At 55.1% G+C, this 57,671-nt stretch carries 50 protein-coding genes (2 of these 50 cut by a window edge); 17 read left to right on the top strand and 33 right to left on the bottom strand.

The features are described 5' to 3' along the window. Window positions 1-1,737: the 5' portion of an ATP-dependent DNA helicase DinG gene (gene dinG, locus QMZ30_RS09030; RefSeq protein ID WP_283227092.1), read on the bottom strand. The gene continues 402 nt to the left of window position 1, outside the view; only the first 1,737 of its 2,139 coding nucleotides appear in the window; the start codon lies at window positions 1,735-1,737; its stop codon lies beyond the left edge, outside the window. A gap of 54 nt (window positions 1,738-1,791) precedes the next feature. Further along, a complete protein-coding gene (locus QMZ30_RS09025) occupies window positions 1,792-2,688 on the bottom strand; it encodes a LysR family transcriptional regulator (protein ID WP_283227091.1) in 897 nt (298 codons plus the stop codon). A 124-nt stretch (window positions 2,689-2,812) separates the two neighbouring features. Between QMZ30_RS09025 and speB the strand changes: the two genes are divergently transcribed. Both speB and QMZ30_RS09015 read left to right on the top strand, forming a co-directional pair. Next, a complete protein-coding gene (gene speB, locus QMZ30_RS09020) occupies window positions 2,813-3,772 on the top strand; it encodes an agmatinase (protein ID WP_039329620.1) in 960 nt (319 codons plus the stop codon). Beyond that, window positions 3,769-4,854, top strand: a complete 1,086-nt coding sequence (locus QMZ30_RS09015) for an iron-containing alcohol dehydrogenase family protein (protein WP_283227090.1) — start codon at window positions 3,769-3,771, stop codon at window positions 4,852-4,854. Before speB ends, QMZ30_RS09015 begins: the two co-directional genes overlap by 4 nt. Window positions 4,855-5,045: 191 nt before the next feature. Here QMZ30_RS09015 and QMZ30_RS09010 read toward each other — a convergent pair whose 3' ends face one another. Genes QMZ30_RS09010 through argH form a run of 7 tightly spaced genes read right to left on the bottom strand, consistent with a single transcriptional unit; the run spans window position 5,046 to window position 12,064 of the window. Next, a complete protein-coding gene (locus tag QMZ30_RS09010) occupies window positions 5,046-6,407 on the bottom strand; it encodes an MmgE/PrpD family protein (protein WP_283227089.1) in 1,362 nt (453 codons plus the stop codon). Further along, window positions 6,391-7,278 carry a polysaccharide deacetylase family protein gene (locus QMZ30_RS09005; protein ID WP_283227088.1) on the bottom strand — a complete coding sequence of 296 codons (888 nt, stop codon included), beginning with the start codon at window positions 7,276-7,278 and terminating at the stop codon, window positions 6,391-6,393. The genes QMZ30_RS09010 and QMZ30_RS09005 overlap by 17 nt, the downstream gene beginning before the upstream one ends. After that, window positions 7,271-8,116, bottom strand: coding sequence for a polysaccharide deacetylase family protein (locus QMZ30_RS09000; RefSeq protein ID WP_283227087.1), 846 nt, complete (start codon window positions 8,114-8,116; stop codon window positions 7,271-7,273). The genes QMZ30_RS09005 and QMZ30_RS09000 overlap by 8 nt, the downstream gene beginning before the upstream one ends. Window positions 8,117-8,128: 12 nt before the next feature. Next, complete coding sequence (locus QMZ30_RS08995) at window positions 8,129-8,950, bottom strand: ABC transporter substrate-binding protein (RefSeq protein WP_039329652.1); 822 nt, start codon at window positions 8,948-8,950, stop codon at window positions 8,129-8,131. Window positions 8,951-8,969: 19 nt separating this feature from the next. Then, window positions 8,970-9,734, bottom strand: coding sequence for an amino acid ABC transporter ATP-binding protein (locus QMZ30_RS08990; RefSeq protein WP_034820986.1), 765 nt, complete (start codon window positions 9,732-9,734; stop codon window positions 8,970-8,972). 13 nt (window positions 9,735-9,747) lie between these two features. Continuing rightward, entirely contained in the window at window positions 9,748-10,626 is an 879-nt protein-coding gene (locus QMZ30_RS08985) for an amino acid ABC transporter permease (RefSeq protein WP_283227086.1), read from the bottom strand. Window positions 10,627-10,636: 10 nt separating this feature from the next. Beyond that, window positions 10,637-12,064, bottom strand: coding sequence for an argininosuccinate lyase (gene argH, locus QMZ30_RS08980; protein WP_283227085.1), 1,428 nt, complete (start codon window positions 12,062-12,064; stop codon window positions 10,637-10,639). 157 nt (window positions 12,065-12,221) lie between these two features. Here argH and QMZ30_RS08975 point away from each other — a divergent pair, with 157 nt between their 5' ends. Further along, window positions 12,222-13,193, top strand: coding sequence for a LysR family transcriptional regulator (locus QMZ30_RS08975; protein WP_283227084.1), 972 nt, complete (start codon window positions 12,222-12,224; stop codon window positions 13,191-13,193). A 38-nt stretch (window positions 13,194-13,231) separates the two neighbouring features. On the opposite strand, the gene QMZ30_RS08970 is transcribed toward QMZ30_RS08975, so the two are convergent. Both QMZ30_RS08970 and QMZ30_RS08965 read right to left on the bottom strand, forming a co-directional pair. Beyond that, entirely contained in the window at window positions 13,232-13,750 is a 519-nt protein-coding gene (locus tag QMZ30_RS08970; protein ID WP_283227083.1) for a GNAT family N-acetyltransferase, read from the bottom strand. Continuing rightward, window positions 13,747-14,310, bottom strand: a complete 564-nt coding sequence (locus tag QMZ30_RS08965) for a helix-turn-helix domain-containing protein (protein WP_058969791.1) — start codon at window positions 14,308-14,310, stop codon at window positions 13,747-13,749. The genes QMZ30_RS08970 and QMZ30_RS08965 overlap by 4 nt, the downstream gene beginning before the upstream one ends. Before the next feature lie 151 nt (window positions 14,311-14,461). Between QMZ30_RS08965 and QMZ30_RS08960 the strand changes: the two genes are divergently transcribed. Further along, complete coding sequence (locus QMZ30_RS08960) at window positions 14,462-15,196, top strand: MerR family transcriptional regulator (protein ID WP_039329653.1); 735 nt, start codon at window positions 14,462-14,464, stop codon at window positions 15,194-15,196. 83 nt (window positions 15,197-15,279) lie between these two features. Continuing rightward, the gene (locus QMZ30_RS08955; RefSeq protein WP_231568843.1) at window positions 15,280-15,387 is read left to right on the top strand and encodes a YohO family small membrane protein; all 108 of its coding nucleotides are present in this window, start codon (window positions 15,280-15,282) and stop codon (window positions 15,385-15,387) included. Here the strand turns inward: QMZ30_RS08955 and QMZ30_RS08950 are convergent. Genes QMZ30_RS08950 through osmF form a run of 4 tightly spaced genes read right to left on the bottom strand, consistent with a single transcriptional unit; the run spans window position 15,368 to window position 19,105 of the window. Continuing rightward, complete coding sequence (locus QMZ30_RS08950) at window positions 15,368-16,099, bottom strand: ABC transporter permease (RefSeq protein ID WP_283227082.1); 732 nt, start codon at window positions 16,097-16,099, stop codon at window positions 15,368-15,370. The genes QMZ30_RS08955 and QMZ30_RS08950 overlap by 20 nt on opposite strands. After that, window positions 16,099-17,034 carry an ABC transporter ATP-binding protein gene (locus QMZ30_RS08945; RefSeq protein WP_283227081.1) on the bottom strand — a complete coding sequence of 312 codons (936 nt, stop codon included), beginning with the start codon at window positions 17,032-17,034 and terminating at the stop codon, window positions 16,099-16,101. The genes QMZ30_RS08950 and QMZ30_RS08945 overlap by 1 nt, the downstream gene beginning before the upstream one ends. Beyond that, window positions 17,027-18,193, bottom strand: a complete 1,167-nt coding sequence (locus tag QMZ30_RS08940) for an ABC transporter permease (protein WP_283227080.1) — start codon at window positions 18,191-18,193, stop codon at window positions 17,027-17,029. The genes QMZ30_RS08945 and QMZ30_RS08940 overlap by 8 nt, the downstream gene beginning before the upstream one ends. A 3-nt stretch (window positions 18,194-18,196) precedes the next feature. Further along, entirely contained in the window at window positions 18,197-19,105 is a 909-nt protein-coding gene (gene osmF, locus QMZ30_RS08935; RefSeq protein ID WP_039329646.1) for a glycine betaine ABC transporter substrate-binding protein OsmF, read from the bottom strand. Between the two features lie 217 nt (window positions 19,106-19,322). Between osmF and QMZ30_RS08930 the strand changes: the two genes are divergently transcribed. Then, the gene (locus QMZ30_RS08930; protein ID WP_283227079.1) at window positions 19,323-20,789 is read left to right on the top strand and encodes an MFS transporter; all 1,467 of its coding nucleotides are present in this window, start codon (window positions 19,323-19,325) and stop codon (window positions 20,787-20,789) included. 32 nt (window positions 20,790-20,821) lie between these two features. Here QMZ30_RS08930 and idi read toward each other — a convergent pair whose 3' ends face one another. From idi to QMZ30_RS08910, 4 genes are all read right to left on the bottom strand, one after another. After that, a complete protein-coding gene (gene idi, locus QMZ30_RS08925; RefSeq protein ID WP_039329650.1) occupies window positions 20,822-21,355 on the bottom strand; it encodes an isopentenyl-diphosphate Delta-isomerase in 534 nt (177 codons plus the stop codon). 233 nt (window positions 21,356-21,588) lie between these two features. Further along, a complete protein-coding gene (locus tag QMZ30_RS08920) occupies window positions 21,589-23,145 on the bottom strand; it encodes an MFS transporter (RefSeq protein ID WP_283227078.1) in 1,557 nt (518 codons plus the stop codon). A gap of 102 nt (window positions 23,146-23,247) precedes the next feature. Further along, window positions 23,248-24,312, bottom strand: a complete 1,065-nt coding sequence (locus QMZ30_RS08915) for a Gfo/Idh/MocA family protein (protein ID WP_058969799.1) — start codon at window positions 24,310-24,312, stop codon at window positions 23,248-23,250. Between the two features lie 10 nt (window positions 24,313-24,322). Beyond that, window positions 24,323-25,492: a Gfo/Idh/MocA family protein gene (locus tag QMZ30_RS08910; RefSeq protein WP_283227077.1), complete on the bottom strand. Its 1,170-nt coding sequence runs from the start codon at window positions 25,490-25,492 to the stop codon at window positions 24,323-24,325. 196 nt (window positions 25,493-25,688) lie between these two features. Here QMZ30_RS08910 and QMZ30_RS08905 point away from each other — a divergent pair, with 196 nt between their 5' ends. Then, complete coding sequence (locus tag QMZ30_RS08905; protein ID WP_283227076.1) at window positions 25,689-26,756, top strand: LacI family DNA-binding transcriptional regulator; 1,068 nt, start codon at window positions 25,689-25,691, stop codon at window positions 26,754-26,756. A 39-nt stretch (window positions 26,757-26,795) separates the two neighbouring features. Here the strand turns inward: QMZ30_RS08905 and QMZ30_RS08900 are convergent, their stop codons facing one another. Both QMZ30_RS08900 and QMZ30_RS08895 read right to left on the bottom strand, forming a co-directional pair. Continuing rightward, on the bottom strand, window positions 26,796-28,691 hold the full coding sequence (locus QMZ30_RS08900) for a methyl-accepting chemotaxis protein (protein ID WP_283227075.1): 1,896 nt from the start codon (window positions 28,689-28,691) through the stop codon (window positions 26,796-26,798). Window positions 28,692-28,998: 307 nt separating this feature from the next. Continuing rightward, on the bottom strand, window positions 28,999-30,108 hold the full coding sequence (locus QMZ30_RS08895; protein WP_283227074.1) for a suppressor of fused domain protein: 1,110 nt from the start codon (window positions 30,106-30,108) through the stop codon (window positions 28,999-29,001). Between the two features lie 224 nt (window positions 30,109-30,332). Here QMZ30_RS08895 and QMZ30_RS08890 point away from each other — a divergent pair, with 224 nt between their 5' ends. After that, on the top strand, window positions 30,333-30,626 hold the full coding sequence (locus QMZ30_RS08890) for a hypothetical protein (RefSeq protein ID WP_283227073.1): 294 nt from the start codon (window positions 30,333-30,335) through the stop codon (window positions 30,624-30,626). 3 nt (window positions 30,627-30,629) lie between these two features. Here QMZ30_RS08890 and QMZ30_RS08885 read toward each other — a convergent pair whose 3' ends face one another. Together QMZ30_RS08885 and bglX are read right to left on the bottom strand one after the other, a co-directional pair. Further along, window positions 30,630-31,493, bottom strand: a complete 864-nt coding sequence (locus QMZ30_RS08885) for an oxygenase MpaB family protein (protein WP_283227072.1) — start codon at window positions 31,491-31,493, stop codon at window positions 30,630-30,632. Between the two features lie 110 nt (window positions 31,494-31,603). Then, entirely contained in the window at window positions 31,604-33,901 is a 2,298-nt protein-coding gene (gene bglX, locus QMZ30_RS08880; RefSeq protein WP_283227071.1) for a beta-glucosidase BglX, read from the bottom strand. Window positions 33,902-34,056: 155 nt separating this feature from the next. Here bglX and dld point away from each other — a divergent pair, with 155 nt between their 5' ends. Both dld and QMZ30_RS08870 read left to right on the top strand, forming a co-directional pair. Then, entirely contained in the window at window positions 34,057-35,766 is a 1,710-nt protein-coding gene (gene dld / locus QMZ30_RS08875; RefSeq protein ID WP_283227070.1) for a D-lactate dehydrogenase, read from the top strand. Between the two features lie 188 nt (window positions 35,767-35,954). Then, window positions 35,955-36,284: a colicin E1 family microcin immunity protein gene (locus tag QMZ30_RS08870; protein WP_283227069.1), complete on the top strand. Its 330-nt coding sequence runs from the start codon at window positions 35,955-35,957 to the stop codon at window positions 36,282-36,284. Between the two features lie 27 nt (window positions 36,285-36,311). Here QMZ30_RS08870 and QMZ30_RS08865 read toward each other — a convergent pair whose 3' ends face one another. The 4 genes from QMZ30_RS08865 to QMZ30_RS08850 form a co-directional block, all read right to left on the bottom strand. Further along, window positions 36,312-37,385: a colicin-like pore-forming protein gene (locus tag QMZ30_RS08865; protein ID WP_283227068.1), complete on the bottom strand. Its 1,074-nt coding sequence runs from the start codon at window positions 37,383-37,385 to the stop codon at window positions 36,312-36,314. A 431-nt stretch (window positions 37,386-37,816) separates the two neighbouring features. Then, a complete protein-coding gene (locus QMZ30_RS08860) occupies window positions 37,817-40,258 on the bottom strand; it encodes a DUF3772 domain-containing protein (protein ID WP_283227067.1) in 2,442 nt (813 codons plus the stop codon). Window positions 40,259-40,482: 224 nt separating this feature from the next. Then, on the bottom strand, window positions 40,483-41,421 hold the full coding sequence (gene pbpG / locus QMZ30_RS08855; protein WP_283227110.1) for a D-alanyl-D-alanine endopeptidase: 939 nt from the start codon (window positions 41,419-41,421) through the stop codon (window positions 40,483-40,485). Window positions 41,422-41,639: 218 nt separating this feature from the next. After that, entirely contained in the window at window positions 41,640-42,227 is a 588-nt protein-coding gene (locus QMZ30_RS08850; protein WP_283227066.1) for a Yip1 family protein, read from the bottom strand. A 168-nt stretch (window positions 42,228-42,395) separates the two neighbouring features. Between QMZ30_RS08850 and QMZ30_RS08845 the strand changes: the two genes are divergently transcribed. Continuing rightward, complete coding sequence (locus tag QMZ30_RS08845) at window positions 42,396-42,971, top strand: DedA family protein (RefSeq protein ID WP_283227065.1); 576 nt, start codon at window positions 42,396-42,398, stop codon at window positions 42,969-42,971. Here QMZ30_RS08845 and QMZ30_RS08840 read toward each other — a convergent pair. Then, complete coding sequence (locus QMZ30_RS08840) at window positions 42,968-43,747, bottom strand: SDR family oxidoreductase (RefSeq protein ID WP_283227064.1); 780 nt, start codon at window positions 43,745-43,747, stop codon at window positions 42,968-42,970. The genes QMZ30_RS08845 and QMZ30_RS08840 overlap by 4 nt on opposite strands. A 119-nt stretch (window positions 43,748-43,866) precedes the next feature. On the opposite strand from QMZ30_RS08840, the gene QMZ30_RS08835 reads away from it, so the two are divergent. Next, window positions 43,867-45,681, top strand: coding sequence for a glycoside hydrolase family 15 protein (locus QMZ30_RS08835; protein ID WP_283227063.1), 1,815 nt, complete (start codon window positions 43,867-43,869; stop codon window positions 45,679-45,681). A 197-nt stretch (window positions 45,682-45,878) separates the two neighbouring features. After that, entirely contained in the window at window positions 45,879-46,955 is a 1,077-nt protein-coding gene (locus QMZ30_RS08830) for a L,D-transpeptidase family protein (protein WP_283227062.1), read from the top strand. Window positions 46,956-47,101: 146 nt separating this feature from the next. On the opposite strand, the gene QMZ30_RS08825 is transcribed toward QMZ30_RS08830, so the two are convergent. Continuing rightward, on the bottom strand, window positions 47,102-48,124 hold the full coding sequence (locus tag QMZ30_RS08825) for a transporter (protein ID WP_283227061.1): 1,023 nt from the start codon (window positions 48,122-48,124) through the stop codon (window positions 47,102-47,104). Between the two features lie 165 nt (window positions 48,125-48,289). On the opposite strand from QMZ30_RS08825, the gene QMZ30_RS08820 reads away from it, so the two are divergent. Together QMZ30_RS08820 and ppk2 are read left to right on the top strand one after the other, a co-directional pair. After that, on the top strand, window positions 48,290-49,900 hold the full coding sequence (locus tag QMZ30_RS08820; protein ID WP_283227060.1) for an inorganic phosphate transporter: 1,611 nt from the start codon (window positions 48,290-48,292) through the stop codon (window positions 49,898-49,900). Window positions 49,901-49,912: 12 nt separating this feature from the next. Continuing rightward, complete coding sequence (gene ppk2 / locus QMZ30_RS08815) at window positions 49,913-50,833, top strand: polyphosphate kinase 2 (protein WP_283227059.1); 921 nt, start codon at window positions 49,913-49,915, stop codon at window positions 50,831-50,833. Here the strand turns inward: ppk2 and QMZ30_RS08810 are convergent. Next, window positions 50,830-52,035, bottom strand: a complete 1,206-nt coding sequence (locus tag QMZ30_RS08810) for an MFS transporter (RefSeq protein WP_283227058.1) — start codon at window positions 52,033-52,035, stop codon at window positions 50,830-50,832. The two genes, ppk2 and QMZ30_RS08810, sit on opposite strands and share 4 nt — an antisense overlap. A 493-nt stretch (window positions 52,036-52,528) precedes the next feature. Between QMZ30_RS08810 and QMZ30_RS08805 the strand changes: the two genes are divergently transcribed. Then, window positions 52,529-53,707 (top strand): glycosyltransferase family 4 protein, encoded by a 1,179-nt coding sequence (locus tag QMZ30_RS08805; protein ID WP_283227057.1) that lies wholly within the window; start codon window positions 52,529-52,531, stop codon window positions 53,705-53,707. 10 nt (window positions 53,708-53,717) lie between these two features. On the opposite strand, the gene dusC is transcribed toward QMZ30_RS08805, so the two are convergent. The 3 genes from dusC to QMZ30_RS08790 all read right to left on the bottom strand — a co-directional run bounded on the left by dusC (window position 53,718) and on the right by QMZ30_RS08790 (window position 56,784). Then, window positions 53,718-54,674 (bottom strand): tRNA dihydrouridine(16) synthase DusC, encoded by a 957-nt coding sequence (gene dusC / locus QMZ30_RS08800; protein WP_283227056.1) that lies wholly within the window; start codon window positions 54,672-54,674, stop codon window positions 53,718-53,720. Between the two features lie 3 nt (window positions 54,675-54,677). Continuing rightward, complete coding sequence (gene rhlE, locus QMZ30_RS08795; RefSeq protein WP_283227055.1) at window positions 54,678-56,057, bottom strand: ATP-dependent RNA helicase RhlE; 1,380 nt, start codon at window positions 56,055-56,057, stop codon at window positions 54,678-54,680. A 334-nt stretch (window positions 56,058-56,391) separates the two neighbouring features. Continuing rightward, window positions 56,392-56,784 (bottom strand): YbhQ family protein, encoded by a 393-nt coding sequence (locus tag QMZ30_RS08790; protein ID WP_039336588.1) that lies wholly within the window; start codon window positions 56,782-56,784, stop codon window positions 56,392-56,394. 176 nt (window positions 56,785-56,960) lie between these two features. On the opposite strand from QMZ30_RS08790, the gene QMZ30_RS08785 reads away from it, so the two are divergent. Next, window positions 56,961-57,671 carry the 5' portion of an endonuclease/exonuclease/phosphatase family protein gene (locus tag QMZ30_RS08785; protein WP_283227054.1) on the top strand. It continues 51 nt past the right edge of the window, so 711 of the gene's 762 nt are visible here — the first part of the coding sequence; the start codon lies at window positions 56,961-56,963; its stop codon lies beyond the right edge, outside the window.

The raw sequence follows: 57,671 nt of genomic DNA, 5'->3' as shown, positions 1-57,671 counted from the left end.
CTGACGGTGTAACTCCACCAGCCGCGAACGAGGTTGGTCTCCCTGCACCAGCATCGACAAACGCAATGAGGTGAGGTGTGTGACAAATTGCTGCATGGCACGGCCGCTGGCAAACAGTACCAATACCCCTTTGTGCTTCTCTTCCGCCATTTGCTGCAGGAAGAAGCGCGCCATCTCAGCGATATGTTCCGCTTCCGTCGCCATTAAGGGTTCATACTGCATTTGCGGAATCACCAGCTTGCCCTGGTCAATGTGATTGAAGGGGGAATCCAGCGCGACAAAACGGTCGCCCGCCTTTTCACTCAGGCCCGACATCTCCTGCAAGCGGTTAAAGCTGTTTAGCGAGCGCAGGGTCGCCGAGGTTACCACCACGTGCGGGATCTTGCGCCACAGCAGTTTCTCCAGCTGATCGCTGACGCGGATGCCCGCGCAGTGGAACAGGAGATGCGCCTGGCCATCACGGATTTCACGCGTGATCCATTTCGACACCGGTGCGTTAGAGGCTTTTTCCATGGCGGCCAGTCGCCACAGTTTGCTGATCGATTCAAACCAACCAAAATGGCGATTGAGCTGAATAATGGCTTTATGCAGGCGCATAATGTCTGCACTGCCGGTTTGATCGCCCAACTCATTGAGCAACCCTTCACTCAGCCCGCGCAAGGCATCGCTCAACTTAAACAGCCGCGCGCACATCGTCATCAGTTCTTCAGGCAGTTCACCCAGCACAAAACGGAATTCACCCGCTTGGTTATTTGACGGCAACAAAGGATTAAGTGCCGCGCATAGCACCTGCAGTAACTCGCGCATCTCATCGCAATGGCCTTTCAACCGCTCTGGATTGGTGAGCGGTGGCGGTGATTTGGGGCGGAACTGCGCCATGATGGTTTCCACCAGGCGCACAAATAGATCGATTTGCAAACTGCTCCAGCCCGGCGTGATTTCAGCGCTCATCTCCAGCGCATCACGCGCCACTTCCGGCAGATGATGCCCTTCGTCCAGCACCAGCATCAGATGTTTTGCCGGTGGCAGCACCGACTCGTTCTCCATCGCCGCCATCACTAACGCATGGTTGGCGACCACCACATCAGCCTGCTCAATCTCTCGACGCGCGACAAAAAATGGGCATTCACGATACCAGCGGCAATGATGTCCAAGGCAATTGGCTTTATCGGTTGAAAGGCGCTGCCACAGACTGTCTTCAATTGAGACATCAGAGTGATCGCGCAGGCCATCCCATTTGTAGCGGCTGAGATCTTTCTCCAGTCGGGCGCAGAACTTCTGCTCCTCTTTGGAACCGGTCACCGCTTCTTCATCCAGATAGAGCAGCAGATCGCCTTGCTGGTCTTCGGTCGCCGCCAGCGCCGCCAGATTGCGCGGACAGACATAGCGACCGCGACCAAAAGCGGCGGTAAAGGTGAGGTCGGGAATGATTTTTTTCAGCAATGGCAGATCCTTGCTGAAAATTTGATCCTGCAGCGCCACGTTGGCGGTGCTGATCACTAAACGCTTCTCCTCGGCGCGGCTCACCGCAATACCGGGGATCAGATACGACAAGGTTTTACCCACGCCGGTGGGGGCTTCGATCGCCAGATGGCGGCCTTCGTCGCCGGCCAGACTTTTCGCCACTTCGGCGATCATCTGGCGCTGCGGCGCGCGCGGGATAAAGTCAGGAACCTGCTGCTGCAGCGCCTTGTACCATTGCGCAATTTGGCTTTTTATCGCTGCTGTCAGGGCCATGTTGAATACTTTTTGCTGAATTGGCCTGTATTTTTACACAGTATCGCCGCAGCGTCAGCTTTCACTGCTATTTTTTCGCGCGGGATTCAGAATTTCACGCATCGCGCGGATCAGGGTTTCACGTGAGCGTCCACGGCGGAAGGCGAACGAAAACGGCGCACGGAAATGGAAATGTTCTGGCAACAGACGGCACAATTTACCCTGCTGTTCCCAGCTGCTGGCATAGTGTTCGGGCAGGTAACCGATAAAACGCCCGGAAAGTATTAGCGTCAACTGCGCTTCAATACTCTCAACCGAGGCATTGCTCTGACGAAATCCGCGTTTGTTGAGTTCTTGCTGATTCCAGTAGCGCCGCGTCACCATGCCCGTTTGCTGCACGGTGCGCATATCCGTCTCGCCCTGCGCCAGAGGATGCTCAGGGCTGCAATAGAGCCAGTGCTGCTCTTCATACAGTGGAATGGTCACCAGATTGCTGGCACGCAGTGGGAAGTGACCAATGGCTAAATCGAGCCGGTCCTCCAGCAGTTGCTGTTGCAGTTCATTGGGATCGCGCACACTGAGGTTGAAAAAGACCGCCGGAAAACGCTGATTAAAACGGGCAATTGCGGCTGGCAGATCCAGCATACTGTCCGTCACCGTCGCATCGACCACGCCAAGGGAGAAAGTTCCGCCCTGTTCACTTTTCAGGGTTTCGACCTGCTCCTGCCAACCCGCCAGCGTCGCCAGCATTTCCTGGCTGTAGCGGTAAAATTGCTCGCCCTTGGTGGTTAACGTGAATCCGCCGCGCCCGCGCTGGCACAGGATAAAACCCAGCTGCGTCTCCAGCTCACTCATATAGGCACTGATGGCGGGCGTGGTCATATTGAGCGCCTGTTGCGCCCGCGAATAGCCCTGATTTTCTACCACACTGGCAAACACCTGCAGCAGTTTAAGGTTGGGAAGCGTCTGCACCGATTTTCCTTCAGAGATTACTGGCTAAAGTTAAGTAATCTCTGAAGTGATTATCTGCTGTCAAGGATTTTTCCTGTACGCGCCACACGCCATGATGAGGTTCACTTAGCCGAAGGAGCCCGAGATGACCGATTTTCCTCAGCCGCAGGGCGGCAACGAGATGCCACGCTTTGCTGGACGCGGCACCATGATGCGTCTGCCCGCCGTCGAATCCCCTGCCAACCTGGATGTCGCCTTTGTCGGGATTCCGCTGGATATTGGGACCTCGCAACGCAGCGGCACGCGATACGGGCCGCGCGCCATTCGCGCCGATTCGGTGATGATTCGTCCTTATAACATGGCCACCGGAGCAGCCCCGTTTGATTCACTGCGCGTCGGTGACCTCGGCGACGTGCCGATCAACACCTATAGCTTGTTGAAGTCGGTCGATATCATCGAAAACTATTATACCGAACTGAATAACTGGCCGATTATTCCTCTGACGCTCGGTGGGGATCACACGCTGACGTTACCGATTCTGCGGGCGCTGGCGAAAAAGCATGGCCCGATGGGATTGATCCATGTTGATGCGCATACCGACACCAACGATGAGATGTTTGGCGAAAAGATTGCCCATGGCACCACCTTCCGTCGTGCGGTGGAGGAAGGTCTGCTCGACTGCCAGCGCGTGGTGCAGATTGGTCAGCGTGCACAGGGCTACGCTGCCGATGATTTCCAGTGGGGCGTCGATCAGGGCTTCCATCTGGTGCCCGCTGAACAGTGCTGGTATCGATCCATGGCACCCCTGATGGCCGAGGTGCGGGCACGCATTGGGGATGGCCCGGTGTACCTCAGCTATGACATTGACAGCTTCGATCCCGCCTGGGCACCTGGCACCGGCACGCCAGAAGTGGGTGGATTGACCTCCATGCAAGGCCTCGAGATTGTGCGCGGCTGCCGTGGGCTCAACCTGGTGGGCGGCGATCTCGTCGAAGTGTCACCGCCGTACGATCTCAGCGGCATGACCTCGCAGCTGGCGGCCAATATCCTTTATGAGATGCTGTGCGTATTGCCCGGCGTCCGTTACACAGAGAAAAAGTCATGACACAACAGAATTTGGTGTTTCCAGCGCGCGTCTTGCGCGGCGCGGGTGTAATCAATCAGCTGGGCGAAATTTGCGCCGGACTGGGTCAACGCGCCCTGCTGATTGGCGGCCATCAGGCATTGCAAGCGGTGGAAGCGCAGGTGCGTGCGCAACTGCTGGCAGCGAATGTCACGCTGCTGGCGCAGGAATGGTTTGGCGGCGAAACCTCGATTAATCAGATCAATCGTCTGGCGGCCATCGCCACGGAACTGCAAGCGGATGTGATCATCGGCGTCGGCGGCGGCAAATCGCTGGATACCGTAAAAGCGGTCGGCGCGCAGCTTGGCTTGCCATTTATTACCGTGCCAACCATCGCCGCCACCTGTTCGGCGGTGACGCCATTAAGCATTCGCTATGATGACAACGGCAATTTCTTCGATATCTTCCCGCTGCCACAGGCGCCAGCGGCGGTGATCATTGATAGCGAACTGCTGGCAAAAGCCCCGCCGCGCTGGCTGGCTGCGGGTTTGGGCGACACGCTGGCAAAATGGTATGAATTCCGTGCCGTCAGTGCGCGTCATCCGGCGCGTGAAGGTAATGCGCTCTCATCACTGGCACACAGCCAGATTTGCTATGACGTTATCGCCGAACACGGTCCAGCGGCTTATGCTGCCGTGCTGCGCGGGGAAAGCAGTGCGTCACTGGATCAGGTGCTGGATGCCATCTTTACCTGGGCAGGCTTGACCTCGCTGATGAGCAACGGTGCCCACGCTGCGGCATCCCATGCGATTTACGAAGGGTTCACCTTCTGCGATAAAACCCGTGAATTTGGCCATGGCCTGCTGGTCGGTTTCGGCAACCTGTGCCTGCTGGCGCTGGAAGATCGCAGTGACGAAGAGGTGCTGGATGAAATGCGCCTGGCACGTGACTGCGGTGTGCCGCTGACGTTGCGCGAGATCGCACAGCTGGATGATGCCGAACTGGCATTGATCGTGCGTGAATCGGTGCATGCACCGGATATGGAGAATATGGCGCAAGCGGTAACCGAAGCGCGCCTGCTGGCAGCAATGCAGCGAATCGAAGGGTTAGCTGCACGGGTCTAGTGTTGTGCGCTCGGGTGCCCTCACCCTAACCCTCTCCCACAGGGAGAGGGGACCCATCGCAGATTGATTAACTTCACTCAGACTGTTCGATCTCTTGAGGTAGAAGGGACTGGTAGCCGATCAATTCATCAACATAGCTCGAACAACTCCCTCGCCCGCTTGCGGGAGAGGGCTGGGGTGAGGGAAGCTGATCAACCCGCAGCCAATAACGCCACCATTTCCCGCACATCCGCCACGTCGTCCAGATCCAGACACAGGGTTTCCAGCTGCTCAACTTGCTCCAGCGGCAACACTCGCGCCGCTAAGCTACGGTATTTCGCCAGCAACGTTTCAAGACTCAGCGGATTGGCCGGTGCGCCAGAGGCAACGGCAACATGATGCTCCCACTGCTCCCCGTGCTGGGTTTCAATGCGCACCCAGGGCTCATCATCGCGCCCCTGCTGCTCATCAATTTCCAGCACGATACGCGTCATAAACTCGCCGACCTGAGGGTGCAGGCGCTTCGCATCATCGTAACTCCCCAGTTCGGCAGAACCATATAGCGCACGTGCCGCCAGCGCATACGGCAAGCTCATCTGTGCACTGGCCAGGCTTTGCAGCTCACGTCCGCCACACATATCGAGCAGGAACGGATTAAGCCCCACCACAATGCGCTCGATATGCTCGACACGCACCTGATGCTGAGACAACAAGATGCCTAACGCATCGATCGCCGCATGGGTGCCGCGACAGGACGCATAAGGCTTGATCGAACAGCGTGCGAGTTTCCACACACTGCCGAGATCGGCAGTTAACGCGGCGGGCTGCTGGGTTTCTGGCGCCAGGGTTTGTAAAAATCCGCCCCATTTCGCCTCAAATACCGCTGATGGCCCATTGATGCCACGCTGCGCCAGTAACGCAGCCTGTACGCCGCCTTCTGCCGCACGCGCGGCATGCAATTTTTTGGTGTGTGAACCGTCGTGGATAAAGCCCCACAGACCGCCGCTAAAACTGGCGGCTATACCCAGTGCAGAGGCGCACTGCTGACGATCCAGCTGTAAAAGGCTGCACACGGCGGCGGCGGCACCAAACACACCACAGCTGGCCGTTGAGTGCCAACCCGCGCCATTGTGCGCAGAGTAGCCCCCACAGGCTTCCAGCACCCGACGTCCCACGTCATAGCCAATCACCATCGCGACGATCAGCGCCCGGCCTTCCACCGGATGTGTGGCCAATGGCAGTGCAGCCAGCAAGGCGGGCAACACCACCGCTCCGGAATGATCGCAGCCGCCGGTGTCATCCAGCTCATACATGTGCGCCGCCACACCATTTAGCCAGGCCGCCTGGCGTGGTGGGAACTGCGCATCACTGCCCCAGACCACCGACTGCGCCTTGCCGCCCTCTTCAGAGACTAATGCGAGGCAGTCACGCCAGATGGCACTGTCCGTGCCCGCCAGCGACGCACCAAAGGTATCCAGCAGATGGCGCTTCGCTTGCTCCACCAATGAGGATGGCAGTTGCTCAAACTCGGTGGTGGCGATAAACGCGGCCAGTTGTTCAAGCGTTGAGGCCATGGGCACCTCCAGTAATGCGAGCGAAAACTTCCGCAGGATGCGAGGTATCGTTCCCCGGCTGGGATTGCCAGTGTGCAGCCACCTGCTCGGCCGTGGCGATCCACACATTGTGCTGCTGTAGGGTATCGATCAATTCGCGCAGCAAGCTGATACGTCCGGCGGTACCCATAATCTCCGGATGCAGGCGCAGCAGATAACACAGGCCAAAGCGGTGGAAGCCGTGGAAATCTTGCGTCATATTCGCCAGCGTCTCAGCATAGGGCGCAATACGCGATTGCCCCGGTGGAATCGCCGGGCTGAGGTTGAAAGCAAAGTAAGGTTCGTCTTCCAGCGTATAGTGCATCGGCAATTCGACTAAGCGAGTGCCGGGATGGAAGTACGGCAGATCGTCGCCACGCCAGCTGGATGACCAGCGAATCCCCTGTGCCACCAGCGCTTCTGCCAGCCCCGGTTTCCACTGCCCGGCTGGAGTGCGAAAACCTAAAATCGGTTTGCCGGTAAGCTGTGCCAGTTTGTCGCAGCCGCGCGTCACGCTGTCGATCTGCTGCGCTAAGGTCAGCTGCGAGAAATCTTCATGGCGATCGCCGCTACAGGCAATTTCATGGCCTTCCGCCACGATACGTTGCAGCAGTTCCGCTTGCTCCTCGGCGACAATCGCGGGCAGGCACCAGCTGGCTTTCAGCTGCTTTTCCGCCAGCAGCGCCAGCAAGCGATCGACGCCGCGCAGCGTGCCATAGCGCCACACTGACAGGGTTTTATCGCGCCCGGCAACAGCCGGTGCCTGCGTGAGAATGCCGTGGATATCGTTGAAATCGATAGTCAGAACAGCAGCCGACTGGAAGCCCAGCGGCCAGCGAGAAGATTCAGTCATGCTGTTGCTCCTGCAAATACCACTGCGCCACCGCGTCACAGCGCGCAAACCACACGTCATCACGGGCGGTCATATGTTCAAACAGTTGTTCCAGCAGCAGGATACGCCCCGGCTGACCGGATATTTTCGGATGGAACAGCGTGGTCAGGCACAAGCCTTCATCCATCGCGCCGTCAAACTCACGCTGCCAGTTGTCGCGTGTTTGGGCATAGCTGGCGATGCGATCGCCGCCTTTCGGGAAATCAGGCTGACGCGTATAGGCCAGTGAGGCGTAGTCATCCATCTCCCACTTGCCGGGGATCTCAACCAACGGCGTATGGCCCGCGACGGGCATCGCATAGGGTCGATCGTCACCGCGCATGCTGCTGGAGTAGATCACCCCCGCTTCACGTAAAATTTGTGGTGTTTCCGCATGCCAGTCACCTGAGGGAGTACGAAAACCACAGGCGGTAATGCCCAGATGCTGTTTAAAAATCTCGGCAGATTTCGCCATCACCGCCCGCTGCTCTTCCGGTGAAATAGCCCAAAAGGATTCATGACGGTAGCCGTGATAGGCCACTTCGTGGCCCTGTTCGATAATCGCCTGACACTGCTGCGGCCACTGCTCCACCACCCATGCTGGCACAAAGAAGGTGGCAGGCAGATTGAAAGCACGCAGCAGGTCGAGCAGACGCCCGAGCGCGCGGTATGGCCCGTAAGCCCCAAAGGTAAAATACTCTGGCGTTGACCACAGGCTGCCATTCAACATGGCATCGCCAGTGGGACCATCAAGGTCAAACGCCAGCGCCATACAGCCGCGTTTACCCTGCGGCCAGCGCACTGCGCCCGGTTGTTGCATCTGCTTACTCCTTTAGCCCTGATTAACCATCGCTTTATCGATACCGTTATCGCTCAGGCCCCATTTGCTGAGGATCTTCTGGTACGAACCATCGGCAATCATGGCGTCAATCGCGGCCTGAATCGCCGTGGTCAGCTCGGTGGCATCTTTGCCCATCGCCATGCCGGTGTATTGGAAGGAGAAGGCTTTATCCAGTGGCTTAAAGGTGCCTTTTTCCAGATTCATGATGTACGGCAGGGTTTCGCTGCCCTGCACTGCGCCATCCAGACGCCCCTGACGCAGCTGGGTACGCGCATCTGCCGTGCCTTCTGCACCCACTACAACGATGGCCGGTTTACCTGCGGCTTCACAGTGTGCTTTCGACCAGTTGGCAATCTCTTGCGGGAAGGTGGTGCGGCGGCTGGTGCCGACTTTCTTACCGCACAGATCCATCGCGCTGTTGATCTCAGTATGAGAACTCAAGGTGTAGAACTGTGGACCGGTTTTGAAGTAGTCGATGAAGTTGACCACCTTCTGGCGCTCTTTGGTGTCAGTCATGCCTGACATCACCAGATCAACGCGTTTGGTGACCACGGCGTTAACCATCTGCTCAAAAGCGATCTCTTGCCAGTTGATCTTTACGCCCAGCTTTTCACCAATCGCCTGGCCGAGATCGTAATCGACACCGGTGAGCTGGTTGGTCGCGGGATCTTTGAAGTCCATTGGCGGGTAGTTCGGCATAATCGCGACCGTTAACCCTTTCTCTTTGATCGCCGCAGGTACAGCGATATCTGCCCAGGCAGAAGATTGCAGCAACACAGCAGCACTGATGGCACTCAATAACAGCTTTTTCATGTTTTTCACCCCGGTCACATTAAAGAAGAATCGCGTTTATAAAGTTTTTCATCCGTGGGTTCTGCGGGTTCAGCAGAATGTCTTCTGGTGCGCCCTGCTCGATAATTCGTCCCTCATCCATAAACACCACCTGATTAGCCACCTCACGGGCAAAGCCCATTTCGTGCGTGACCACCAGCATGGTGGTGCCCTCTTTTGCCAGCTGACGCATCACTGCCAGCACTTCACCGACCATTTCCGGATCCAGCGCTGAGGTGGGTTCGTCGAACAGCATCAGTTTCGGTTTCATTGCCAGTGCACGGGCAATCGCCACCCGCTGCTGCTGCCCACCGGATAACGACTGCGGATAGTCATGCGCCTTATGCGCCAACCCAACCCGATCCAGCAGTGCCATGGCTTCTTCACTGGCTTCACGTTTCGGACGCAGCAAAACACGGCAGGGTCCTTCGATGATGTTCTCCAGCGCGGTTTTGTGCGGGAACAAGTTGAAGCGCTGGAACACCATGCCGGTTTGCAGGCGCTGACGTGCAATCTGCTTGTCGCTCAGCGCATGTAACTTGTTGCCGGCAATGCGATAACCCGCCAGTTCGTTGTCAACCCAGATTCCGCCTTGATCGACTTTCTCCAACTGATTGATGCAGCGCAAAAAAGTGCTCTTACCCGATCCCGATGGGCCGAGGATGCACATCACCTCGCCGTAATTCACCTCAAGGCTGACATCCTTCAGGGCGTGGAACTGGTCGAAATATTTGTTCACCTTGACGGCGCGCACGATGTTTCTCATGTCTCACTCCCAATTACTGACGCTGGCGATGGCCGCGTGAGAAGTAGCGTTCCAACTGGCTCTGGCCAAATGACAGCACGGTCACCACAATCAGGTACCAGATGCCCGCCACGAACAGCAGTTCCATCACGCGCGCATTGGCGAAGTAGATGGTTTGCGTGTTGTAGAGCAGTTCCGAGTACTGGATCATGCTCGCCAGGCTGGTGGTCTTGATCATGCTGATGAATTCGTTACCCACGGGCGGCAGTATCACGCGCATCGCCTGAGGCAAAATAATGCGCTGCAGCGCTTGCAGACGTGGCATCCCGATAGCTTTTGCGGCTTCGTATTGCCCGGTATCCACCGACAGCAAACCGGCACGCACCACTTCCGAGGTGTACGCCCCCTGGTTGATACTCAGGCCCAGCAACGCCGCCAGAAAGGGCGTCATGATGGTGACGGTTTGCACGCTGAACACGCCGGGAATGCTGATCGTGGGAAACACCAGCGCGAGGTTGAACCACAGCAGCAGTTGCAGAATCAGCGGCGTGCCGCGGAAAATCCAGGCGTAGCCCACCGCGATGTAGTGCAGCACCGGGTTCGGCGACATGTACATGATCGCGGTGATCACCCCGAACAACACGCCCAGCCCCATTGCCAGCACGGACATGATCAAGGTGTTGACCACACCGTTGAGGATGGCCTGCGCGGTAAAGAACTGGCCGACAAACGACCATTCGATATTGCCGTGTGCGAAGGCATTCACCAGCAACCCTAGCAAGACCAGGATCACGACGGACGCGGTGATACGGCCGTAGTAACGACGCGGCACCACCTGATAGCGGTCAAGATCGTAGTGCATCTGCTCGCGACTGTTATTCAGGCTGGGTTCTACCGGGGTGGATTGCGACATAGATGACTCCTCAGGCGCGTGGGCCAGCGTAATCTTCGGTCCAGCGCTGCTGGTCCTGCATCAGGGTTTGCAGGCGGGCCAGCTGCTCGCGCACACGTGCTGGTGCGGTGCCGCCGTAGCCACTGCGAGCCGCCAAAGCGGCTTCTAACGTCAACGCACTGCGCACATCCGGCGTTAAACGCGCATCTACAGCCTGCAACTGTGTATCGCTCAGATCGGACAAGCCGCAATTTTCCTGCTCGCACAGCTGTACCAGTTGACCGGTGATTTCATGCGCTTCACGGAATGGCACGCCGCGCATCGCCAGCCAGTCGGCCACTTCGGTCGCTAGCGTGAAGCCATCGGGTGCCTGATCGCGCATCACATCGGTGTTGAATTTCAACGTCGACATCATGCCCGCCATCGCTGGCAGTACCAGCAGCAGCGTGTCTACGGCATCAATCACGTTGCGCTTGTCATCACTGAGATCGCGGTTGTAGGAGAGTGGCATGGCTTTCATGGTGGTGAGCAGCGCCATCAGGTTGCCGACTAAACGGCCTGAGCGACCACGTGTCAGCTCAGCGATATCGGGGTTTTTCTTCTGCGGCATGATTGAGCTGCCGGTGGCGTAGCTGTCGTGCAACTCGACCCAGCGGAACTGGCGTGAGGCCCACATGCACACCTCTTCGCACAGACGCGACAGGTTGATGCCGATCATGCTGGTGACAAACAGGAATTCTGCGGCGTAATCGCGGCTGGCGACAGCATCAATCGAGTTTTCACAAGGTGCCAGGTAAGCGAGGTCAGCGGCCGCCTGTTCTGGCTGACGCGCAATGGCCGATCCCGCCATCGCCGCGGCACCCAATGGGCAGCGTGCGCTACGGCGATCCCAGTCCTGCATACGTTCGATATCACGAGAGAACGATTGCGCATGTGCCAGCAGTTGATGGCCGAAGACGATAGGCTGGGCTTGCTGTAAATGGGTGAAGCCCGGCGCCACGCTGTCGGTGTGTTGGGCGGCTTGCTCAACCAGCGATTGTTGCAATGCCAGTAGCGCCGTAACCACCTTGCGACCGTTATCACGCAGGTAAAGGCGTAAATCGTTAACGGTTTGATCGTTGCGTGAACGGCCAGCACGCAGTTTGCCGCCCAGTGGCCCTAAACGCTCGGTCAGTGCGCGTTCGATAAAGGTATGCACATCTTCATCCGCCGCGATGGGGTGCAGATTTCCCGCACGGTAATCAGCATCCAGCGCGTCTATCGCCGCCAGCATGGTGCTCAGTTCGTCGGCACTCAGCAGATCACCGCGTGCCAGTTCACGTGCATGAGCACGGCAGCCCGCCAGATCGTAAGGTGCTAAGGCAAAGTAATAATCCGGGCTACGTGAGAGCGCGGTTAAACTGGCCGCTGGTGCCGCTTTAAAACGCGCGCCCCATAACAGTTCGGCATTATCAGACATGCTATTTCCCCTTACAGATAATCTTCAGCGATATGAAAAAGATATGGATACCTCAGCAGCGATAATAAAAACTTATTTTATTACCAAGCTGGTAAATACGTCATATTTCAGGTTCACTGTACTCTCACCGCAATTATTCCGGAGTTGAATAGCAAAGATGGAAAGTAAAGTTTCCCAGTCAGGAAACAATGTGAATAATCGCGGCGATAATGCGGTTCTGGCACTGAGTAATATCGACTTAAAATTACTGCGGGTATTTAAATGCGTGGTGGAAGCCGGTGGATTAACTGCAGCCAGTCACGAATTGAATATTGGTCTGGCGGCGATCAGCAAACAAGTTTCCGATCTGGAGATTCGCCTCGGCATGACGCTGTGCAGCCGTGGGCGCGAAGGTTTTGAGCTGACGCAGTACGGTATCAACGTCTATCAGGCCACGCTCGAACTGTTTGTCTCGCTGAACCTTTTCCGCGAGCGCCTGCACAACAGCCGTAATGAGCTGCTGGGTGATATCGCCATTTGTGTGGTGGATAACACGATCTCCGACCCACAATCGCCGGTCACCGCGGCGGTGCAGCAACTGTACCAGAATGCACCAAAAGTGCAGATTCGATTACAGACCGCGCAATTAGATGATATAGAACGCGGTATCAGTGAAGGCCGTTTTCATTGCGGCATCGCCCCTGTTTATGAAATGAAAAATGATTTTGATTACTTCCCACTTTATAAAGAATATTCAAAATTATATTGCTCCATGTCACATCCTTTATATTCTGGCTCTTGTGATAAAAAAGTATCAGTGGAAATATTACGTGAGCAGAAGATTATTAATCATTTATATGTCACCCCGCGTGATGACCGCCGCATCATTCCGTTGCAGGACAGCGGTGCACAGGCCGTGCAGGTTGAATCTGTCGCGATGCTGATTTTAACCGGTCACTTTATTGGATATTTGCCGGAGCATTATGCCGCGCCCTTTATTGCACGCGGTCAGCTCTGTGAGTTGGGTGATGAATCGGTGCGGCGTGAAAACCCCTTCTGCCTGCTGATTAAGAAAGGCCGGAAAATTAATCCGATTATCCGGCTGTTTATGCAGGCATTGGGACTGGGTGAGGCAGCTGGCGCGCACTGAGATGGTGCAGGTCACTGCGGTCTGGCCCCCTCACCCCGTTATTTAACCCACTTATACATCACCGTCGTCGCATCCAGAACGCCTTCGGTCGACTCCGCATAATAGGGAATCGATCCTGCGATTTGCCATGCCATCGATAAATAGAGATCGGTTGCCACGTCGCCGCTGCGCGTATCCAATACCAGCAGCGTTTTGCCCTGCCCTGTGGCCAGTTGCTCGGCGTGCTGCATCAAGCGACGGGCAATCCCCTGGCGCCGGGCCTCAGGGTGCACCAGCAGTTTGCTGATCTCCGCACGGTGGCGTCCGTTCGGCATCGCACTGAATCCCACCATCACCGTTGCCACAATCACGCCCTGCTGCCAGGCCACCAGCAGTTGATTATCGCCGCTGGCCAGGCTGAAGATCTTATCCTGCCAAAAGCGCTCCATCGCACCACGATCGGCTGCATCAATAAATCCTACGCTGGCGCCGTCTGCCACGCACCCTTGCAACACATCGGTTAACGCCGCCAGCAGCGGCTGAGCTTGTGTCGCGCTTAATTGTTCGATCTCAATCATGGCTTACACACCACCAAAAGGTAACGCGCGCCCCCTTCAGGATGCGCTTCAAAGGAGGATTTCCCCGTGAGATGGAAGCGCAGGCAGTCACCCGCCTGTAAAGTCCAACGCTGTTCATCCATGGTGAACGTCAATTCGCCAGATTGCAGCCAGATGTGTTGTTCCAGTCCCTGCACCGGGGGCGCGTTGTACTCAATACGCGCACCGGGCTGTAGCACGCACTCTACCACTTCGGCTTTGAACTGGCTGGCAGGTGGCGACACGCTGCGACGCTGATAGCCGCTGGCTTCGTCGTGCCAGACCGTCTGGTCGCTGGCTTTCAACAGCAGCGCCGACTCCTCTTCCACTTCACTCAGCAAACGCGACATGGTTAAGCCGTAAGCCACACACAGTCGGTTAAGCAAAGCGGCTGTCGGGCTGGTTTCGGCGCGTTCAATGCGCGACAATGAGGCACGACTGATGCCTGTCGCCATTGCCAACTCGTCTAACGACCAGCCACGTTGTACCCGCAACTCGGCCAGTCGGGCGGCCAGTCGGTCTTCCGTATTTAACACAGACATCGTCACCTCTCATTTATGGGAATTAAATCTCAATAATGAGATAGAACCTGAAATCGTGCACTGGGTCAAGTTGTACAGAAACAAAAGAGTTGTACAACCCAAGCGTGGCGGTTAAGGTGTTGTAATGCAGGTCAGAATTTTTGAGGACGCTATGGCCTTATACAGTATCGGTGATGTTGCCGAGCGCTGTGGAATCAACCCGGTAACACTGCGCGCCTGGCAGCGCCGTTACGGTTTACTTAAACCCCAGCGCACCGAAGGCGGACATCGTCAGTTTGATGACGAAGATGTTCAGCGTATTGAAGAGATCAAACGCTGGATAGAGAGTGGTGTGCCTGTCGGTAAGGTCAAAGCCTTGCTGGAAGGCGAAACCGTGAATGCGCATGATGGCTGGAGCGCGCTGCAGGAAGAGTTAATGGGCGTGCTTCGGCATGTTCGCCCCGCTAAATTACGCACTAAAATCGCCACGATTGGCCGCGAACATCCAGTGGATGCGTTGATCGATCACATTTTTGTGCCTGTGCGTCAACGCCTTGGACTCGACCAAAACACCGCGCGCACCATGTGCAGTCTGCTGGATGGTGCGTTGATTGATTACGTGACCTTTTGCCTGGCGAGTGGACGGAAAAAAGCCGGCAAAGATGCGTTAATGATTGGCTGGGGTGTCGAAGATCGCACACGCATCTGGCTGGAAGCCTGGCGCTTATCGCAGCAGGGCTGGCGCATGGATGTGTTAGCCGAACCGCTGGATATGCCGCGCCCTGAGCTTTTTCCCGGCCAAAATCTGTTTATCTGGACAGGCAAGAAGCCCACGCGTCGTCAGTTAGAGCAGTTTGAACACTGGCAGGCGCAAGGATTTTCCATCCACATTCACGATCCCGCTTAACGAAAAATCGCACACTCGGCCTTTGCCTCGCCGGGTGTGCGCGCTATCATGCCGCACTCCATGACTTTACTCAGGTTTCCATTATGAACTGGAATAAAATTTTCATCGGCACCCTGTTTGCCGTGATGGCCATTGGCGGCATGGGCGGCATGATGTTGGTCGGTTACAGCCTTATCCTTCCCAGCCACTGAGTTTTCTTTGCACGCGCTCCAATACGCGATCGCAGATTAACGCCAGCAACGCCACCAGCACGGCCCCCTGAATGACATAGGCGGTGTTAAAGCCGCTGAGTCCGATGATCACCGGCGAGCCTAAACTCTCCGCGCCCACGGTAGATGCTATGGTCGCCGTGCCGATATTGATCATCACCGAGGTACGCACTCCGGCCATGATCACCGGAGCCGCCAGCGCCAGTTCAATCTGCCACAGACGTTGCCAAGGCCCCATGCCCAGCCCGATGGCGATTTCGCGATTGCTGGCGGGCACACTGTCTAATCCCGCTAAGGTGCCCTGCAGAATGGGTAGCAGTCCGTAAAGGAACAGCGCCATGATCGCAGGCGTTGCGCCAAAGCCCATCACCGGCACCGCAATCGCCAACACCGCCACTGGTGGGAAGGTTTGCCCGGCTGCCGCTAAAGTCTCCAGTAGCGGACGAAAAGCCCGTCCGGCCCGGCGCGTGGCAAATACCGCACAGCCTACCCCAACCACCAGCGCCAGCATGCTGCCACTCAATACCAATGCAAGATGGGCCAACGCCAACTGCCAAAAACTCTCCTGCTGATACAACGGCCGATCCAGCTGCGGGAACCAGTGGGCAAACAGCGGCCCACTGTGCGGTAATCCCCACAGCAGCAGCAGAAACGCGGCCAGCAACCAGTAGAGTGGATCGCGCAACAGGCGCATTACCCGGCCTCCCGCTGGCGTAACAGATCGCTGAAATGCAGTACCCCGAGCGGCTGCTGATGCTGATCAACCACCGGCAATTTATCCGTGCGCCGGGCGATAAATTGCGACAGCGCTTCACGCAGCGTGAGTGCCGCAGCAATCGGTTCGCCCTCCAGCCACTCTCCTCGCCGAGCTGCACGGCCTGCGCGTCCCAAGGCGAGCAGTCGCACGCCCAACTCACTGCGGCCAAAGAAGGCACGCGCGAAATCATTGGCCGGTTGAGTCAACAGTTCGATGGGTTTGCCCTGCTGAACAATCTCTCCCCCGTCCATCAGCACCAACTGATCGGCCAGCGTGAGAGCTTCATCAATATCATGCGTCACCAGCACCACGGTGCGCCCCGAGAGCTTCTGAATACGCAGCATCTCCTGCTGCAGTGCCTGACGATTCACCGGGTCAAGTGCACCAAAGGGTTCATCCATCAATAACAGTTCCGGATCGGCGGCCAGCGCACGTGCCACTCCGACTCGCTGCTGCTGCCCGCCAGAGAGCTGATGCGGAAACCGTGATGCCAGATGCGCATCCAGATTCAGCAGCGCCAGCAACTCCTCTACGCGCTGATTGATTTTCGCCTGCGGCCAGCCCAGTAAAGCGGGCACGGTGGCGATATTTTTCGCCACATTCCAGTGAGGGAACAGCCCAATAGACTGGATGGCATAACCGATACGGCGTCGTAAGGCGCGTGCATCCATACGCTCAATGGCTTCCCCGTTAAACCGAATCTCACCGCTGTCATGTTCCACCAGCCGGTTAATCATCTTCAGGGTGGTGGATTTACCCGAGCCGGACGTGCCAATCAATACGGTAAAACTGCCTTTCTCAATATGCAGCGTCAGATCTCGCACCGCCGTTTTGCCAGCAAACACTTTGCTGACCTGGTGAAACTCAATCATGTGACCTCTCCAACAGTGCCGACAGTAAACGCAACGCGGCATCAAACATCACCGCCAACGCCACTACCGGAATCACGCCCAGCAAGACCAAATCCAGTGCGCTACTCAGCAATCCTTGAAACAGAATCGCGCCAAATCCCCCGGCACCAATCAGCGCCGCCACCACCGCCAGCCCCACGGTTTGCACCACCACCACGCGCAAACCCGATAGCCACACCGGCAGTGCCAGCGGCAGTTCTGCATGCCAGAACTGTTGCAGCGCACTCATCCCCATGCCGCGCGCGGTTTCACGCACCTCTTGTGGCACCTGCTGTAATCCGGCCACCACGCTGCGCACCAACGGTAATAGCGCATAGAGCACCAAAGCGATCAGCGCCGGGGCAGTGCCAATTCCGCTGATACCCCAGCTCGCCAACACCGGGAAGGCAGAAGCTAAACCGGCTAACGGCGCAATCAGCAGACCAAATAGTGCAACAGAAGGGATGGTTTGAATCAGGTTTAACACGCTAAAGGCAGCACTTTGCCAGCGCGGTCGCCGGGCAATCGCCAGCCCCAACGGTACGCCAATCAATAACGTCGGCAGCAGCGTGCCGCCCAACAGCAGCAGATGCTGGCTAAACGCCGCATCAAACACCGACTTGCGGTTGGCATACTCTTTTAGCAGAGACAGGTGATCGAGGTGCCCGCTGAGCAACAATAGCAGCGGCACCAGCCAGATTTGCAGATTCAGCAGAATGCGCCAAGGGGTGCTGTGAACGAGTTGGCGGATAATCTCAGCCGCCAGCAGTAACGCCAGCGCGGCGGCACACCATAAACCACTGCCCAACGCGGTACGCGCCAGCGGACTGCCGCCATTCGCCAGGGCGCTCGCGGCATGCCCGGCGATGCCCACCAACAACGCCAGCATCACTTCAGCCGCCAGCATGGCCATAAGCTGAGGATAGCGGCGTGGCTGGCACCACAATCCCAGCCATAGCACCAGCAACGGCAGCAACACCCACCAGGATTGCGCCACCTGCCACAGCATCAGCGGCTGCCCCGAGACCAGACGGTTCGCCGCAAAGCTCAGCAACGGCAGGGCAAACAGGGCGAGCGTGATCAGCAGTGTGAGCACCAGCAGAACCGGCTGCTGGCGCGGTCTAAGCAACAGAGGCGGCACTGCTTACAGCAACTTATTCTGCTGCAACCACTGCTGCGCGACCTGGCCGGCATCCTGACCTTCAACCGCAATCTGCGCGTTTAATTGTTGCAGGGTCTTCTCATCCAGCTTGCTAAACACTGGCTGCAGCCAGTTGGCGATATCCGGATACTGTTGTAGAACGCTGGCGCGGATCACCGGCGTCGGGGCATAGATCGGTTGCACACCTTTAGGATCGTTCAGGGTTTGCAGACCCAGCGCCGCCACCGGACCATCGGTGCCATATGCCATCGCCGCATTGACGCCCGACGTTTGCTGCGCCGCCGCTTTGATGGTCACCGCGGTATCCCCGCCCGCCAGCGACAATAACTGCGATTGATCCAGCTTGAAGTTATAGGCTTTTTCAAAGGCTGGCAGTGCGTCACTGCGTTCGATAAATTCCGCGGACGCGGCCAGCTTGAAAGTGCCGCCTTTTTTCAGGTAAGCACTGAGGTCGTCGAGGGAGTGAAGATTGTTTTTCTGCGCCACATCGCCACGCACCGCAATCGTCCAGGTGTTGTTGGCTGGGGCGGGTGTCAGCCAGACCAGATGGTTTTTATCGGCATCGAGCTTTTTCACTTTCTCGTAGCCCTGTTGTGCATTCTTCCAGGCAGCGTCTTTCTCATCGTTGAAGAAAAATGCGCCGTTACCGGTGTATTCCGGATAGATATCCAGTTCACCCGCCGTAATCGCACCGCGCACCACTTGGGTGGTGCCGAGCTGGATTTTGTTGACGGTTTTTACCCCGTGTTTATCCAGCACCTGCAGGATGATGTTCCCCAGCAGCGAACCTTCGGTATCGATTTTCGATCCCACCTTGACCGGATCGGCAGCGTTAGCCGCGCCCACACTCATCGCTAACGCGATCATCCCCAATAAACCCTGCTTAATCATGCCGCTTTCCTCTGCTTATGTTTCGCTGTGTGACTATCAAGCGTAGCCTGGCGAAACCAGATGGGGGCGGTCAAGCCGCGCAGTTCGAGCTTTTTCTGCTATGAATTGCGCATTGTTTATAACCGTAACGCAGGACTTATAACCAAATGGAATTTTTAAAGCGTTGACTGGGGATTATTCTCATAGGCCCACTCTTTACAATAAAATACATAACATCATGTCCGACTTAGCTTCTCCGGCGCACGTCGCGCTGGCAGGGAATACGCCATCAGGCGAAACCAAATGGATTCGCAGCGCTGCTGACGTGTCGAATCTTGTCAATAACAGCAATGAATCGCGCAGTAACGCGCGCATTGTGGTCGCTATCGCGCTGGGCGGCGTGTTTCTTGATGCGTACGACCTCGGCGCATTGGCCTTTGGCATCAAAGACGTCACGCGCGAATTTAATCTCACCCCCACCGGCACCGGTATGGTGGCCTCGGCCATCACTTTCGGCGCGATTGTCGGCGCCCTGATCGGCGGTTATCTCACAGATAAAATCGGCCGCTACCGCGTCTTTATGGCGGATATGTTCTTCTTCGTGGTCGCTGCGCTGGCCTGCGCCTTTGCGCCGAACGAGTATGTGTTAGGCGGTGCGCGCTTCGTGATGGGATTGGGGGTTGGCATTGATTTGCCGGTGGCGATGGCGTTTCTGGCGGAGTTTTCCAAACTGCGCGGACAGGGCAATAAGGCGGCCAGTGTGGCGATGTGGTGCCCCACCTGGTATGCGGCAATCAGTATTTCCTATCTGCTGGTGTTACTGCTGTATGCAGTGCTGCCGGAGAGCCACACCGACTGGCTGTGGCGTCTGATTCTTGGTTTTGGCGCGGTTCCCGCGTTGTTGATCATCGCGATTCGCAGCCGTTATATGAGTGAATCCCCGGTCTGGGCGGCGAATCAGGGCAACCTGCAGGGGGCCGCACAGATCCTGCAACGCTCCTACAACATCAACGCGCAGGTGGCGGATGATGCCGATTTAACCCAGGCCAAACCGGTACGCAAGGCCAGCTGGCGCAACTATGGCGCGCTGCTTCAGGGTGTCTATCGCCGCCGGACGATTTTAGCCACGGTGACCTCCATCGCTTCATCGTTTGCCTATAACGCGGTGGCGTTTGGCCTGCCGGTGATCATTTCGAGTTTCTTCGCCCAATCGATGCTGACCACCATTCTGGTGTCGCTGGCGCTCAATCTGCTGTTTGCGTTTGTCGGCGGATTGCTGGCCGTGCGTCTGGTGCCCCGTCTCGGTGCCTGGAAGATGTCAGTAGCGGGTTACAGCTGCCAGTGTATTGCACTGCTCGGACTGGCTTTGATTGGCCGTCCAGAAGGCGGTGAACAGGCTGCCGTTGCCATCGCCATGCTGGCGCTGTTCCTGTTTGGTCAGGGATTTGGTCCGGGCTCGCACACCATGACGTTCGCTTCACTGAGCTATCCAGCTTCACTGCGTGGCGTCGGCGTTGGCTTTAACCAGACGCTGATGCGCGGCAGTTCCACCGTGTCGCTGTTTGTCTTCCCGCTGCTGGTCGCCACGTTTGGCACTGGGGTGTTTTGGGTGATCTTCCTTGCTCCGCTGATCGGATTGCTGGCGCTGCTGGCGATTCGCTGGGAACCCTCAGGCTACGATGTCGATGCGGAAGACTTTAGCTAGCATGACAACGCCCCACGCATGGGGCGTTTTTTTTATGCAGTCAGGCGGAAGTCGCCAAGGGTATTGGGGATGCGTGGGAAGGTGTGCAGGAACCAGGGCGTAAACTGCTCAGGATCATCCTGCATTTCCTGCTGAATCTGCGCAATCGAGCGATAGCACCAGGCATCCGCTTCTTCCGGATTGAGTTGCGGTTCAACATCGCTGATGGCGAAGAACACATGACCGTATTCGTGCTCGGTCAAACCATTGCTGAGCGGCAGGTTGTAGCTCAATTCGAATACCGGCGTCAGCGCTAGCTGCATGCCCATCTCTTCACGCAAGCGACGTTCTGCGGCATCGCGCGTCGATTCCTGTGGATAAGGGTGACCACAACAGGTGTTGCTCCACAAGCCACCACAGTGATATTTGCCGTTGGCACGGCGCTGCAGCAGCAGTTCATGGCGCGAATTGAACACGTAGACCGTCACCGCACGATGCAGCAATCCTTTCTCATGTACTTCCAGCTTTTCCATCTTGCCGGTGGGACGATCGAGGTGGTCGACGAGAATAACTTCAATGGCGGGCATGACAACTCCTTCGGAAAATTCTCAGCTATTGTACACAACCTCTGAGCCTGAATCTGAGGAAATCGCGCACATTCCGTGCGCTGGCGCGATGAAGATAAGCTTAGCAGCCATAAGGCAAATAGCGGAAAATTTGCGATGGTGTGCCTAGTGCGCGCACAGGATCGTTGTAGAGTCGCCATTTATGGCGACCAGAAAGCGCTTGATTAAGCAGCATGATGCCCTGCTTTATGTCCCTACTCTTTTAATTTAACGCTCTGAATGATCACCGGCTCACTGGTTGTTTTCTTATGCGCCGCCCCCCACACCTCGTCATAGGCATATCCGGTGAGGTCTTTAATCACCACGCGGGTTTCTGCATCGCAGTGCGCGGGGGTGCCGCCCAACTTGCGGCGCGCCACTTCTTTGATCAACAACTTGTGGCTACGCTGGGTCAGCTTGAACTTAAAGGTCAGCCAGAAACTCACTGCCAGCAATGCGCTGGTGACGAACACCATTAGCCCGACAATCGCATGAATGGCACTCTCAGGCTGTGCACCATTGCCTTTCACGAATCCGCTCTCCTGCAGCACGATGCCAATCATAAAGATGGCGATGGCAACCGAGCTTTTACGCGTCAGCACCATCACGCCCGCGAAAATGCCTTCGCGTCGTTTGCAGGTCACCATCTCATCGATATCGGGAATGAAGCTGTAAATATTCCACGGGATGTAAAACAACCCTGCGCGCACAATCCCGAGGAAGAGAAAGAGCGTGCTGAACAGCAGCGTCGGTATCTGCCACTGCCACAAATAGACAGCAAACAGCAGAACGAAGATGGTGGTGATACTGAGATAGCAGATCCTCAGCGCATTGGAAGGCGTCATGTTATATCGCCCCAGTAGCATCATAAAAATAAAGGTGCCCGGGATAGACATAAACATCATATTACTCAGCAGCAGTGAGGCTAATGAAGCATCCTGCTTGAGACCGTAGATCACGAAATAGGTAAAGACCGCCAAAAAGGCGTCCATCGCGGTAAATGAGCAGATATAGATCAGCAGATGCTGGCGAAACGCTTTGATTTTGAATGACGACGCCAAATCCACAAACAGAAATTTAAGGTGCGAACCCAAACTGCCACTTCGCGCGGATCGTTGCGCGACATCCTCCTCCGGTTGAATATCCTTTGCCTCCCAGGTGGTCAGCCAGGTAATAAACACGGCGATGCAATAAATCACCGAGAAAATCACCCCGGTCAGGGTAAAGGTGATGGCATTGTCTTTACCGGTGTAGGACATGATCAGCCCCGGTACAGAAACTGCGAGGAAACTGCCAAGCGCAGAGAACATCAGACGTACACCAGAAAGACGCGTACGCTCGCTAAAGCGGTTGGTCATCTCGGATGACAAGGTTTCCCACGGCACCAGTATCATCGCTGACAGCAATTCAATCGTGAGATAGGTGCCCAGATAATACCAATAGCCCATATCCGTCACCCAGAGTGCGCCATACAGCAGCATTAACGGTGAGGAGATTAAAATAAAGAAGCGGCGGCGGCCAAATTTACGCCCCAGCCAGGTATTGCCGAAATTATCGGTGATATAGCCCATAATCGGGCTTAATATCGCGTCGATCACACGGGCAATAGCAAATATCGAACCGGCTTCAAATACCGATAATCCGCAGTAGGTGGTATAGAAAAACAGCAGCCAGGTGCCAATTACCGCAAAGGCACCGCCGCCAAATAAGTCAGTTAGTCCGTAGCCTATTGCTACACCATAACCGACGCGACGTTCTGTAGGTTTAACCATCGATCCGATTCCTGTTCTGGTAGGGGTGTAATAACGGCAAGGTGCAATGCCCTGCCGCTGTTGTTATCAACAGAATTGGAAATCAACGTAATAAGGGAGGCGTTATCCCGCGTTGGCTAACATCTGCGCCTTAACGCACAACTCCGCGGCTTTAAACGCATGCTGCTGAGTCATGGCGTGTTCGGTGCGATGAATGCAGTCTTTAATCAGTTGCCCGAAGAAGGGAAAACCGACTTCACCTGACACCGCATAGCGGAATTCCCCCTCCTTATTCACCAGATACACCACATCCTGCTCACCACGTGTCAGGTCGGTGTATTTACGAATTTCGATATAACCGTCGGTGCCGAGTAGCGTCATACGTCCATCGCCCCAGGTGGATAAGCCGTCTGGCGTGAACCAGTCGCAGCGGAAATAGCCGGTCGCGCCGTTCTCTCCGGCCAGCATGGCATCACCAAAGTCTTCGAATTGCGGATGTTGCGGATGGCGGAAATTGCGCACTTGGCTGGCCACGACAGTGGCATCACTGTTGCCGGTGTAATAGAGGAATTGTTCAATCTGATGACTTCCGATATCGCACAGAATGCCGCCGAAATAACGACGTTGATAGAACCAGTCTGGTCGTCCGGTGCCTTCACGGTGTGGGCCGGTGCCCAGCGTTTGTACCACCTGACCGATAGCCCCGCTTTCCACCAGTTGGCCGGCAAACACCGCACTCTCAACGTGTAAACGTTCGCTGTAATAAACCGCATACTTGCGCCCGGTTTTGGCGCACATCGCTTTGGCATCTTCCAGCTGTTCCAGACTGGTGAGCGGCGCTTTGTCGGTGAAGTAATCTTTGCCAGCCGCCATCACCTTCAGCCCCAACGCGCAGCGCTGTGACGGGATCGCCGCCCCCGCCACCAGCTGAACCTGCGGGTCCGCCAGCAGCGTCTCCAGTGAGTCCGCTACCTGCACCTGCGGATATTGCTGCACAAACTTATCCACTTTGGCGGGATCGGGATCAAACACCCATTTTAGCGTGGCGCCGGCTTCGGTTAGGCCATTGCACATGCCGTAAATGTGGCCGTGATCGAGCCCTGCTGCTGCGATCACGAACTCCCCCGGCTGCACCACCGGCTGCGGTTTGCCTTGCGGCGCGTAGTTCATGCCATCCTGCTTATTCATGGTTGTGTCCTCACGCAAAGTTTTTGCCCAGTGGGATATCATCGACGTCGGCAAAATTGTCCACCGAAGCCTGTTTTTCATAGAAGTGCGGCGCATGGGCAATCAGCCCGCCGGTGCGATAGAAGGCGTCATCCTTCGGGATCGGCAAGGAGACGGTACTTTTGGTGATAGCCGATTTATAAATGGCGGTGATCAGCTCCAGCGATCGCTTACCCTGCTCGCCATCAATCAGTGGTGCACGTTGTTGTTCGATGGCGGAGAAGAAGTCATCCACCTGTCCTGCATGTAACGTCCATTTGAGCGGTGGCGTATCCGCATGGAAACGTTCCAGCTCACTCTCCAGCGCCTGGTTGTTCTCTTTCTCAGGGAAACCGTTCTCAGCAGCCTGCATAGCCACCGCTTTCCACGGAGCAGAGAGTCGCGCTCTTTCACCCTGCAGCACGATTTTCTGATCTTCACCGTGATGCACCACCGAAGCGGTGAGTTGTGCGAGAGTGCCGTTGGGATAACGGAAAATAGCCGCGCTGAGATCCTCAACTTCGGCATTGTCGTGCGCCACGTTGCCGATCATGGCGACCACTTCACTCGGCGCGCCGAGCATCCACTGCATGGCATCGATATGGTGTACCGCATGGTTGAGGGTGCAGCCGCCGCCCTCTTTTTCCCAAGTACCGCGCCACCACAAGTCATAGTAGGAATGACCACGCCACCAAAAGGAGTCCACTTGTGCATGACAAATTTTGCCCGCCAGCCCGGAATCCACGGCCGCCTTCAGCCGCCAGAAAGCGTCAGTGAAGCGGTTCTGTGCCACCACCGACAAAATTTTCCCGCTGGCTTTTTGCGCGGCGATCATTGCATCGCACTCCTCCAGCGAGGCCGCCATCGGTTTTTCACACAGCACATGTTTCCCGGCCTGCAACGCCGCAATCGTGTTCTCCGCATGGACGTAGGGCGGCGTGCAGACATCCACCACGTCAATGTCAGCCCCTTCAGCCAACATCTCCTGGTGATCGCGATAAACACGCACATCGTGCAGGCCGTAACGCTGCAATTTCTCGCGCGCTTTTTCCGGATACACATCCGCTACCGCGACAATTTTGCCGCGCTCAGGAAACTGCAAAAATGCCTGGATATGTGAATTGGCAATATTGCCCATGCCCACTATCGCAATTTTTAACATCGTGATTCTCCGCCTGTGACCGCTATTGAGGTGTCTGCGAGGAACATAAAAAAGCACGGCGGAGGGGACAAACTGTTTTTGTGAGAATGCTCGCAGAGCGGTGCGGATGTTTGTGAACCACATGTAAAACAGTCTTAATATCAATCCACTGCGTCTGCAAAAATTTGCAAAAATTGATTGGGATGGGGATCACATTATGGCTGGCAAGCTCAAAATGGACGAAATTTCAGCAATAACCGGCTACTCGGTTAGCACCGTTTCGCGCGTATTGAGCGGGAAATCCTACACCAGCGATAAGGCACGTGATGCCATCGTAAATTGCGCACGTCGACTCGGTGTCTTACACGAAATGATGAGTGGCCGGCTGCTGATCAATGGCATTGTGGTGTTTGCGCCCGCCCGCACCTTTACCCCGCGCGGGGACCACTTCTATCTCGAAGTGACACGCGGCATCGCCGAGGCCTGTGCATCACACGATGTGCATATCAGCTACTGTCCGCTGGAGGAGCAACGCGCCGATGTGAAGCTGTTTCTGGAGAAAGCCAGCGCAAAAAATATCAGCGCCATCATCATCATCGGCACCGACGATCAAGCCATTTTCAGCCTCGCGGCATCGCTGGATAAGCCTTGTGTATTGATCAACTCGCGGGATAAAGATATGAGGCTGGATGCGGTCTCTCCCGATCATCGTGCGATTGGTTTTAGCGCTATGCAGCATCTGTTCGAACAGGGCCATCGTCGCGTATTGACCGTGACCTGTCTGCGTCGTGAGACGCTGTTTCTGCGGCTGGAAGGGATCAAAGACGCCTATCGCCACTTTCATATGCCGTTTAATTCGCAGCATGATTTGATCGTGATTGAAGCTTACTCATCGCAGGATACCGAAGCGGCGTTGCATCGCTGGCTGGATGCGCATCCCCGTGAACAGTGGCCAGATGTGATTCTGCCCGGCGGTAAAGGGATCATTACTGGCGTACAAAAGGCTTTGCTGTCACGCGGTTTACGCGTGCCCGAGGATATGTCGTTGATGACCACCGATCTGGCGAGCCGTCTGGAGGGATCACCTGAAATGCCAATTACGGGATTCGCCGTGCCCTGCCGCGAGTTGGGTTATGAGGCGATACAGTTGATCCAGAACCGCCTCAATCGCCCGCAGTCATCAATCTACAATTTGCTGTTGCAGGGGAAATTGGTGGATCGCGGCACCGTCGCCAATGCCACACGCCATGCGGCGCGTGAAGAGATTCGGAACGCGTTTACGTGATGTTAGCGCGGGGCGATGATTAACATCGCCCCGCGCCCCTTACAGCTTAAAGCTCTGCACCACCAATTCCAGCTGCACGCTCTGCTCTTCCATCGCATGGGCCGCAGCGGAGACCTGCTCCACCAGCGCGGCGTTCTGCTGCGTGCTGCCATCCAGTTGCGTGATCGCCACGTTAACCTGCTCGATCCCCATGCTCTGTTCACGGCTGGCAGACATGATTTCGCTCATCAGCGTTGTCACACTGCTAACGCCTTGCATCAGCTCATCCATGGTCTGTCCGGCCTGCTCAACCAGCTGGCTACCGGTATCGATGTTGGCCACCGACTCCTCAATCAGCTTCTTAATTTCGCGTGCGGAGTTAGCCGAACGCTGGGCCAGATTACGCACTTCCGACGCCACCACAGCAAAGCCACGCCCCTGCTCACCCGCGCGCGCCGCTTCAACTGCAGCATTCAGTGCCAGGATATTGGTCTGGAAGGCAATGCTGTCAATCACACTGATGATATCCACCACCTTGCGTGATGAGTGGTTGATCGCGCCCATGGTACTGACCACCTGGCGCACCACGTCTGTACCCCGCGCGGCCACTTGCGAGGCACCATCTGCCAGCTGATTAGCATGCGTGGCGTTATCGGCGTTCTGACGCACGGTCCCGGTCAACTCCTCCATCGAAGCAGCGGTTTGCACAATCGAGCTGGCCTGCGATTCGGTACGCGCAGACAAATCCGCATTGCCGCTGGCGATTTCACGTGAGGCGGCTGTGATGGCTAAAGCACTGTCTCCGACCTGACGCATCAATCCCTGCAGATACGCAATGAACTGGTTAAAACTCTCCGCCACCGCATTGAATTCAGGGCTATTGCTGGCAGGTAAGCGCTGGGTGAGATCGGCACCGCCCATTGAAAGCGCTTCAATATTGCGATGCAACAGACTCAGGCGTTTCATCATCGCGCGCACGAAACCGAGCAGAACCAGCAACAAAATAACTGCCAGTGGGATCTGCACCAGGCCAAGCCGCGTCAGCATGCTGTGGGTTTGTGCATCCAGCAGGCTGGAAGGGACATCGCTGGCGAGATACCACGGACTGCCCGCAATGGCCTGCAGGAACAAGGTGTGTTCGCCATCCTCACCTTTGAAAGTCGTTTGGGTTGGCTGTGTTCCCGCCTGCGCCAGTAAACCTTTCAACGCAGACGCCATTGGCAACTGGGTATCGGACAGATTTTCCAGCTTCGGCGTGCCGTCCAGCAGCGCGGCGTTACCCACCACTTTGCCATCGGCTTCCACGATCAGCACACGTCCCTGAATCGCATCGCCCATCTGTTTTGCCAACTGGTTGAAGAAACCGAGCGTGACGTCAATAGTCGCCACCCCCCACACCGTGCCATCACGATAAATTGCCATGGCGCAGTTGGTGCGCGGCTGCGGGCTGGCAGCATCCTGGTAGGCTTTCGCCCAGGCACACTGCCCTTTTGCTGCCGCCATACCGTCTTTGTACCAGGGTTGTTCCCAATATTTATCCGCCGCATCAGAGTTCCAGTAGGTGTTGACCTGCAACTGATTGCTGGCATTACGCGCAAAGAACGAACTGTCTTTCTCCTTCGCAGGATCGCGACGATTGGGCAGTGGCCAGATACCGCCACCAAAAACGTTGCTGTCCTGGTATTGGTTCACCAACGTTGGCAGTAAGGTGTCGATGGTGGCGCTGACCATCACGCCTGCCGCCTCCGTGATCGCGCGCTGTTGTGCCTGCACACGGTTCATCTGTTCAACGATACGCCCGGCCAGGCCATCGACTTCATAGCGGACCAAACGGCTTTCGTTTTGACTCAGTTGCGGAGCAATAAACTGATTGATCACCACCACGGTAACCAGCATCAGGACCACGAAAAATGCGACCAACGTCGCGGTAAAACGAGATTGTGTAGTTTTTAACATCGATGTGCCCTTACCCTGGTTGGCGAGTTGCCTGATCGAGGTTAACGGCGTGTTAAAGCGGAACTTGAGGTGAGCCAGATCACAAAAATGCAAATAGTTGATTTAGGTGATCATTAGGGTGGTGACTAACGCTGCGCTTAATTAGGGGAGTGCGCGCTGATGCCCTCACCTCGGCCCTCTCCCACAGGGAGAGGGAGACGCTGCTATATGTGAGAAGAGGGATGCAGTGCCAGGTAAGGCTTCGCTCGCTCAGTCCCCTCTCCCTGTGGGAGAGGGTTAGGGTGAGGGCATCAAACCGCAGATAACCTCACTGCAACGGATCCACCACTTCCTGACGCGGTCGGAACACGTGGTTATTCCCGTCAGCCTGTAAACGCTGTAACAGCTGCTGGCCGCCGCGTTCATCAGACTGGGCAAACTGGCGTTCTGCTTCAGTGATCGGCGTGGCCCACAACAAATTGGGGCGATCACCATCGCGCTTTGGCAAACGGAACTGTGCCGCTTCCGGTGCCAGGTCATTCGCCAGCAGGAAACTCTCAAAGCCCACTGGCGCCACTTCGGATGCCAGCGTGTGCCCTTCGCCAATCCACGTCAGGCGCGCCCATGGCAGGTGGGCGAACTCTGCCAGCGCACTCGCCATTTGTACCGCGTTGGCTTCCGTCATCACTTCGCCATCCACTGCCATCGCTAATTCCACGCGGCGATACTGCGGTGCCAGCTCATCAAACAGATAATCCACTTGCGGCATCGGACGGATCGCCATGCCGAGGGTGAGAAAATACCAAACGCCATTGTGCCAGTGCTGTGAAATCGCCATCGGCGGCCAGTTGCCCTGATCGATGGCGTAGTACTTCACCGATTCGCCAAACTGCGCCTGATAGCACTGCATCACATCGCGCTGCACGCTGTCCCACAACTGGCCATCATGCCAGTCACGCCAGAAATGGCGCTGTTGCTCGGCGCGCGCATAATAATCATTGGTGGAAGCAGACCCGAGTGGCGCGGTGAGGCGGTTCTCTTTGATGCAGCCCGCAGAGAAGCTGACCTGCTTGTCCTGATAGAGGCTCCAGCCGGGGATCACCGCCAGCAACTGGCCGTAATACCAGAGCGCGGCCCCGTCATCGCTCGGCTCCCACAGGATTTGTAAACCAGCCGGATCGAGCATCGGCTCCGCTTCCAGCGTACGGCAATATTCCGCGCTGAGCAGCGGTGCAATGCCCTGCTCCATCGCTTCACGATCTTCGCGCGCCGGGGCGGGCAACAGGTTGCGCAGCCAGCAACCGCGCACGGCATACTGGCTGCGAAACAGATCGTTCGGCCAGATATAGAAATAGGCGGTACGCGCATCCTGTTCGACGATGGCGGTAAGTGTATTTTGCTGATTAGGCACCTCAGCAATCAGAGGTTGGTGTGTCATAACGCCTCGACAAAGCCTAGAGGGATCCATTTTCCCTGAGAATAGAGCAGGATCGACACTCGCACCACGTGACACAAGGGTAAAACTCTCAAAGTGCCAACAGGAATCTTGAGAGATGCTAATGAATAGCAGCAGGCTGCACTTTCAGACATCACATTAATTCGTGATTCTTTTGCCGTCTCGCATGCTATTGTCAGCGCATTAACCCTTGTGGAATGGCCGATATGGTGCTGCAAAATCTCGATTTGAATCTGCGTGACGTCGTCATATTCGCGATTTTGGTGTGGCTGTTTATTCGCTACACGTGGGTGATGTCGGCGTTGACCATTTTGCTGGGTGGCGTCGCACTGCTGGTGTTGCTACCGATTGATATCTATTACAGTTTGCTGCCGCTGGCACTGATAGGATTGGGACTGGGCATGTTGTTGCATCATTATCAGCAGCGCCAACTGATCTTAAAACGCGAAGCCCGCACACCGCGTACCTACACGAAAAAGCAGGATGAGCTTCACCTGTGACCCTCAGCGCCCCATGCGTTGCATCGCACGGGCGTAAGCACCGCGCTGAATTGACCAACGCAGCAGTCCGGCAATCACGGCAATCTCTTTATCTACCCGCCACTGGGTGAAGCGACCGATCGGATGCTGAATCTGCTGTTGCGCCCAGTCCGGTAATAGCCCCATGCCCGCTTTTAACATCACTTCCATGGCCGGTTTCGCCTGCCACGAAGGTGCAGGAGCGTTGATCAGCAGGTGCATCACTTCTCGCGTACGTTCATCACAGACCAGTTCTGGACGCATCGCCTGCAGATAATCCTCCACCGCCTTAACACTTTTTGGCACCAGTTGCGCCCCGAGCGCCTCCGCAATCAGCGCGGCTTCCAGGTAGTAACGATCCTGATCGGCGTGGCTGAGATGCGGATTTTTGTAGCGCAAATGCGCCGCGAGGAAGCGGCTGGTTTCCGCCACGTGTACCCAGGTGAGCAGATGCGGATCGCTGGCGGCATAGGGTTGGCCCGCATTATCAATGCCGGTCACCCGCAGATGAATACGTTTGACGCGTTCAATCAGAATGTTGGCATCCACCGTATTGCCGAACGTGGTCACGGCAATGAACTGGCTGGTGCGGCGTAAGCGTCCCAGCATGTCCTGCCGGAAATTAGAGTGATCCCACACCCCTGCCAGCGCGGCCGGATGCAGCATTTGCAGCATCAACGCGCTGATACCGCCACATAACATTGAGGGAAAATCGCCGTGTACACGCCAGATAATATGATCCGGCCCAAACAAGCCGGGATCGCCAGGCGGTTGCGAAATATCAAACTCGTTGAGTGACAGACCGTTAAGGCGAAAGACTTGCTGTTCGATGCGTTTGCGCAGGTTCATGGTGATTGGTGGTTGTGCCCGTTGGCAGGAATGGCTGAGGGATATCATATACTGCGATGTGTAGCAGCGCGATAAATCGCGCCGCTACAGGAGGTGCAAACTGTTAATGGTTATAAATAATCAAACTGCCCATCTTCAGTACGCACGGAATCCAGGCCAATCATCACGTTGAATTTGCCCGGTTCGGCGACGTGCTGCATTTTCTGGTTCCAGAATTTCAAGGCATCCACATCAATCTTAAAGCTCACGGTCTGCGATTCGCCCGCTTTCAGCATAATGCGCTTGAAGCCACGCAGCTCCTGCACCGGACGACTCATGCTGGCAACCGGATCGTTGAGATACATCTGCACCACCGTTGCGCCATCACGCTTGCCGGTGTTGGTCACCGTGACGCTGGCTTCCACCGTGCCGTTACGCGGCATGGTTTTGGCGGACATTTTCACTGGCGATACCTTAAAGGTGGTGTAGCTCAAACCGTAACCAAACGGATAAAGCGGACCGTTCACCGCATCGTAATAGTGCGACGTGTACTTGTTAGGCTTGGCGAAATTATACGGGCGACCGGTTGGCAAGTGGTTGTAGTAAATCGGCAACTGGCCCACTGAACGCGGGAAGGACATCGGCAACTTGCCCGATGGGTTATAGTCGCCAAACAGCACGTCAGCGATGGCATTGCCGCCTTCGGTGCCGCTAAACCAGGTCTCGACCATCGCATCCGCGATACGATCTTCATTCACCACCGTCAACGGACGGCCGTTCATCAGCACAATCACCAACGGCTTGCCGGTAGCTTTCAGCGCTGCCAGCAGCTTTTGCTGGCTTGGCGGGATGACCAAATCGCTGCGGCTGGAGGCTTCATGCGCCATGCCCTGCGCTTCACCGACGGCGGCCACCACTACATCGGCTTTCTTCGCCTGAGCAACGGCTTCATCAATCAATTCCTGTGGCGAACGTTTGTCGACGCTGACCGCCTGCTCATAAAGGTTGAGGAAATCCTGAATGCCTTTGTTGTCGGTGATGTTGGCACCCTTGGCATACAGCAAGGTGCCTTTGCCTGCCATCGCATTCTTCATGCCTTGCAACAGAGGGATGGATTGCTTAGCCACGCCCGCCGCTGACCAGCTGCCCATAATGTCGCGCTGGCTATCCGCTAACGGGCCGACCAGCGCCACGGTTGCGCCTTTATTCAGCGGCAGCGTTTCATGCCAGTTTTTTAGCAGTACGATACTTTTACGCGCCACGTCACGCGCTTCGGCACGATGCAGTCGGCTCTCGGCGTTGGTGTCCTGCGGATCGCTGCCTTTCGGGCCTAAATGACTGTAAGGATCGTTAAACAGTCCCATGTCGTATTTGACGTTCAGCACATGACGCGCGGCATCATCAATCTCCGCCATACTCACGGCACCGCTTTTCACCAGGCCAGGCAGATATTTGCTGTAGTACTCGTCGCTCATGCTCATATCGATGCCAGATTTCAGCGCAATCCGCACCGCGTCCTGTGGGTCGCTGGCCACACCGTGTTTCAGCAGCTCTTTGATGGCGCCGTGGTCACTAATGGTGATGCCTTTGAACTTCCATTCCCCGCGCAGCAGGTCTTTCAGCAACCAGCTATCCGCCGTCGCAGGTGTCCCGTTCAGTGAGTTGAGCGCCACCATCACCCCGCCGCTACCGGCATCCAGTGACGCTTTGTACGGCGGCAGATAGTCCTGGAATAAGCGCTGTGGGCTCATGTCCACGGTGTTGTAATCACGACCGCCCTCTACCGCACCATAGGCAGCAAAGTGCTTGACGCTGGTCATGATCGAATAACGGTCGGCGGCGCTTTTACCCTGCATCGCTTTCACCATGGCGCTGCCCATCTGCGCGCTCAGGAAGGTGTCTTCGCCAAAACCTTCGGACACACGGCCCCAGCGTGGTTCGCGCGACACATCCACCATCGGTGCCCACGTCATATTCAGGCCATCGTCGGCGGCCTCATAGGCTGAGATACGGCCGACTTCGCCAATCGCATCCAGATCCCAGCTGGCCGCCAGGCCGAGCGGAATCGGGAAAATAGTGCGTTGACCGTGCACCACATCGTAGGCGAAGAACAGGGGAATTTTCAGGCGGCTGAGTTGCATCACCTGGTCCTGCATCACACGGATATCGGGCCGCGTGACGGTATTAAAAATGGCACCAACCTGGCCGTGCTGAATCATGTCGCGGACCGCCTCTTTGGGCGTATCCGGTCCCACGCTGATCAGGCGCATCTGCCCAATTTTTTCATCAAGGGTCATTTTGCTGAGCAGCTGATTCACAAAGGTGTCACGCGCTTGTTCAGTCATTGGATGGGGGCCAAACAGCTCATCTGCGAAGGCAGGTTGCATGGCAAGGGAAACAGCGAGGCTAACAGAGTAAATCCATTTCATCAGGTCGGGTTCTCTTAAGTAACTGCGCAATATCGAAATAACCGGGGCAGTGTGCCACAACATGAGGATAGCAGGTAGCAACGGATGTCACACCGCGACCACGCTGTTGGCGCATGCTACAGTAGAAACGCAACGTTAACGACAAGGACAGGTTCATGAATAACAACACCTCACACCCTACACTGCTTGCTGAGCTGCGCCGCCTGGTCGGGCCTTCGCACCTGTTAACCGAAGCGGAACAGACCGCGCGCTACCGTAAAGGCTTTCGTTCAGGCGAGGGCGATGCGCTAGCGGTGGTGTTTCCAGGTACACTGCTGGAACTGTGGCGTGTACTTCAGGCGCTGGTGCAGGCCGATGCGGTGATTCTGATGCAGGCGGCCAACACCGGTTTGACGGAAGGTTCTACCCCCAACGGCAACGATTACGATCGTCCGGTGGTGATCATCAGCACGCTGCGTCTCGACAAATTGCAGCTGATTGATGGCGGCAACCAGATCCTCGCCTTCCCCGGCAGTACCCTGTATCAACTGGAAAAAGCGTTAAAACCGCTGGGGCGCGAGCCGCATTCGGTGATCGGGTCATCCTGTATCGGCGCATCGGTGATGGGCGGAATTTGTAATAATTCAGGCGGTTCGCTGATCAAACGCGGTCCGGCTTACAGTGAAATGGCGCTTTACGCGCAGATTGACGCCGAGGGCAAACTGAAGCTGGTGAACCACCTGGGGATGGATCTCGGCCACTCGCCGGAAGAGATACTCGGTCGTCTTGATGACGATCGCTGGCAGCAGAACGATGTGCGCTGGGATGAACGTCATGCTTCGGACCATGAGTATGCGGAGCGAGTGCGCGATATCCATGCGGATACGCCAGCCCGTTTTAACGCCGACGAACGTCGCCTGTTTGAAGCGTCTGGCTGCGCGGGCAAACTGGCGGTGTTCGCCGTGCGTCTCGACACCTTCCCCACCGAGCCCAAACAGCAGGTGTTTTATATCGGCACCAACGATCCGGTGGTGCTGGGCGATCTGCGCCGTCATATTTTGGCAGAATTTAACAATTTACCGGTCGCGGGCGAATATATGCACCGCGATATTTTTGATATCGCCGAGGTGTACGGCAAAGATACCTTCGTGATGATCGACAAACTCGGCACCGATAAGATGCCGCTGTTCTTCACCTTAAAAGGCCGTGTCGACGCCTGGCTGGCTAAACTGAGCTTCGTCAAACCACATCTCACCGATCGCCTGCTGCAACGTATTAGCGGCTGGCTGCCTGCGCACCTGCCCAAACGCATGAAACAGTACCGTGACAAGTTTGAGCATCATCTGATGCTGAAGATGTCCGGTGAAGGGGTGACGGAAGCGCAAGAGTATCTGCACGAATACTTCCGCGAAGGCGGCGGCGAGTTTTTTGCCTGCGATGCCAAAGAGGGCGCACATGCCTTCCTGCATCGTTTTGCCGCAGCCGGTGCCGCCGTGCGTTATCACGCCGTACATGCCAATGAAGTGGAGGATATTCTGGCGCTGGATATCGCACTACGCCGTAATGACAACGACTGGTTTGAGCGTTTACCGCCAGAGTTTGATCATGACCTCAGTCATCGCCTCTATTACGGCCACTTCTTCTGCCATGTGTTCCATCAAGATTACATCGTGAAGAAAGGCGTGGATGCCCACGCATTAAAAGAGAAGATGCTGGCGATCCTCAGCGAACGCGGTGCGGAGTATCCGGCTGAGCACAATGTGGGACATCTGTATCAGGCGAAACCGCAGCTGCAGGCGTTTTACCGGCAACTGGACCCGACCAATACTTTTAATCCGGGGATTGGTAAAACCAGTAAGCAGAAAGGATGGGCGGTGAAGGTCTGATAAATCCAGGTGCGCATCAATGCGCACCTTACAAAATATTCTGCCGGCCCCAATATAGGGGCGACATTCAGGTTTACCCTACATTTGTAAGGGTAACCTCACATGAATTGACTGGATTGTATCTTGCAACGTTTTACTCAACACATTAAAATTTAAACACTTAATTATTTTTCACGGATGAAAAATCAATGCAAAAAAAATATTATATTAAAAACTTCCCCAAGGGATTTATCATCCTTTCTGCATATACCTATTTTTGGTACAACGCAGAAGACTGTGCCAGACTTGATTGGGTGCTACTATATTTCATCATCGGATGTTTTTTATTTCCTTATTCAAAACTCGCCATTGAAAAAATCGCCTTAAGGTATACGAGTGAAGAGTTTTGGAATACAGGTTTCTTCGCTAATGACATTGGAAAAAGTGGTATAATAGCAATATATTGGCTACTAGCTTATGTAATGTCACCCATTTCTCTAATAATCATTCTAATCAAATCAACATACAAGGCCAAGTAACTGACCTTGCTTTTATTTGACTTTAAATTACAGTTTAATCCCAAGTTTCATGTTCATGCTATTAATTAAAGCATCATTCACCATTGCTCCCACTGCGGCCATAATCAGTGCATAACCTAATATTCCTAAAGGGACACCGGTAATAGCAACAAATGCGAAAGCAACTGCAGCAGTCGCTACTTTACCCGCAATCAAAGCTTCTAACTTGATGAAAAACTTTTTCCATGAGTTTGTTTTAATTGCTTCTGTTAGTTCAAGGACTACATTAATCACATCAGCAGCATGTCCATAGTAACCCAAGGCTTTACTATACTGACTGTATTTTTCTGCAAGCTTACTAAGATTCTTTGCTTTAATTGCATTTGCTAATGCATGCCGATCCTTCATTCCATATCTTTTGATTAATGAGTTCGAGTATTTACTCATAGCGCGATTAGCTGACTCAACACTACGGAGTCGCTTACCCTTTACCAGATCCGCGTAGTCACGTGCTTGCTTTGCCGCCCGTTCACCAAGCTTTCCAGTAACTTCCTTATAAAAATCGGTTGTAATCCTGATAGCATTAGCCAAGTCTGGCTCTGACGGCTTATGTTTGTTATACATATCTATCAGAGCTAACTCCATCTGCGCTTTAGCCGTAACTTGCCTCGCTTTAGTGATACTTATTCCGGATTGGGATGAATTCGCTAATCTAGCATTTTTCGAAATTATTCTTCTGAGTTCAACCTTTCTGGTTTCAGAAACATCGAAATTAAATGGTACGTTACCTCCCGGCGAATTTACATTACTTGATATATCATGACCTCTTGGATTAGGTGGCAAATATCCAATAGCTACACCATAGGCATCACCGGAAATGCGTGTATCTATACCAATAACTCTTCCATCTGAATCTAAAAAGTAGCCGATAATATGCGATGTATCTATACCTGCCAATCTGGCCATTTTACCGGCGACATCTTTATTGACTGGCGTACCCTGCGTGTTAGAGAGCCCGTTATTAGAGACACTCCCATTCCCACCTGAATTCCCGGTACTACCACCGTAACCAGGACGGCTTCCACGTTCAGAACTCCATGACGTTCCATCACCTACGACCATACAAATCTCCTTTTCTCACTTCCCTAAGATATCTAGTAATAAAACCAGTCGTTATTGTTCAGCGGTTTTATTTTCTACAATGGAGAAATGAAATCAAGATCTCGCATCTTCATCCAAGATTTTAAATAAAAAATTGAGAGCCACTTCCAGAGTTCTCGCCATTTATCTGATTTACTCTAAGCAGACAACTGCCAATTAAATAAATTAGATTCCTATTTGTTTCATCATGTCGACAACAAAAAAAATACTGACAAAGGTATTTTTTAAGTGACATATAAGTTATTTAAAAAGAGAAAAACGCGTTTGGGGGTTGGGGGTTGGGGGTTGGGGGTTGGGCGGTGAAGATCTTATCGATCCAGGTGCGCATCAATGCGCACCCTACAAAATATTGTGCCGACCCATGGAAAGGTCGGCATTGATGCCGTCCGATGTTAAGGCAGTTGCTCTCCTTCATCCTGCACAGTTGCAGGCAACGCACGGCGCTCAATAATCATCGTTTGCGGCGTAGACAGCACAATGCCCTCTTTGCGCAGACGCGTCAGAATATCGAACAGCAAATCACTTTTCGCCCCTGAGATCTGACGCTGACTGGCCACGTTACCGGTGACGCTCAGCACAATGCCTGCAGGCGTAAGGTCTTTAAAGGATACCGAAGGCTCGGGCGTTTCCAGAATACGTTCATTCTCCTGATAAACCTCAAGCAAAATTTCGCGCACGCGCACCGGATCAATATCCAGTGGGAAAGTCAGTAAAATGGTCACGACACCCTGCGCATTGCCCATGGTGGCGTTGCGCACGTTTTGCGAGATTAGCTGCGAGTTTGGCACAATCACCGTGGATTTATCGCTGAGCTGAATCTCAGTGGCACGCACATTAATGCGGCGAATATCCCCTTCAATACCGCTAATGCTGACGAGGTCGCCCACTTTAACCGGGCGTTCGGTCAGCAAAATCAGACCGGAGATAAAGTTCTTCACGATCTCCTGCAAGCCGAAACCGATACCGACTGACAAGGCACTGACGATCCACGCCAGTTTGTTCCACTGCAGGCCCATGATCGACAGCGTCAGCAAGATGATCAGCACATACCCGATATTGCTGAACAGCGTCACCAGCGACACGCGCATGCCCACATCCATGGTGGTTTTGGGCAGGAAATCTTTATCCAGCCAACGGCGTACTGAGCGCAGCACGTAGATGCCCACCACCAGGCAGAGGATCGCATTGACCATGTGCGCCGGCACAATGTTCAGCGACTCCAGCCCTTTGCCTCCCCAGAATTCAATCACCTTCTGGATAAGCTCAATCGGGGTGGAAGAAGCGAAGGTGCCATTGAGCAACGCCAGCGCGACAAACCCAATCAGCGCCGTTTTGCCGACAGCCGCCAGCAGCGTAGCGGCCTGCTGCAAGTGGCGCTCGTCGATATTCAGCGAGCCCTGCAGACGTTTGCCCGTGGCATTATTGGTGGAAAACAGGCTCTCGCAGCCATCATTCACCAAGTGGCTGAGGAAGTAGAATGAGCCGAACAAAATGCCACACCAAATCACTTCATAACTCAGGAAGCGGGCCAGCGTAACGTAACCGATGATCAGTGAAATCAGAATCGCCAGTGCCGTAATGGTCAGCGCCAGTTGCACCAAGCCCACAATGGTCGGACGAGCCTCAGGGGCATTGCCCTCTTGCACCATGCGACGACGCACGCGGTTAGTGCGCATGCTGATCGCCAGTCCCGTACTGCCAATCAACAGTGCAGTCAGTCCGTTGGCGAAAATGGTGGTATTCAGGCTGGTGCCAACGCTGTAGTTGAAAGATTCAGCGGTCTGGAAGACAAACACCAGCGCAGCGGTAATCGGTGGGAACGGCTTTAACGCCTGCGCTACTTCATTGGAGATGCTCGGCAAACGCCAGCTTGGACGGCGCGTTGACAGGAACGCACGGCCTAAACCGGCAATCAGTCCGCAATAGACGCTGAGCTGGACCAGACGCTCAACAAAATCTTGCACATCGGTAGAGACTTCATCGCGGCGGGTAAATGCCAGCGCAATAAAGTTGAAAGTCAGCACCACGGCCGCCAGGGTGGTGAGCGCAATGGCTGCCGCCAGGAAACTGCGACGCAAGCGCCCTTCCGGCATTTTATGGATGCTTACCCACGCCAGAAATTCTTCGCTGTAGCGACGGCCCAGTGTCATCACCAGCATCGCTGCAATCAACCAGCCAATGGTGCCAAAACGCCAGCCTGGCTCCCAGGAGAGCGCTGCGGTGTCTTGCAGTTCCGCGATAAAATCACTGATCTTCTCGCCGTCGAGATCCTGACGGCTCACCAGCGGTGACCAGAATTTCGGCCCCAGAATACTGCCGGAATTTAAGGCTAACTGGCTTTTCAACTGATCACGACGCAGGTTAACGATCTGCGATGAGAGCACCAGCGCACCGTTCTTAATCCCTTCGGCCTGTTTGATCTGATCGTCCAGTTTGCTTTTCTGGCTTTCCAGCGAGGAGCGTTTGCGCGTCACTTCGGGCGTCTCTTTCACGCCGCTGTCCGCTTTCGGGGCGGGCCCCAGTACCGCTAACTGTGCATCCAGCTGCTGACGTTGCGGGATCAAAGCCTGACCGAGGGTGTCTGCATTACCCGAAAGCTCCAGCGCCATCTCATTGAGCTGGTTGAGCTGGTTTTCGTTAGTATCACCGGACACCTGGCCTTTAATTTTATCGAGGATTTTCTGCATTTTCGGCAGTTCAACGGAAGGATTCACCTTCGGCGCGGCGTCCTCTTGCTGCGCCGCAGCGGCCGTGTCATCCGCGAAACTGAGCGCCGGGCTCAACAGCACCAGCAGCAGTAAAATTGGGGTAAGGAGCGAACGAAGCTTAAACATATGAGTGAGATTCCAGCGCAATAACAGCCGATAAATACCAGTTAATAATGAATGGCGGCCAGTGTAGAGCGTAGCCGAAACGGAAACTATAGGAATGAAGCGGTAAAACATTGGTGCTGACGATAAGGGATTTTCATTTTTAAAAGGTCGCCATTCATGGCGACCCTACATAACAACGTGCATAACCTGTAGGGCCTCCATTGATGGCGACCAAACCTGATGCTTTACTCCACGTCAGCAGTGCTGGCCGTTTGCGACGATTTCTGTTTCTTGTACGCCAAGGCAGCTGCCGGTACCGGCGCGGCTTTGCCGGTTTCCAGCCAGTCACGCAGACGGTTGGCATCGGCAAAGTGGGTGTACTTACCAAAGGCATCCAGTACCACCAGCGCGACCGGACGGTTATTAATCACCGTGCGCATCACCAGACAGTGACCCGCTTCATCGGTGTAACCGGTTTTGGTCAACGCAATACGCCAGTCATTTTTGTACACCAGATGATTGGTGTTGCGGAACGGCAGGGCATAGTTCGGATGCTTAAATACGGCGGTGTCTTCTTTGGTGGTGCTCAATTCACCAATCAACGGATATTGACGCGTGGCTTTTGCCAACTTGATTAGATCTTCCGCGTTCGAGACGTTGTGAATCGACAAACCGGTCGGTTCAACATAATGCGTGTGCGTCATACCCAGCGCGCGCGCTTTGGCATTCATGGCGCGGATAAAGGCATCATAACCACCGGGATAATGATGCGCCAGGCTAGCGGCAGCACGGTTTTCCGATGACATCAGCGCCAGCAGCAGCATATTGCGACGGCTAATTTCACTGTTCAGTTTGACGCGTGAAAACACACCGCGCATCTCAGGCGTATGGCTGATATCAACGGAGAGCATTTCATCCATCGGCAGCTTGGCATCCAACACCACCATGGCGGTCATCAGCTTGGTGAGCGACGCGATCGGACGCACACGATCGGGATGGCTGGAGAACAGCACCTTGTTGGTTTCAAGATCGACAATCATCGCACTGCCGGAGGCGATTTGCGGTTGCGCAATCGGCGCCAGATTAGATAGCGCAGCAGGCGCGGCCAGTGCAGGTGTTACAGCTGCGGGCGCGGCGACAAACAGCGCCAGCGACAGCAAGGAAATACGCATTTTTACAGACATCGTGTCAGGAAAATCCGGTAAGGAGTTTTGCGCTGTGCTTGAAACACAGGCCGCACGCATCAAACCAGACGGGATGCGGGCTGGCAGCAGCATCATACCCATTTCCCTGCGAAATTTCTTAGGTAGATTGTTTCCGGGCGTTAAAAAAAGGTCGTCATAAATGACGACCTTATATTCCATGATTTATCTGCAGGGTTGCCATTTATGGCAACCGCCCATCAGAACAATCGCGGCCCATAACCCCACAGCACCACCGTCAACGCCAGCAGCACTTCAAACACCAACACACCGATGGCCAGCGTTGAACCTGAGAAGCGCAGGCTCTCATCCCGGTCGATATTGAGGAACACCGGAATGCCGACATACAGCAGATAGCCGGTGTAAAGCAGAGCAACCGCTCCCGCCAACACGCACAGCCACACCAGTGGATAGAGCGCCACCAGGCCGCTGATAAACAGCGGTGTTGCGACATAGCCTGCAAACACGGTACAGCGCGGTATGCTCGGACGCTGCGGATAGTTACGTGCCATCCAGTGAATGACGCGGCCCATCACCGCCACGCCACCTAAAATAATCAGATAAAACAGAATGCCCAGACCGATGCCGGTCAGTAGATTGAGTTGAACAAACTGCCCTTCGCCCAGATTCCAGCCCAGTTGCGTAGTACCGATAAAGGCGCAAATCACCGGGATCGCGGCCATCATCAAAACATGGTGGGTGTAGTGGTGCGAAACGCTCTCGTTTTCTTGCTTGATATCGCGCATTTCCTGGTTAGGATGCGCCAGAAGACCCCAGACATGATTCATAAAATCACTCCTCTGATGCGATGGGCTGCCCCTCCAGCTATCAGACTGTCCAACTCAGGCAGCTTCCCTTCAAGTATAATCGGCGCTGCTGTTTTTGCGGACAGCGGCACAAAAAAAGCCACTGGCGTATAAACTGTTACCTGATTCATTCACGACAGGGAGGATAATTTGCATCTCGATATCAATGGATTAATTACGCAATATGGCTATCTGGCGCTGCTGATTGGCTGTATCGCAGAAGGGGAAACCTTTACTCTGCTGGGCGGCGTGGCAGCGCATGAAGGCTTGCTGCACTTCACTGGTGTGGTACTGGCCGCCATGGCCGGCGGGATTATTGGCGATCAGTTGCTGTTCTGGTTGGGTCGCCGTTATGGCACGCGCATCCTGCGCCGTTTTCGTAAACATCAGGACACCATTCGCAAGGCCAATCACCTGATTCAAAAGCGCCCTAGCCTGTTTGTCATCGGCGTGCGCTTTATGTATGGTTTTCGCATTATCGGCCCTATCATCATCGGCACCAGTCGTCTGAAACCGCTGCGTTTTTTTGTGCTCAACGTCATCGGTGCGGCCATCTGGTCGCTGATCTTCGTGACTCTCGGCTACTTTGCGGGGGAGATCATCACACCGTGGCTGCACAAGCTTGACCAGCACTTCAAACACTTACTGTGGTTGGTGGCGGCGATTGTGTTCGGCGTCGTGCTGCGTTATGTCATTCGCCGATGGAATCACCGCCGGGCGGGCTAATAGTGATAGCCCTTAAACTGCGGATTGGCCAGCATAAAACCGCCGTCAACGATAAAGGATTGACCGGTGGTGTAGGTGGCCCACTCGGAACAGAGCCACGCCACTAAACTCGCCACTTCTCGCGTATCGCCGGGACGCCCAATCGGGATTTCCGGCATGCGCGTGCTGCGAGCCTGATCGTCAGTCAGGTTGTTCATCGCCGTTGCAATCGCGCCTGGCGCCACGGCATTCACCAGAATGTGGTGCGGCAACAAGCTGAGCGCCATCGATTTGGTCAATCCGCCCAACGCATGTTTTGCCGCGGTGTAGGCTGTCGCATCGGGCAGTGGGGTGTGTTCATGCACCGAGGTGATGTTGATGATGCGCCCGCCATCCCCTTGATCAACCATATGTCGCGCTGCAATTTGCCCACAGATAAAAGAGCCATCGACATCAACGTTGAAGGTTTTTCGCCAGTCTTCAAAGGTGACGTCAAGGAAATCCGCTTTAAGCATCACGCCCGCGTTATTGACCAGCACATCAATGCGTCCCAGCGAGTTAATCAGTTGCGCCAGTTGCTTGCCGCCTTCTTGTGGATCGGAGAGATCCAGTTGCCGTACTTGCGCCGTTTGCCCTTTGCTCTCCACCAGCCGTGCGGTTTCCTGCGCGCCCTTTTCATCTGAGCGCCACGTAATGCCGAGGGTATAACCCGCTTCCGCCAGCATCACCGCACAACTGCGGCCAATTCCCGAATCCGCACCGGTGACCACCGCCACTTTCTGTTTGCCTAATGCCATAACATTCTCCTGCGTGAAGGGTGTCTTCACAGTATAGAAGTTATCCTTCCGTGCCCCGCCCCAGCTGAAAAAAGCTTTTCGTCTATAGTTAACAATCAGATACCGCCAAGGGAGGCCGCATGAGCACCATTAAACGCAAAATTGATGACCACGGTGTCATCGGCGATTTACGCACCTGTGCACTCATCGCCAATGACGGCACCATCGATTATCTCTGTTGGCCCGAGCTCGATAGCCCATCGGTGTTTGCCGCCCTGCTCGACGGCGATGAAGCGGGATTGTTCTCGCTGGCACCCGACTGGCAAAATGCCCGCCAGCAGCAGCTTTACCTGCCGGACACCAACATCCTACAAACCCGGTGGCTGGGTGACGCAGGCGTGGCGGAAATCACCGATTACATGCCCATCTGCGATCAACCCAATAAAGTGCCACGTCTGGTACGTCGGGTAAAAATGGTGCGCGGATCGGCCAACTTTCATCTGCTGTGCGCACCGCGCCATGATTATGCCCGTGCCGACACCCACACCGAATTACGCCCTGGCGGCATCGCGTTTCTTGCGGAAGGTCAGCCCGCCTTACGTCTCAGCGCGACGGTGGTGATGACGCGGGAAAACCACAGCGCAGTGGCGACCTTTGCCCTGAAAGCCGGAGAGTCTGCCGAGTTCGTGTTTGGCAGTGATGAAGATCCGTTCGTTGCGGAAATCGCCACCGAACAATGCTTCAGTGAGACCCTGAACTACTGGCGTCACTGGAGCAGCCACCGCACCTATCGCGGTCGCTGGCAGGAAATGGTGACGCGTTCAGCCCTCGCGCTAAAACTCCTGACCTCAAAACAGCACGGTTCTATCGCCGCTGCCGCCACCTTTGGTTTGCCGGAAGAGCTGGGCGGCGAGCGCAATTGGGATTATCGCGCCTCGTGGATCCGTGATGCCTCCTTCAGCATGTACGCGCTAATGCGGCTGGGTTATGTGGAAGAAGCGCGTGACTTCACCCATTGGGTCGGACGCTGTGTGGAGCACAGCCATGACGACACCCCGCACCTGCAAGTGATGTACCGTCTGGACAGCGGGACGGAACTGCATGAAACCGAACTGCTGAATCTCTCTGGATACGCCAATTCGCGTCCGGTGCGCATCGGTAATGATGCGTGGCGACAAACTCAACTCGATATTTACGGCGAGTTAATGGATGCCATTTATCTCGCCAACAAATACGGTGAAGCAATTTCACAGCGCGGCTGGCGACATGTTTCCGATATGATCGATTATGTTTGCGCGAACTGGAATCAGCCCGATGCCGGTATTTGGGAGATGCGCGGCGAGCCGGAACACTTCCTGCATTCGCGTTTGATGTGTTGGGTCGCGCTGGATCGCGCACTGCGCCTCGGGCTGAAGCGCTCACTGCCGATGCCGTATGAACGTTGGGATCGGGTGCGTAGCGAAATCCGCGACGATATCTGGCAAAACTTCTGGAATCCCGAACTCGGACACTTCACCGCCACCCGTGGGGGAAAATTCCTCGATGCATCCATGCTGTTGATGCCACTGGTCCGTTTCGTCAGCTCCACCGATCCCGACTGGATCGCCACGCTGGATGCCATTAAAACCCATTTGGTGAGCGACGGTTTAGTGCGGCGCTATAACATTAGTGAGACGCCTGCCGATGCTTTAACCGGGGGCGAAGGCTCTTTTGCTGCCTGTTCGTTCTGGTATGTCGAGTGTCTGGCGCGTGCCGGGCGGGTACATGAGGCGCATTTTGAGTTCGAAAAGCTGCTGAGTTATGCCAATCCGTTGGGGCTGTACGCGGAGGAATTCACCACGCACGGGGAAGCACTGGGTAATATGCCGCAGGCGTTGTCACATCTGGCATTGATCAGTGCCGCTTTTTTCCTCAATCGTAAGCTGAGCAATGAAGTAACGCTGTGGCAGCCTTAAGAAATTCACATTTTGGGCGACACAGCAAAGAGAATAGTCTGGTAAATCCTACTATTTGGGTAAAGTATCCTCAGCTAACGAAAATCATGATTCCCATCACTGCGCCTATGCACATATAATGCGCACCGGGTCATTAAGACCGAGATGGATTCGACACACTGACAAGCCTGAAACATGGCCATAACGACTTGAAAAACATGAAAAAGAGCATTCGCGCGTTCGCTTCACTCGCCCTGGTACTGGCGGCGTTCAGCCAGTCGGCATTTGCAGTAGTCTATCCGCTGCCAGCGGCTAACAGCCGTTTGATCGGCGAAAACCTTGAAATCACCGTGCCTGATGACAGCCGTCTTCCGCTGGAAGCCTTTGCTGCACAGTATCAGATGGGCCTCAGCAATATGCTGGAAGCCAATCCGGGCGTGGATGTTTATCTGCCTAAAGCTGGCACCAAGATGGTGATCCCACAGCAGCTGATTCTGCCTGACGCGCCGCGTGAAGGTATCGTGATCAACAGCGCGGAAATGCGTCTTTACTACTACCCGAAAGGCACCAAGACCGTTGTTGTGCTGCCAATCGGTATCGGCGAGCTGGGTAAAGACACCCCAGTCAACTGGACGACCAGTGTACAGCGTAAGAAAGCCGGCCCAACCTGGACGCCGACCAAAGCGATGCATGCAGAATACGCATCGCGTGGCGAAAGCATCCCCGCCGTGTTCCCGGCGGGTCCAGATAACCCAATGGGTTTATATGCGCTGTACATCGGCCGTCTTTATGCCGTGCACGGTACTAACGCCAACTTCGGTATCGGCCTGCGTGTGAGCCACGGCTGTGTGCGTCTGCGTGCTGACGATATCAAATGGTTGTTCGACAATGTGCCAGTCGGTACGCGCGTGCAGTTTATCGATCAGCCAGTGAAAGCCACCGTTGAGCCAGACGGTTCTCGTTATGTTGAGGTGCACAACCCACTCTCTACTACCGAAGAGCAGTTTAACTCACGTGAAGTGGTGCCAATTACTCTGACTGCTGCCGTGACCAAAGTGATTGCCGATGCCAGCACCAACCAGGATGCCGTGAACAAGGCTATTCAGGCGCGTGACGGTATGCCAACCAAAATTAACGGTCCTCAGGGCGAAGTGATGCCTGCTCCGGTTCCGGTTCAGGAGTCTTCTGACGCACAGCCGAAAGAAGAGCCCATGACCCCGCAAGGCGCCAGCGCCGTTGCACCGCAAACTGATGCAGCCCCTGCTGCACAACCTGCGACCGGCAACAGCCTGTAATCTCACCTAAGCGTTGCAGTAAAAAGCCAGCCCGTTGAGGCTGGCTTTTTTATGGGCGGTCGCCATCAATGGCGCCCCGACAACAACAGTGCACAGGTTTTGTAGGGTGCGCATTTATGCGCACTGGCCCTAAAGCCGCCCGTAAACTACATTCTTCGCTTCAACGCCAGCCATCCTGCCACCAGCGTAAATACCAGCACCACAATCACCAGCAGCAGAAATCCGTGCGGATTGTTCGCCAGCGGAATGCCGCCGACGTTCATGCCAAAAAAACCCGCCACGATATTAATCGGCAGCGCCAGCACCGTAATCACCGTCAGCAAGAACAGCGTGCGGTTGCTTTGTTCCATCAGGCTCGCAGCAATCTCTTCCTGCAACAAACGTATGCGCTCCATTAGCCCCGCCAAATCACTGAGCGCGACGCTGAACTCTTCAGTGAAAATGCGCAGTTCTGACAGCGGTTCACGCTTGAGCCATTTAGGTGGACGATTCAGTAAACGGAACAGTGCCGCGGGTTCGGGGGCCAGCAAACGCTGCACACGCAGCAACATGCGCCGCAGATGCCCCAGTTCGCTGCGGTTGGTTTTAATCGCCGCACTGAGCAGCCGCTCTTCTATCGCATCCACCGCCTGGCTGGAACGGCGCACCACCTGCTCCAACTGTGCTTCCTGCTCGCCCAGCAGCCACAACAGCATCGCGTCGGGTTCGTTAAATTCCAGCCGGTCAATTTGCTGGTGCATGCGTTCAATCATCCCCACCGGCCGATAGCGTGCAGTGACGATGACGTGTGCACAGCACCAAATCCACAGCGTGGCGTTCTGCGTACTGCGCTCTTCTTTACTGAAAGTCACATCATTAAGTACCGCCAGCAGCGCATCGTTTTGATGGGCTAAACGGGTGCGCGGCGAGGCGGAATGTATCTCGTCGAAAAAATCATTATCAACACTAAAGTGGTCCTGAACCCAGCGCTCAGCGCGCGCGTGGTTAAGGTTGATGTGAAGCCACAGAAAGTAAGATTCGGGCAGATCTTGTTGTGCAAGCTGTGAGGCCTCACGCGCGTTAAGCCTTTGTGGCGGCGCTTCCGGTGTGAACAAGTAACCATGAATAAGGCCAGCGACTTCATTATTGAAATCCGGCAGTGAGGCAAGCGGCAAGACAGGCTGGAACATGGCAGCGTGAGGATCCCGGAGCGGTCAGATCCACAGACTGCGACAGCCGTGTTACAGCAAGATGACACACTGTGATCGCCATCATCATTCTGTCATACAAACCACGTATCACACTGCCAGTAACGGATGCCGTTCGAGCATCGTCAATCCACACCGGGGTGTGTTATGGCTGAAAACAGTTTACCTGCATCGACAACATCGTCTCCCAGCGGACGCCCGAATCTTAACCAAGGCAGCGGTCGTGTCTCACGTATCATTTTCCTGGTACTCCTGTGTGCCGGCCTGCTCTTTACCGCGATCAATCTGTTCAATGACGTAGAAGAGACCGGTGCGCCGGTCACCAGCTACACGCCATTCTTGCTGCTGGGGGTCGCACTATTGATTGCCCTCGGCTTTGAGTTTGTGAACGGCTTCCATGACACCGCCAATGCCGTCGCAACGGTGATTTACACCCACTCTCTGTCACCGGGTGTGGCCGTAGTGTGGTCTGGATTCTGTAACTTCCTTGGCGTATTGCTCTCCAGCGGCGTGGTGGCGTTTGGCATCATTTCCCTGCTGCCCGTGGAGCTGATCCTGCAAGCGGGTAGCGGCAACGGCTTTGCCATGGTGTATGCCCTGCTGTTCTCCGCGATCATCTGGAACCTCGGCACCTGGTATTTCGGCTTGCCCGCGTCTTCCTCACATACGCTGATTGGATCGATCATCGGTGTGGGCGTAGCCAATGCCCTGCTGCACGGCCGCAGTGGTACCAGCGGCGTAGACTGGGATCAGGCCATCAAAGTGGGCTATGCCCTGCTGCTGTCACCGGTGGTCGGCTTTATCTGCGCCGCCCTGCTGCTGTTGGCGATGAAAGCCTTTATCCGCAATCGTCAACTGTATGAAGCGCCAAAAGACAACCAGCCACCGCCGCCGTGGATCCGTGGTCTGCTGATCCTGACCTGCACCGGCGTCTCCTTTGCCCACGGCTCGAATGATGGGCAGAAAGGGATGGGGCTGATTATGCTGATTCTGGTGGGCACCATGCCGATTGCCTATGCCCTGAACCGCTCACTGCCGCCGGACCAAATCCCGCGCGTTGCCGCGTTAACCCAGGTCACTGAACAGCAGTTACTGGCGCTGCAGCCGCCTCCAGCCGCGATGCCTGCTCCACGCGAAGTCCTGACGGAATATGTGCGCACCAGCCAGAACCGCCCACAGGTTCTGCCTGCGCTGGGCATGATGCTAGGTGATATCGGCGAACAGATTCGCCAGTACGGTTCGGTAGAGAACATTCCGGCCCAGGCGGTGACCAACACCCGTAATGATATGTACCTCGCTTCGGAAACCATCAAACATCTGCAATCGGCCAAAGTGCCGGTGCCAGAAGAGATTGCCAGCAACCTCACTGCGGTGAAGAAAGAACTGGATGCGGCCACACGCTTTATCCCGATGTGGGTAAAAGTGGTGGTGGCGATCGCCCTCGGCCTCGGCACCATGGTGGGTTGGCGTCGCATTGTGGTCACCGTGGGTGAACGTATCGGCAAAACCCATCTGACTTATGCCCAGGGTGCCAGTGCTGAATTAGTGGCCATGGCCACCATCGGTGCGGCTGACGTCTTCGGCTTGCCGGTCTCCACCACACACGTGCTCTCATCGGGCGTAGCCGGTTCTATGGCGGCTAACAAATCAGGCCTGCAGCTCTCCACCATCCGTAACCTCGCGCTGGCGTGGGTATTGACGCTGCCGGTCTCAGTCTTACTTTCAGGGCTGCTTTACGCTCTGTTTATTCATCTGTAACGGGGAAAAGTCATGGCGACACACGACAATAACTTCCGCAGTGAGACGTTTAATGCGCGTTTACTGCAAGAATTCTATGACAGCTACGACGAAGAGTTGGAGATGGAGCTGGATGATCTGCGCTTCAAGGATAACGGTGAACCCCAGCAAGAAGACGATAAAGCCTTCCGTCGCCGCTACTTCCGCGAGCTGTTGCATCTGCAAGGCGAACTGGTGAAGTTGCAGGATTGGGTGATGCGTACCGGACATCGTGTGGTCATTCTGTTTGAAGGCCGTGATGCCGCAGGTAAAGGCGGCGTGATCAAACGTATCACACAGCGTTTGAACCCACGCACCTGTCGCGTGGCTGCCCTGCCCGCGCCTAACGACCGTGAGAAAACCCAGTGGTATTTTCAGCGTTATATCGCGCATCTGCCAGCCGCCGGTGAGATCGTGATGTTTGACCGTAGCTGGTATAACCGCGCAGGTGTTGAACGCGTGATGGGTTTCTGTAATGAAGCCGAAGTAGAAGAGTTCTACCGCAGTGTGCCGGAATTCGAAAAAATGCTGACGCGCAGCGGCATTCAGATCATCAAGTACTGGTTCTCGATCACTGACGAAGAGCAGGAACTCCGCTTCCTCAGCCGTATTCACGATCCATTGAAACAGTGGAAACTCAGCCCGATGGATCTCGAAAGCCGTCGTCGTTGGGAAGACTATACCGAAGCGAAAGAAGAGATGCTGGAACGCACCCACATTCCTGAAGCGCCATGGTGGGTAGTGCAAGGCGTCGATAAAAAACGTGCGCGTCTGAACTGCATTAGCCATCTGTTGCAGCAAGTGCCGTACGAAGAGAGTGAATCGAAAACGATTATGTTACCGATGCGCGAACGTCATGAAGATTATCGCCGCGCACCAGTCCCGGAAAACATGGTAGTACCAGAAAAGTACTAATTCACCGTGGGCACGGTCGCCTGGCGGCCGTGCTGCTGTTGCAAGCGCAAAGTAATCAGGAATGCGCCTAAAACCATCAGTGCCGCAGCCAGATAAACCGACTGCATACCCCAATGACCAATCAGTAAACCCGCCACCGGTCCGGTTAGTCCCAGCCCTAAATCAAGAAAGGCCGAATAGGTGCCCAACGCCGATCCCTGATCCTGCTGCTGCACGCGTTTCACCGCTTCGACGCCCAGCGCCGGGAACACCAATGAGAATCCGCCACCGGTCAGGAAGGCGCCAATATCAACCAGCCAGCTGCTGTCTGCCTGCCAAATCAGCAGCAAACCTGCACACTCCAGCACAAACGACACCAGCGACACTTTAATGCCACCAAATCGCGTGATGTAACGGCCGCCCGCAAGGCGCACCAGCACAAACCCGAGGCTGAATAGCGTCAGGGCAAAGGCCGCGCCACTCCAGTCACGGCTGGCGAAATAGAGCGTAATGAAGGTGGAAATCACGCCAAAACCGATGGTGCCGAACCCCAGCGCCAGACCAAACAGCCAGACGCGGCTCACCACCCGGTGGAACGGAATGCGCACGCCGGCAGTGACCTTAACAGGCGCTTTGCGACTCGCCATCCAGAAACCCACCACACCCATTACCGCGACCAAGCCAGCAAAGCCGCTGATACCAAACCACTGATTGAGCAACACACCCAATGGCGCACCGATTGCCATGGCGAAATAGGTGGCAACGCCATTCCATGAAATCACACGTGCGGTTTGTAATGGCCCAACAATATTCATGCCCCAGAGCGTTGAGCCCGTGCTGCTAAAGCTTTCGCCCACGCCCAGGAACAGTCTGCCTGTGGCCAGCAGCGCCAGGCTCAGCATCGGCACATCACTAAACAGCGCCGCGATGATGGAGAGCACGCCGCTCATACCGCAGCACACTAATCCCATCATCACCACGCGCTTAGGGCCATAACGATCGGCCAGGCGCCCGGAATGAGGTCGGCTAAGCAGGGTCGCGAAGTATTGCAGGCTGATGATCAAGCCAGCAATAAACGAGCTGAAGCCCAGTTGGTTGTGCACAAATCCGGGGAGTACCGCCAATGGCAACCCCACCGAGAGATAGCAGAAAAAGGTGAAGATGATGACGGAAATGATGCGTTTATTTAACTGAGCATGGCTCAGTACAGCGGCGTCTGACATAAGTGATGGCATTACAGATGAATGTAGGCCACTACTATAGCGCGAATAGCGTTCATCTTGAACCTGACTTTAGCTGGAACTGTGTAATAGCGTAATTCCGTATGCAAACAACAATCTCAGGCACTAAATAATATCAAATGCCAGATACTTATTATTAATTAACTTTAATAAGCGAATTTAATTTAGTTTTTTTAAACCATAGACATGACAAATCTGAAAAATCCCCCTATTGGCAGGCACATTTAGCATTTATCAGAAAAAATTTATAGCAAAACCAGACAGTAAGCGGATTGGATTTCAATCATTAACGCGAGTGATATTTGAACATCCGCATTAAACATAGATTCTGTCGCCATCAAGCCTTAGGTTACAGATTATAAAACCAAATTCAGGTGGTTACTTTCAGTGAGTAACCTACCCCCTCAGCGCGCGAAACTTCTCATTGCTCGACATGTTTTTATTTCACTCTGTACCCTACCTGCCGGGAGAGATTATGAAGATAATCATCAGTGGAAGCGGATATCCTGAAAAAAGAAATATCATCACTAACCCTCACCACCAGTATATTGATTGCCGGAAAAAGAACATTTACTTTTATCTAAACGCCGTCAGATCCAGGCTGCTGCATAAAAATAAGCAATTCATCTTTTATCCGCTGCCTGGCTTACTGCCGCACAGTGCGGATGTCATTCATCTCTTTAACGAAGTTGCCCATACCAAGAGAAACTGGATCGCCACCTTTGAGACTGAAATCCCTCGCGTGTTGCCCGTCCCCGGCGTGGAAAAAACCGCTAATCCTGAATTGCACTCGCAACTGGCATTAATCGCCAGGGATGAATGTTTGTACCTGATTGCCATCTCACAAGCGACCTTCAACATCCAACTGAAGTTGCTGGAGGCTTTCCCTGCCATCAAGGCGGCAGCAGCCCATAAGCTGCGTATTCTCCATCCGCCTCAGCCGTTGCTGTGTGTAAAACCGCGTTTAATATCACCGGGAAAAATTCACTTCATCTTTATCGGGAATGATTTCTATCGTAAGGGGGGCGCTGAGGTGGTGCTGGCGATTTCTGAATTGACCGCCGAAGATGTTTTCACACGAAGCCGACTTCAGGTCACGATGATTGGAGATTTAGCCAAGCGACATAATATTGCCCTTGGGCCATTTCAGGACGACGAAGCGTTTTATGCTTACATTGAACATCTGATCAAAACGTCTCCACACATCCAACACTTTAACGCTTTACCTAACCCGCAAGTCTTAACCTTCATGCAGCGTTCACACGTCGGTTTTTTGCCAAGCTGGCACAATACTTATGGCTTCTCGGTACTGGAAATGCAGGCCAGCGGCTGCCCGGTGATCACCACCAATGTTCGCGCCTTACCCGAGATCAATCCAGCGGGTACCGGCTGGCTTATCCAACTGCCATTAAATGATCAGCATGAGTATGAGATTAACTCAGACGAGAGCAAAAAGGGTATTCGCCACCAGATCGTGCAGCAGTTGAAAGGTCATATCGTGGATATTCTGCGTAATCCGGGGCTCATTACCCAGTACTCCGCGCAATCACTGAAAAGAATTGCGGAACACCATGACCCAGTGAAATTCAGTGAGCAGATGGTCCGCTTTTACGCAGCCAGTAAGCAGACACACTATTCAGCAGCGTTTAAATAATGAAGGGGCGCTATGCGTGTGCGGTCAGTTGCTGCGCATGGCGTTCAATCGCTGTGGCGATCTCAGCGGAAACACGTAAGGTACGGATTTCACTGAACAGCCCATCGGCCTCGTTGTAGGCTTTACGCAGATAGCCCAGCCACTGTTTAATGCGGGCCACGTGGTACATGCCGGTATCACCCTGCTTCTCTAACTGGGTGTATTTCAGCAGCAGTTCAACCACCTCGGACCATGGCATGGGCGCTTCATTGTACTTCACCACACGGCCGAGGTTGGGGATGTTGAGCGCACCGCGCCCTAACATCACCGCATCACAGCCGGTGATGCGCAGACAATCCTGCGCGTCCTGCCAACTCCAGATCTCGCCGTTGGCGATCACCGGAATCGACAAGCGCTGGCGAATCTCACCGATCGCCTGCCAGTTGATGCTTTCAGCGCGGTAGCCTTCTTCTTTGGTACGACCGTGCACCACCAGTTCACTGGCCCCGGCTTGTTGTACCGCATCGGCAATCTCGAAGCGGCGCTCACCGGAATCCCAGCCCAGGCGCACTTTGACCGTCACCGGCAGATGGGCAGGCACCGCTTCACGCATGGCTTTGGCACCACGATAGATCAGCTCAGGATCTTTCAGCAGCGTCGCCCCGCCGCCGCTGCCGTTAACCAGCTTTGACGGGCAACCACAGTTGAGATCCACGCCCCAGGAACCGAGTTCCACCGCACGCGCAGCGTTTTCTGCCAGCCACTCGGGATATTGCCCAAGTAGCTGCATACGCACACGCGTGCCGGAAGGGGTGCGGCTGCTGTTGTGCAGCTCAGGACACAAACGCCAAAAGGATTTTACCGGCAACAGTTGATCGACCACGCGCAAAAACTCGCTGACGCACAGATCATAATCATTCACCCCGGAGAGCAACTCACGCACCAGTGAATCCAGCACGCCCTCCATCGGCGCCAGTAAGACCCTCATGGGTTAGATATTCCCGCTCTTCTTAGGGGCTGGACGACGGCGACCGCTGTTAGCCGCTGGCGTAGCCTGGCCCGCATTGCCACCCTGACGACGTGCTGGACGTGCTTCGCCTTGCGGACGTGGCGCGTGGCCGCTGTGAGGACGAGAAACGTTACCGCCCTGCCCGCGACCCTGGCCTTGACCACGGCCCTGACCGCGACCTTGCTGCTGACGTCCGTTTTGGATCGGCTCCGCTTTGATGCTTGGATCGACTTCAAAGCCAGGCAGCTCGATGCGCGGAATTTCACGCTTCAGCAAACGTTCGATGTCACGCAGCAGTTTGTGCTCATCAACACACACCAGTGACAACGCCGCACCAGTAGCTGCCGCACGACCGGTACGACCGATACGGTGTACATAGTCTTCAGCCACATTTGGCAGCTCGTAGTTCACCACGTGTGGCAGCTCTTCGATATCAAGGCCACGCGCGGCGATATCTGTCGCCACCAGCACACGAATACCACCAGATTTAAAGTCCGCTAACGCACGGGTACGTGCGCCCTGGCTTTTGTTACCGTGGATAGCCGCTGCGGTAATGCCATCTTTGTTCAGCTGTTCGGCCAGATGGTTAGCGCCATGCTTGGTACGGGTGAACACCAGCACTTGCTGCCAGTTATCACGACCAATCATCAGCGACAGCAGTTCCCGCTTACGCTTCTTATCAACGAAATGCACCTGCTGTGAAACTTGCTCAGAAGCGGTGTTGCGACGCGCCACTTCAACCTGTTCTGGGTTGGTCAGCAGTTTTTCCGCCAGGGTTTTGATTTCATCAGAGAAAGTCGCAGAGAACAGCAGGTTCTGACGTTTGGCTGGCAGACGCGCCAGTACACGGCGGATATCGTGGATGAAGCCCATATCGAGCATGCGGTCCGCTTCATCCAGTACCAGAATTTCAACCTGAGACAGATCGACGGCGTTTTGATGCGCCAGATCCAGCAGACGGCCCGGTGTCGCCACCAGCACATCGACGCCACCGCGCAGTTTCATCATCTGCGGGTTAATGCTCACGCCGCCGAAAACCACCAGCGAACGGATGTTGAGGTACTGACTGTATTCACGGACGTTTTCGCCCACCTGCGCCGCCAGTTCACGGGTTGGGGTGAGGATCAGTGCACGCACCGGGCGACGACCGCGCGCAGTGGAAGGATTGGCACTGAGGCGCTGCAGCAGTGGCAGCGTGAAGCCGGCGGTTTTACCCGTACCGGTCTGAGCACTCGCCAGCAGGTCACGGCCAGCCAGTACTACAGGAATAGCCTGACGCTGGATTGGCGTCGGTTCTTGGTAGCCTTGTTCCGCTACCGCACGCAAAATATCGGCACTTAAGCCGAGAGAGTCAAAAGACATGCAGGTGTATTACTCCGAACCGCCCTGATCGCCGTCAGCGATGTAGTTTTCAGGGGGGATATGACGCAAGCCTGAGGCTCACGTGTGAAAAGGGCACAAACTACCATGCGTAAGGGCGAGAGTTTAGCAGGTTTCGGCTGGGACTGCGACAGCCATTACCGCGAGGGTGTTTTTTGGGGCGCATAAATGCACCCCCTACGGTTTTACCGATGTACTCATTATGTGTGCCTTTCTTTATTGTCAGGTCGTCAGTGATGGCGACCCGATTACCCATAAAAAAAGGAACCATAAATGGCTCCTTCTTTCACAGCAGGCCGAATGGCCCCGCCAAACATTAACTGCGTTTTTTCTCCACGCGATGCGCGGGTTCTTTGGCCAGCAGTGACACCAGTGCCGGCCCCACCAACATCACCACGCCCAAACAACCGATCAGCAGGTTGTTATGGATGAAGCGGGAAATCAGGAACAGCGTCAGCATCGCTGCACCGAAGTAATAGGTTGTCGTCACTTCTTCCAGAGAATCGCCAAATCGGCGTAAACGGGCACTACGCTGCAGAGCCAGCATGGCGATAAACACCAACGCATAAGCGGCTACCAGGGTACTGCTCACTTCAACCAGCGCCTTATGCTTCCAGCCCCACACCAGCGCTGCAATCACCAACAGGTGCATGGCAATATGCAAGCAGGTTTGACCGGTAACAATCTGAACACGATTAGACCATTTCATTCATTTCTCCTGGCAGACCCAACAGGTCGCCCAAGTGTATCTGGCTGCGGCCAGACGGATTTCCTCAATGTAAAGCAAATTTCGGATTACGCCCTAATTTTATGCTCCACTCACCACCCATTTGTGACAAAGACTACACTTTATGCTGTTGATGATGAAAAGGAGCGCGTCGCAGTATGCCACAAATCACGCAAGGATTTTCATTTAAAGTCCTGACGATCAATACCCACAAAGGGTTCACCAGCTTTAATCGCCGCTTTATCCTGCCGGAATTGCGTGACGCCGTCCGCGAAACCTCCGCGGATATCGTCTTCCTGCAAGAGGTGATGGGCACCCACGCTATCCATTCGCTGCACATCGAAAACTGGCCAGAACACTCTCATTACGAGTATCTGGCTGACACCATGTGGCATGATTTTGCCTATGGTCGTAATGCGGTTTATCCCGAAGGACACCACGGGAACGCGATATTGTCACGTTTTCCGATTATTGAATATGAAAACCTCGATATTTCTGTGGCAGGAAGTGAAAAACGCGGCATGTTGCACTGCCAGATTCGCTTGCCTGACCGCCCGCAGCCGCTGCATGTCTTCTGCGTGCATCTGGGCTTGAAGGAACACCATCGCCAGGCGCAGATGAAAATGATGAGTGAACACATCGCCGCGCTGCCGCATGATGCGCCGCTGGTGGTGGCCGGTGATTTCAACGACTGGCAAGTTCGTGCCAATCGTTTTCTGCAACGCAGCGCCGGCCTTGAGGAAGTATTCAGCATGAAAAACGGCCGTCCGGCGCGCACCTTTCCGGCCCGTTTTCCCCTGTTGCGCCTTGATCGCATATACATCCGCAACGCCACGGTCAGCCATCCTTGGGCGCTGCCGGTCAAACCC

Source organism: Pantoea sp. EA-12 (genome assembly GCF_030053355.1).
Classification (GTDB): domain Bacteria; phylum Pseudomonadota; class Gammaproteobacteria; order Enterobacterales; family Enterobacteriaceae; genus Pantoea; species Pantoea vagans_C.
Note: the sequence above shows the minus strand (reverse complement) of the source record. Positions and strands in the feature narration are given on the sequence as shown.

Coding starts and splice junctions, on each gene's coding strand:
- speB (WP_039329620.1), top strand. CDS start 2,813: ATGACCGATTTTCCTCAGCCGCAGGGCGGCAACGAGATGCCACGCTTT.
- QMZ30_RS09015 (WP_283227090.1), top strand. CDS start 3,769: ATGACACAACAGAATTTGGTGTTTCCAGCGCGCGTCTTGCGCGGCGCG.
- QMZ30_RS09010 (WP_283227089.1), bottom strand. CDS start 6,407: ATGGCCTCAACGCTTGAACAACTGGCCGCGTTTATCGCCACCACCGAG.
- QMZ30_RS09005 (WP_283227088.1), bottom strand. CDS start 7,278: ATGACTGAATCTTCTCGCTGGCCGCTGGGCTTCCAGTCGGCTGCTGTT.
- QMZ30_RS09000 (WP_283227087.1), bottom strand. CDS start 8,116: ATGCAACAACCGGGCGCAGTGCGCTGGCCGCAGGGTAAACGCGGCTGT.
- QMZ30_RS08995 (WP_039329652.1), bottom strand. CDS start 8,950: ATGAAAAAGCTGTTATTGAGTGCCATCAGTGCTGCTGTGTTGCTGCAA.
- QMZ30_RS08990 (WP_034820986.1), bottom strand. CDS start 9,734: ATGAGAAACATCGTGCGCGCCGTCAAGGTGAACAAATATTTCGACCAG.
- QMZ30_RS08985 (WP_283227086.1), bottom strand. CDS start 10,626: ATGTCGCAATCCACCCCGGTAGAACCCAGCCTGAATAACAGTCGCGAG.
- argH (WP_283227085.1), bottom strand. CDS start 12,064: ATGTCTGATAATGCCGAACTGTTATGGGGCGCGCGTTTTAAAGCGGCA.
- QMZ30_RS08975 (WP_283227084.1), top strand. CDS start 12,222: ATGGAAAGTAAAGTTTCCCAGTCAGGAAACAATGTGAATAATCGCGGC.
- QMZ30_RS08970 (WP_283227083.1), bottom strand. CDS start 13,750: ATGATTGAGATCGAACAATTAAGCGCGACACAAGCTCAGCCGCTGCTG.
- QMZ30_RS08965 (WP_058969791.1), bottom strand. CDS start 14,310: ATGTCTGTGTTAAATACGGAAGACCGACTGGCCGCCCGACTGGCCGAG.
- QMZ30_RS08960 (WP_039329653.1), top strand. CDS start 14,462: ATGGCCTTATACAGTATCGGTGATGTTGCCGAGCGCTGTGGAATCAAC.
- QMZ30_RS08955 (WP_231568843.1), top strand. CDS start 15,280: ATGAACTGGAATAAAATTTTCATCGGCACCCTGTTTGCCGTGATGGCC.
- QMZ30_RS08950 (WP_283227082.1), bottom strand. CDS start 16,099: ATGCGCCTGTTGCGCGATCCACTCTACTGGTTGCTGGCCGCGTTTCTG.
- QMZ30_RS08945 (WP_283227081.1), bottom strand. CDS start 17,034: ATGATTGAGTTTCACCAGGTCAGCAAAGTGTTTGCTGGCAAAACGGCG.
- osmF (WP_039329646.1), bottom strand. CDS start 19,105: ATGATTAAGCAGGGTTTATTGGGGATGATCGCGTTAGCGATGAGTGTG.
- QMZ30_RS08930 (WP_283227079.1), top strand. CDS start 19,323: ATGTCCGACTTAGCTTCTCCGGCGCACGTCGCGCTGGCAGGGAATACG.
- idi (WP_039329650.1), bottom strand. CDS start 21,355: ATGCCCGCCATTGAAGTTATTCTCGTCGACCACCTCGATCGTCCCACC.
- QMZ30_RS08920 (WP_283227078.1), bottom strand. CDS start 23,145: ATGGTTAAACCTACAGAACGTCGCGTCGGTTATGGTGTAGCAATAGGC.
- QMZ30_RS08915 (WP_058969799.1), bottom strand. CDS start 24,312: ATGAATAAGCAGGATGGCATGAACTACGCGCCGCAAGGCAAACCGCAG.
- QMZ30_RS08910 (WP_283227077.1), bottom strand. CDS start 25,492: ATGTTAAAAATTGCGATAGTGGGCATGGGCAATATTGCCAATTCACAT.
- QMZ30_RS08905 (WP_283227076.1), top strand. CDS start 25,689: ATGGCTGGCAAGCTCAAAATGGACGAAATTTCAGCAATAACCGGCTAC.
- QMZ30_RS08900 (WP_283227075.1), bottom strand. CDS start 28,691: ATGTTAAAAACTACACAATCTCGTTTTACCGCGACGTTGGTCGCATTT.
- QMZ30_RS08895 (WP_283227074.1), bottom strand. CDS start 30,108: ATGACACACCAACCTCTGATTGCTGAGGTGCCTAATCAGCAAAATACA.
- QMZ30_RS08890 (WP_283227073.1), top strand. CDS start 30,333: ATGGTGCTGCAAAATCTCGATTTGAATCTGCGTGACGTCGTCATATTC.
- QMZ30_RS08885 (WP_283227072.1), bottom strand. CDS start 31,493: ATGAACCTGCGCAAACGCATCGAACAGCAAGTCTTTCGCCTTAACGGT.
- bglX (WP_283227071.1), bottom strand. CDS start 33,901: ATGAAATGGATTTACTCTGTTAGCCTCGCTGTTTCCCTTGCCATGCAA.
- dld (WP_283227070.1), top strand. CDS start 34,057: ATGAATAACAACACCTCACACCCTACACTGCTTGCTGAGCTGCGCCGC.
- QMZ30_RS08870 (WP_283227069.1), top strand. CDS start 35,955: ATGCAAAAAAAATATTATATTAAAAACTTCCCCAAGGGATTTATCATC.
- QMZ30_RS08865 (WP_283227068.1), bottom strand. CDS start 37,385: ATGGTCGTAGGTGATGGAACGTCATGGAGTTCTGAACGTGGAAGCCGT.
- QMZ30_RS08860 (WP_283227067.1), bottom strand. CDS start 40,258: ATGTTTAAGCTTCGTTCGCTCCTTACCCCAATTTTACTGCTGCTGGTG.
- pbpG (WP_283227110.1), bottom strand. CDS start 41,421: ATGTCTGTAAAAATGCGTATTTCCTTGCTGTCGCTGGCGCTGTTTGTC.
- QMZ30_RS08850 (WP_283227066.1), bottom strand. CDS start 42,227: ATGAATCATGTCTGGGGTCTTCTGGCGCATCCTAACCAGGAAATGCGC.
- QMZ30_RS08840 (WP_283227064.1), bottom strand. CDS start 43,747: ATGGCATTAGGCAAACAGAAAGTGGCGGTGGTCACCGGTGCGGATTCG.
- QMZ30_RS08835 (WP_283227063.1), top strand. CDS start 43,867: ATGAGCACCATTAAACGCAAAATTGATGACCACGGTGTCATCGGCGAT.
- QMZ30_RS08830 (WP_283227062.1), top strand. CDS start 45,879: ATGAAAAAGAGCATTCGCGCGTTCGCTTCACTCGCCCTGGTACTGGCG.
- QMZ30_RS08825 (WP_283227061.1), bottom strand. CDS start 48,124: ATGTTCCAGCCTGTCTTGCCGCTTGCCTCACTGCCGGATTTCAATAAT.
- QMZ30_RS08820 (WP_283227060.1), top strand. CDS start 48,290: ATGGCTGAAAACAGTTTACCTGCATCGACAACATCGTCTCCCAGCGGA.
- ppk2 (WP_283227059.1), top strand. CDS start 49,913: ATGGCGACACACGACAATAACTTCCGCAGTGAGACGTTTAATGCGCGT.
- QMZ30_RS08810 (WP_283227058.1), bottom strand. CDS start 52,035: ATGTCAGACGCCGCTGTACTGAGCCATGCTCAGTTAAATAAACGCATC.
- QMZ30_RS08805 (WP_283227057.1), top strand. CDS start 52,529: ATGAAGATAATCATCAGTGGAAGCGGATATCCTGAAAAAAGAAATATC.
- dusC (WP_283227056.1), bottom strand. CDS start 54,674: ATGAGGGTCTTACTGGCGCCGATGGAGGGCGTGCTGGATTCACTGGTG.
- rhlE (WP_283227055.1), bottom strand. CDS start 56,057: ATGTCTTTTGACTCTCTCGGCTTAAGTGCCGATATTTTGCGTGCGGTA.
- QMZ30_RS08790 (WP_039336588.1), bottom strand. CDS start 56,784: ATGAAATGGTCTAATCGTGTTCAGATTGTTACCGGTCAAACCTGCTTG.